Here is a 57671-nt window from a genome sequence, read left to right as displayed (position 1 = left end):
ATGGATGTCAATTTTCCCTTTCCTTGTTGACGGCCGCGTACCGCGCGTAAATGAGACCAAATCCGCATGGCCGTCTTGATCAATGTCCATCAATACCGGTATTGCAGGATTTTTATAAGAAAGGGCGGCAAAGGTCACTGTTTGAAAAATTTCTTTAAAATGGCCATTTTCCTGTGCCAGCAAAATACGGATACCGCGACTGGCATCCATGATCACTATGTCATCGAGCTTATCACCATTGATATTCCCTACGAGAGTAAAGACCGTACTCTCAAAAATCATCTTGAGATCTTCAACTCGCTCAGGCTGGCCTGGTTTATTTTTTCTAGAAACTGTTAATTTTTGTCGGTCACCATAGCCGCCTTTTCCATCGGCTAACAAGTAATAAGCACCCTGCATAGAAATGTAACCAATATCACGCTGGCCATCGCCGTTAAAATCACCCATCACATTGTAATAATCATTAACATGGAAGTGAGGATCGGTAATCAAAGAAATACCTTGCTCATCGACGAATTGACCCACCTTTTCACGTGCACCAATAAATGTTTGCGCAACCACATGTTGCGAGCGATGACTAACTTGGCTATCGATATGATCATCTGTCTCCAAGAGCGGCCCAGGTATAGAGTAAAAACGCTTGCTATTTCTTACTTCTAGAGAGTCGTGGCGGTGTCTATCATTTATTAGATCCTTGCCGACTAGTATAAAAAGAGGGCAAGAATGAGATATTTTAATCGCTTCAAGGTTAATGTCTGTTTCCTGAAGAATATCTTCTTTTAAAATACACTCACGCCCGAAGGGGCCTTTGCCGACCACTTCACGATAAAAGTGTCTTGTTTGCGTCACTTGACGACGACTAACATATAGCGTGCCGATTGCATCATTAGATATCATTTTTTTATTGATGTACTTCTCTAATTGATCATCGCGTTGTTTTTCGAGTTGCTCTTGGATTTGATTTAATCTAAACCGATTATCGATGCTAACATCGAGTCCCATCCCTAAGAATGTAGTAATAATGATGGAAAATTTTTCCCCAATATTCAGATCTTTTACATAGCGTTCTATTACTTCTATCTGGCGGGAAATGACATATATTTCTGCCGTTATGTATAACGCGATGACAAGAGCTAACCCAACAGGCCCTCCTACTGCGGCAGCGGTACCACCTATTAAACTCGCTACCGTCATTCCAGTACCTATTAGTGCCGCCGCCGTGTGAAGCCCCCCTTTTACCATGAGATCCTGTCTTCCTTTAGCATCTGTTGTAGTAGACAAGGCAATGAACGCCGACGCCGCTTTATAGGCATCAAAAAAAGTGGATAATATACCTAGTCCTGCCACCTTTACTCGTAAGGATTTATGAATCGGACTGAGTTGGCTAAAACGCGCGCTAGATTTGATGGTTCTTAGCGACTGTTGCATTTCATGCGTCAATTTGTATTTAGCTGCATCCATGAGGAGATCGGAAATGAGATGCCACAATGTCAAATTGATCTTAAATACTAACTCAGCCTGCTCTTTTTTTTCGCAACGCTGCCTTTGTTTATCATATCGACTCATATCGCGTGCCTTACTGCTATAGCCGTATTTTTGCATTGTATTTCCGGTTACGGAGACAATGGCATTAAATGCAGATCGCCGTACTCTAGGCGATAACTGAACAACAGGAGAGGAATGAACAACGTTTAAAATATTATTATCTCGCATGGCAACTCTCCTTTGATTAAGTCATATAAAAATTCCGTGTAGTTAAAATTTTTAAATTGAATTGAGATGCCCACGATATTTTCACGCTTTAGATTAAGCAAAATGAACAAAGAGGCACGAACAGAGTAATATAAAAACAATCTTTTTTTATTTTTTTATATTAATTGTCCTTAACCTGTTGTAAATAATTTTTTATTTTAAATAAGTGGTGTTTTTTACTCTGTAATTATCAAGTAAAAAATATAATTATAAATAAATTTTGTTCATCACTGTACAAGATTAGTTAATACCTAGTTTATCGAATACATATAAATAATCGTTCCTTAATTTATAGTTTTGCGATTTATGCCCAATCCATCGAAAAGCTAGAATTAGCGCTACTCACTGTGCGTGTCTTCATTCATAATTTTCGACGTTGTGAAGCTCAATTTACTTTAAGCTCTCACTCCAACTGGTAAATGGCCCCTATCGTGGATAAAAAACGATCTCATGACTTCTTCTTTCTTGTATTCATCGCCATGGGGACTCACTGGAAGATTAAGTTCCAACTAATTCCCTTGCATTTTTCATAAAATTGGTTTGCACCGCTTGCATAATTTTGTATTTTTTTATCTATTAACAGTCCTTCCCCATTAAAATTACTATTGACCGCTAGAGCTTCCTATCTCTATGGTATCCATGTCTAATGGATTCAGATTAATAAATTTCCCGATGATAACGATTCAGCATCGACGTCACAGTCGTAGCCTTTGAAGCCCTTACCAATTAAATTTATTTTTTAAGGATAAAAAATGTATTCAAAAACGCCTCTCCCAATTGACCAAAAATTAACAAATTACTTTAATGAAGAGCTAATCCGTGTATTTAATAAAGTGAGTTTATTTAAAATAAAAAATGTTTCCTCTGAACAAAGTAATGAACAAGTGTGGGAAACACTACCTATTGCTAGTAAAATAAAATATATCACCTATTTAGCTTATCAAAATAGAGAAAGTAGCAAAGAGGAAGAGAATATCATTCTTAACCAACTTTTTGTTGATAAAATAAATAATGATGCATTGAGCTATTTTGATGGTTTTGTCTTTAAAAATTCACTGGGTAAAAATTTTGATGATCTCCATAAAAACTATACCCGCCTTCTTTTCTTTAACAGACATTGAGCAAATTCGTCTATTAGAAAAAAATTAAAAGAAATGGATCAAAGTACCCAATATATTATTGGGTCAGTGCAGCATTCATTGTCTTCAATTTTAATGCAAATTAATCGGTATTAAAATAAACCTTTAATCGATCCTTGGAGAAAGGATTTTGTGTTACTCAATGCATTCAAAAGTACAATTGAAGATTGGAACAATAATAAAAATTACCCCTTGCATCCTTTTTTACTCTTTGCATTACATCTTGCACAAACGCGCTACTGAGCGCTTAGCGAGCATAATAAATTATCCTTGTGGTGAATTTTGTAAACGGTAAATTGTTGCTTTGTGAACATTAAAGGTTTTAGCAATCTCACTGACCGATTTATCTTCTTGCAACAAGCGCTTAGCCAATAATTTTTGCTCCTCATTCATTTTTTCAGGTCTTCCAAAGCGAACACCACGTTGCTTGGCGGCAACACGACCAGCACTGGTGCGCTCACGAATTAAATCGCGTTCAAATTCAGCAATACCTGCAAAAACAGTCATAATCATTTTACCTGCATGAGAGGTTGTATCGGCCCATGGTTCCGAAAGTGTCATTTTCAGAAACCGACTGCACTAAATATCAAAAGCCGACTGCACTACTTTGCTACCTATAAAAACTATTCAACTAGATTTAATTTTTAGCAAAAAATTTTACGCCATCTGACCGCAGTTCTCCCTTAGGCGACACGTGTCGGTAAAGTGTTTGCCGAGTAATGCCTAACTCTTCGCACAAATCGTTTACCTTAGTTTCAGGCTGACCCATTGCAGACATCGCCAACCTCAACTTAGCAGCAGTTATCTTGAATGGACGTCCGCCTTTCCGGCCTCTCGCTCGTGCTGAAGCTAGTCCTGCCACTGTGCGCTCTGAAATCAGCTCACGCTCAAATTCAGCCAGTGCCGCAAAAATTCCAAAGACCAGTTTTCCAGATGCCGTCGTCGTATCAATTGCTGCACCGTGACCCGTGAGTACTTTCAAACCTATACCTCGGCCAGTCAATTCATGCACAGTATTAATCAAGTGTCGTAGGTCTCGGCCTAACCGATCCAGCTTCCATACAACAAGCGTATCCCCTTTGCGCAGCGCCTTTAGGCAGGCTGACAATCCAGGGCGGTCTTCGCGTTTGCCCGAGGCTTGGTCTTCATATAATTGGGATGTATCAACACCAGAAACAATCAGTGCATCTCGTTGCAGATTAGTCGTCTGGCTGCCATCGGCTTTGGATATCCGCATGTAACCCATCAGCATATTTTTTACTTTTCCTGTCACTTATACGGTCGGTTGCGTGACATTGTGAAAGCAGTCTGCGCGACTGTCAAAACTTGTCACTTAACCCGTTATTTAATTTAAGACATGCAAAGGGTTATTTATGGTCATAATGTGACAGAAATTCTAGCGGAATTTTTACTTCGGTAAACAAAGCATGTAGTTGCTTCAGATAATCTGGGTCATGCTGCCCGTATGAAGCCAGCCAGAATAGCGAGCGGGCCGCTTCAGGATTGTGCCTCGCTTCGATAATGGCTTCTTCGATCGCTTTAGCCGCTTCTCGCCAATAATTGATAGGTTCATTTTTCCCAGTATCCGTCGGTTGTAGACCATTTATAAACTTGGTCTGTGGTTCCGTCAGAAACAATTCCGCTTGCTCCCCGTATGGACTTAACATTCTCGATTCGACTAAATGTATCGCGGTAGCTGCTGCCTCCAGCATTTGCAACTGCACCGAAGTATTGAGGCTCTCGTAGGGATGCCACAAAGTTTGCTTGGCGCGTAAGGGATATCCGCTTTGTTCCCAAACGTAACGGATATCCCTACCATAAGAGCCACAGTACGAAAGCGGTGTGTTTAGTTCATCCAGCAGCGTCCGCAACAACCGAAACCAGAGTCCAGCGTGGACACGCCGACGAGGCAACTCTACACAGCCAGCCGTCAGCGCCTGCCAAGTGCGCCGATCCATCACCAAAATCGGCTCGCTGGCCTCTCGAGGTTCACAAGATTTGGTTTCCCAACACATGAACTGCCATGGCCCTCCCAAATAGGGCTCTAGCCAGCAGCCATGCGTTGGGCAACTCAGCATCAATGGTAGCTGCCACGCAAGTAGTATTGGGTGGTCTACCGAATCGTTTAGGCAGATCGGGCATGCTCGATGGATTGACTGCATAGGCAGCCAGGCGCGCCAACTTGCAATGTGCCTCACTTTTCGGTTTTTCTTCGGCAGCAACACCGAAAATTGGAAAACATAGGTTTCCAGGGCTGACGTAACCTCATCATCTAGGCTGTCCAGTAACCACGGCATCCAGCAGGAAAAACTCATGCAGTGTAACCGTTCCAGACCTACGCCACTTCTCTGTGCTAGCGCTGTCAGCAGTGACAGGGGTGGCGCCAGATCTAGGTCATTAACCTGACCGTGGCCGAGGTCATGCTCCAGCAAATCATGTCCATTCATCTGATAGCAACCGGCGATACGATTAAGCCATGAGGATAAAGCTTCGCCTTCTTTAGGCGCAGGGTGCAACGGCCAGCGATGCGCTGGTTTCACATCAACTCCCGCTCGAATTGCCGACGCCGCTCGCTAGGGCCTGCATAATTGCTCATACTGAGCGTACGGGGGTTAATTGACTCCTCTCCGCTTTCCACAGCAGACACAGCGGCTGCTATCAGCAAATGCGTCAGTTCTCCGATCGTACCCTCGCTACGAGCAAGCAGATAGCGAGCCATATCCTGCGTGGCAATGGGGGAGTATCGTCGCAATGGGAGAGAAGCAGCGAAGCTGGCGAGCAATGAGCAACAATCATCATTGACTTCCCACAACGGCAATATGACAGGAGAGAATCTATTTTCTAACTGGTCGTCTGAACGAATGGCAAGGTAGGCATCACGTGTGCCGACCCCTACTAGTGGGACACGCAGCTCATTGCCGAGAAAGCGCAATAGGTTGAGAAATTCCCGGCGGGTGCCGCTATTCCCAGCCAGGACATTATGCAGCTCATCAATCATCAGCATGCGTACGCCAATACGGCGTAGTAATTCGAGCGATAGTTGTTCTATTTCCAGTAACCGTTGACGTGGCCGTATAGGCGCACCCATCGCGGCAAGCAATGCCACGTAAAAGCGGGAAACTGAAAGCTCGGATGGCATCTGTACGCTCAATACTGGGATATGTTCCTGGTTATCATTTGAGCTACCAGGATGGCTGCGGCGGAATTTTTCTATGATCATCGACTTGCCGTTGTTGGTTGGACCAACAAGTAGCAAGTTGGGCATACGCTGTTTGTTTGGCCATGCATACAGAGTTTCCAGTCTGCTTAACGCTTCAAGCGCACGTGGGTAACCAATCCATCGGTCGGCGCGGGATGCGCTGGATCCTCTCGACAGCGGGCAGCCTGGCTAAACCCTGTGCTGCTGGCAGCAAGTGAGACAGGTCAGTGATAGGGAACTCATCCATAGCTACCACTCCTCGATCTGGTCAAACGGCAGGGCCTTCTGTGAGTCAGCAACGTCCGATTCTGGCGGAGCAGGCTTGCTAGGTGCTGGCAACTCCTTGAGATGCTGTCGGCGCACCGCATCACGCCTCGTCCTGCGTGTATTCTGCTGAGCCGTGGTGACGATATCTCTCATTTGCCTGATCATGTAAAACAGTGCTGATTCGTCCACCTGTTCACGCCCAAGCTGGCGTAGCTTTGTCAATGCTTGACGCTGTTCCCATAGGGTGACAGCTGGGTGGGACAAGGTACGGTAGGGAACTTCCAGGTAGTTTTTACCCTCTGGCTCCAACACCCAGATTCGACTGATATCGCGAGGATCACGTCGAATCAGGAAGGGAGGTAAGCAGTCACGTCGGGCTATCCACGGTTTGAGTGCGTCTGCATAGTAGTGAATGTAATCAATGACAAAGCCGGTCCGGGTTAAGATGCGGCGGATGACAGGAAGAAAATCGACCAGAAAAGCCGTGACATGAGTGATGATGCTCGGTACGCCGACACACACAACAGCTTCTGCCCAGCATGCGGCCGGTGTTTGAAGCAGACTGCTGTGTATCGAACCATGGTACGTACCTACCGCCAGCGTAAGCCATCTCTCCAGTTCACGCAGCGTCAGAGTTGCCATACTCTCCGAATTGTATGTACCACGCTGTTCAGGGTTTGAAAAGGTTGTTCCTGGTAATTCATCGTGGACCATTTTCATCGCTGTGCCTATGATCCTTTCCACGATACCGCCGTAGTGTGGTTGGCCTGGCGGACGATAATTTAACTGAATGCCGTGTTGCTCGCAGCCACGGCGTAGCGCCTCACTTTTAAATTCAGCGGCATTGTCTAGATAGAGATGCTGTGGCTTACCGCTCATCGGCCAGTCCATTTCCACCTCCAAGTGTTCCAGCCAGGGCCGTTTATCACAGGCAACCTGTGTCAGGCAGAGGCCAACAGAGACAGCAGACGGTGCCTCTAGCGTAACCACAATACCAAGTACACAGCGAGTGAACACGTCGATGGCGATTGTTAGGTAAGGACGGCCGATTGGCTGCCGATCACGTTCATCAACGATGATCAAGTCGATGACTGTATGATCAATCTGCACCTGCTCCAGTGGCATTGCAACTTTTGGAGGGACACCGCCAACACTTTGCAAGGCGCGGGACGCATTTTGACCTTCCCGGCGGCGCGCTATTTTCCTAGGGTCGAGTCTGGCAATCCTCAGGGAAACGGTGTTGCGTGCTGGCGCCCGTAGCTTTTGGGTTTTGCAAGCCTGTACGATTTCTCGATAGAGCGCGGCCAAACTGCGTTTCTGCTTGGTCAAAAAGCGTTTATGCAATAGCTCACGGATAATGTGCTCAATCTGCTCTGGCAAGCGTTGTTTGCCTTTGCCGCCGCTAGACTGGCCGGGGGCTAGATCGGTCAGCAACCCAGCACCCTGCCGGTAGCGGCGCACTAGTTCATAGATATGGCGACGGGACAGCCCTAATTGTTGGGCGGCGTCATCAGCGGCTTGGTGACTAATTCCTTCCTGAGCTGCCAGTGGAGCAATGACTTGCTGCCGTCTTTGTGCTTCACGCCACGTAGCTTCTGGCAAAGTTAATACACCTTGCTCGGTAATCTGGTGCTCCTCGGAGCCCATGCTCAAGCCTCACTGTAGGGAAGAGGAGTATTGAGCATAATCCAAAACGGTGCAGTTGACTACTGATATTATGCTGTCAGAAGGTGACTGCACAAGGTTAGGTTTGGGTTAATGAAATGGGGCACTGGCCTTCTAAAGATAAAGGTTTTTAATTAATAAATTCATTTAGTTATCTTGTTATCGTACGTTTTGGCACCCTTAGATTTTAAACTATCAGTGCAGTCGGCTTTTGATATTCCGTGCAGTTGCCTTCTGAAAATGACAGCTGCTGCCCAGAAGAGAGATTTCTCGCCATAAAATTCACCGGAAAACGTAGCCCCATCGGGTGTTGCAAAATAAAATTGCAGTTAGTCAGAGCGAGCGCCTGTAACATCCGTTGTCGATCTGGATGGGCTTTTAAAGCAAAGTTACTTTCTATTGTTCCGGTAAATAACACATCATGGGCGGTGACAACACTAAGTTGTTGGGAAAAAAAAGATTGGGATAAATGGCTAAGATTATATCCATCATAGAGAATAGTACCCTCTGAGGGTGAGAGATAACCAGATAACAATGTTAATAATGAGCTTTTACCTGCCCCACAATCGCCAATAATCACTACGCGTTGTCCGGCTGGAATATCCAGTGATAGATTACTGATCACCACCGGTGACTGCGGATTGTATTGATAGCTGACTCCCATAAGAGAAATTTGTCCACTGCAGTGGGTGATAGATTGTAGTGCGGGTTTACTTTCTTTTGTATCGCTTTCAGTTCCTGTTGATTTTTAGATAATTGCTTCGACAATGAAAAACGTAATTCATTATCCAATGCTCTGATTTCATTAGTGACCAGGTCCAGTTCATTTTTCTTTAAATTAATGTTATTTTCCGTATCATTCATTTCAGAGGTTAATTTAATCAGCGACTGTTTTTTATTTAAAAAATTAGTATAGGGGCTAATGCCTTTTTTGACTAATGGCGTTAGGATCTCGACTTCTTCAGTGAGCAGGGCCACTTCTGCTTTTTTTCCTGTCAGCTGTCTTTCCAAACCTGATACTTCTGATCCCAATGAGCGAAATCGAATGTCTTTAGTTTTTATCTGACTACTGACTAATTCTATATTAGCCGATACTTCACGATTATTAATAATACTGAGATCATGGGAAGTCACAAAGCGCCCTAGTCCTTCTTCTCTATTCAAAATTGAAGAAAGCTCTTTAATATCTTTTATCAAAAAATCTTGCTGTGCTTTGATGCGTTCGTACTCTTTTTGCAGATCTAAATTGACCACTTTAGCCAATAGGTCACCTTTTTTTACCATGGCGCCTTCAGCAACAAAAATTTTATCAATAGTGCCACCTTTAGACAAAGAAATAAATTGGGCATTATCTTTGGTTGTGATCACACCTTGACCATGCACGACTGAATGTATTTTTATCATTGATGTCACAGAAATAATCAGCGTTGTCATCACCATGATAATCAATATTAAATAATCACTCTGTTTTCTGTTCATTGATTAGACTTCTCTTTTAAGAACAGAGGTTTTATTCATATCAAGGTAATGGGTCAATTTAAAAACAAGTGCTAATTGTCTTAATTTAGCATCATACTGACTGTATTGACTCTCGATCATACTAATATAAGATTGAAATGACTCACCGCGGCTAGAAATAAGTTCTAATAAACTCTTTTGACCGAGCTGAAATTCTTGTTCATACAGGCTAGAAAGCTGTAATGCATTCTCATAGGCGCGTTTATCCACCACATGTGTTTCATTCGCAGCATGGTATTGTGAAATCAGTGTATTTATGTCATAACGTGTTTTAAAAATAAAATCTTCAATATGAAATTTTGCCTGATTGTGAGCAGCAGAAACTTTCATATCTTGTGCTGAATTTTTAAATCCATTAAAAATATTGACATTAAGATTAAGGCTTATTTTGGCTTCATTTTCATTATTTTCTCGAGGAGCATGCCCTAATTTATTTTTATTGATATATTCGGCATTAATATCCATGGTCGGATAATAAGAAGACTTTGCTGCTTTGATATCTTCCATCGCTGCATTTTTTGCACTGAGCAACATTTTATAATCATAACTCGACCCCTTCACTTCTTGCATTAATTTTTCGGGGTCATCAATAAATTGATAATTAATGAAAAAAGGCATAGTGGTTTCTATTTGTTCAGCAAAAATCTCCATGCCGGTGATGTTTCTTAATTTGAACAATTCGGAATCTAGCATAGAGCTATACATGATTTCACGACTATTCAATGCATCGATAGAGACCTGTACTTTTCTTAGATCTGATTGTAAGGCGACACCGGAAGAAACCAAGAGAGAAAAATGATTTAACATTTTTTTATAAAAGGTTTTTTCTGTCACCACACCATTCAGCATCTCTTTATATTTATTGATGTTCAGATAAGTCGTACTGACTTCCTGTGCAACCAGGGTTTGTGACTTTAAATAATCATTGTCAGTCTTGTCTTTTTCATATTCTGCTTTCTTAATAGTCGCATCACGAACACCGAAATCAGTTAATCGATAACCCAGTGCGACTTTATTCTCGATATTTTTTTCATTATCAGCAGTCCCTTTCTTTGTACCCGTTGCCCCCGCAGTATAATCCAAGGTGGGGTAAAGTGCTGATTTAGCGGTTTGTACATCACCTTGCTTTTTTTCTGTTTCATAATACGAAATAGCGACCGAGGGTTGATGTTCTAAAGCCTGTTTAACCAACACTTGCAGCGGATATTTCTGCATCGGGGTTGCATAGGTTTGTTGGGAAAACATCAATAAAACCCATGCTGTTATTTTAACGTTAGTTTTCATTCTTTATCCCACCTTTTTTAACAACGTATCTTTAACTGTTTTTTGGTACATTGCTGTTATTTTTTCAAGTAAGGGTAAAAAACTTATTTTATAACTCTGCATTTCGGCATTAATTTCATTTGTCTTCACTATAAGCATGCCATGATTATTAGATAATTCATTTTTTTGTGCTGTCACTTGTTCCTGTATTGAGTTATTTTGTTCTATCAGTGTATTTTGATTGATCAGTAATCCCTTAAGTGATTCTATTTGTTGAGCAAACAAATTCCCGGTGTTGTCCATATGATTATTTAATTTATCAAAAGCCTGAAGTATCTGATTATTGTGTGCTAACCGATTTATTTTATTTTCACTTTCATTAGTCAAATAGGCGTGATAGAAATCGTCGAAACACTGTTTAAATTCGGTCACTACGGCCGATTCAATACGAATATTTCTACTTTTTTGTTCAAACTGAGGTGAGTGGCCACTTTCAAGCTTCAGCCGCTTTAGCCTACCGACTAACTGCTCAAAGGTACCACGAACAAATACACATTGTGCCGTTAATAAAATGGCACAAACCACACCATAAATAGAAGAAACAAAAGCCGTATTCATTCCACGTAGAGGCTCAGACAACGATGATACCATGGCGACAATCATTTGCAGTGTATCCGAGGCATCGCCATCACTGCTACCCGAAGATTGACTTAATAAACTGCCGATGGAGCCAATAGTCACAGATAGACCGGCAAAGGTTCCTAATAATCCAATCAAAGTAGAAACGTTACTACAACTCATAATAAATGAAAGACGCTGAGTTCGGGTAGTCGTAATATCAGCAGAGAGTTCATCTAATAAGACATGATGATTAGCTGTGGTATTCTTAGAGAATAAAATCTTATTCATACTCAATAACAAGCTATTTTCGCTGTAACCATTTTTATGGTTGATGATATTTTTGCTCTGTAATGATTGCCAAATAGAAAACAATGCACAGCCACTACCTAATACATAGATAAAAATAATAATAGAGTTATAGATGGCCGAAACCATAAAATTACCGATAACATACTCTCTAATTGCCGGTACGAATAAACAAAAAACGGGGAACCAAGCAATAGTAAAACTGATCAGCACGGGGCGATAGACAAATAAATTTTTCATTAAACAGCCTTCTTAACTTTTTGGAGTAATAACCGCTTTGTTTTCTAAACTAGCAGAGGTAACATTGACACTAATATTAAGGATAAAATCCGGAGACAATGATTTTATTTCCTGCATTAATGTAATGCCTCTTTCATAGGCTAGTCTTAATGAATCGGAAAATGAAATTTCTGATTGAGAAACAAAAAGTTCTATTTCAAAATTTTTCTTTCCTTTTTTCTTCAGCCACTCAATTATTTTCAATATGTCTTTTTTGGGGTAGCCTTTTAATTTTCCGTGATAAAGAATCGTTAATGCCTTATCGGTAACAGTAAGATCTATTTTTTCTGCATTGCCGACATCAAAAGATCCGACTTCGGCCGCATAGGCGGTTTCTTTTTCCTTAGACTCGCCATCGAGATTCGATGTTTCTGCCTTTTCTACTGAACTATTATTGCCACTTTGATCTGCAGAGGAGGTTGTCACTGAAGCAACCGGTTGTTGATCTGATTTTTTGTCCACGTTGTATGATTTGGTTGAACTGTCATACACAATAAGCATATTATTCAGCACAAAAATCAACATAATAAAAATAAAGATACATAAAACGCTGGAAAAGGTATCAACAAAACTTGGCCATGGATTACTTTCTTCTTCCATATAACCTCCATACAGTGACTATTATACAAATAAATTTCTCATCTTTTTCACCGGCTCTCGCCTGATTCTTTTAATGCGTCAGGGTGCTATTTTTTGCCGGATATAAGCGTTTTTTGCATGTTACCGGTTAGCTTTATTGCTACACTGCAGAGAGCTGTAAAAATATTTTTTTCATTCTTACTTTGAAACCGGTGCTATTATGCCCGCATGCATCATGACGTTCCTGATGGAAATCTGATGAATGATTATCATCATGACTATTTAACGTGTTGGATTAGGTTGAAACAGAGAGAACCGTTGTCCACTGCGATAACGCAGTGGGGTGGGGGCGTAGGAAAAATTAATTCGGGTTGCTCTATTACCGCATGATATGCGCGTTTACTAACCCACCTGGGTTAACTGGCGCAAGAAAGGCAGCCTGTTTGCCGGGTGCTGCGACACCGTTGGCAGATCGCAAACTAGACATCGCCCCCGCCAGCTGATCAATATCATCGCTCGCCGCAACCTGCGACGGCGCCAATGTCGTTGAGTGTCAACACCGCAAGCGTACCGTTTTCGTCCCGCAACTTAATATGACGGTAACTTATATCTGACGCAAAAAACTAAAAATTTCCCTATCTCATAAAAAAATTCGGTAATCCAGTACAAAAATATGCGCTACGCGCCTTGCAAATTCTTTACCTAGTCACTCTGGCAGAACAACCCCAAATCCACTCGCAGCAACTGGAACGGGATATCGTGAAAAAGAAGACTTTTGGGGAGTGATTTATATTTTCCTTGACTTGGATTTTTGTATATACATTTGTATATGCTTGATAATTGACAAAATTCTTCGGCTTTCTATAATGTATATACATTTATATATACAAGAGCGAGTGTTGTGAAAAAACCATTCATTATTTCCTTTGCCAATAGTAAAGGTGGAGTAGGGAAAACAACTAGCTGTATTGCAGTAGGTTGTTGTCTCGCTAAACTGGGATATGAAACATTAGTTATTGACCTCGACCATCAGGGCAATCTCAGTGATGACTTCGGCCGTGGAGATGAAGACTATACCATTACCGATATCTTCGAAGATCCTAAATTTGATATTAACAAAATAGTTTACAGTGCTCGTGATGGAGATAAGGAAATTAGCAATCTCTCTATCATTCCAGCGGATATTACATTAGCTGTCGAAGCACGTAGTGCCGAACGATTCAGACATCGGTTATCTATACTCGATGACGGATTAAAGCGTCTTGTTACTCACTTCGATTTTATTTTGATTGATTTGCGTCCAGCTATCGATTTAAGCATAGAGAATGCTCTCCTCATTACTGATTTAATTGTCATTCCCGTTGATATGGATCGGCGAGCGGTGAAAGGCATTGACGATTTATTCCAGGTAGTTAAAGAGATCCGCCGTAATGATGATTTTGTATATACACTTGTAAAGACAAAAGTAAATAAATCGCACTCAAAAATGCAAAAATCTACAAACAAACATATTCAAGAAGCGGGTTACCAGGTAGCATCAACAGAGATCAGGGTCAGTGAACTTTATAAACAAGCAACGGAACAGCGCCGCCCCTCTCCTCTCTATGCACCTCATGAACGACCTTATGAAGACTACCTCTCTTTGACGCATGAGCTTCTTGCTAAAATCAAGGAGGCACCTAGGTGAGTCGTGGTGATCGAGTAGCAAAAGGAGTAACACGAGTAGTTGAAAAGCGAAACATCACAACGGGTAAGCAAATGAATTTACGGCTAACCAGTTTAGATGAGGACGCACTTTCTTTACTTGTTGAAAAAATACAAACGATAATGCCACGCAAAAACATATCCCGCTCTCGTGTACTGAGGGCTGTAGGATACTTAAATGAAGATTTTGACTGGGTTGACAAGCTAATTCAGTCGATCATTAGAAATACATAATTGTATATATAAATGTATATACAATTATTGTTCTGATTAGCAAGAAACCTAAGCCATACACCTTTCTATAGGCCTGAGCGGTTACACTGTCGTCGGGGCGCACAAACCTGACGAGCTACCGCAATTCCTTTGGGTTAACACTCTGCTTCGTCAAATTATAAAATAGTCTGCTTATCCCGAATTCAGGCTAACTACGACTGCAGGGCGGGATTCCACTTTGCTGATTTTTTAACCAAAAATAAGTTTACTACGAAAATCGGCTGACCAGGCGGCTCGTCTACGTTTACTGACAATACTATCTTGTTTACCTTTGTGCTGTTTAATCACACCCAACGCGACGCGATTGAAAAGAGCGACATGGGCTGCTCCATCCGGAGCTTTTATCAAGAGTTCATCTTCTCTAAACACCACATCCAATACCCAGTGAAGTTGATTTTCTATCCCCCAATGCAGCCGAATTGCCTGTGCCGCTTGTTCTGCATTCAGCGTTAATGAGCTGACATACCAACGTGACCGACAGTGGGTGACATTATTTTTTGTTCGTTCACTAGCGACCTCAATGAAAGTACGAATGGTGGGCCACTTCGCTTTTAATTCATTGGGTAATTCCGCATTAATTTGCATAACCGTACGTTTTTCTATCCGGCCATGCCCCTGATTAGTCTGCGTATATTCGTGCAATTTATCGCTATCATAGGCAAAAGCAAATTGCTGTTTTACCTGTTCAAACAGCTTCTTTTGAGTCGCTTTAAGCTGCACCACAAAATTGCCTTTACGTTGCGTGATAAGTGATGAAGTTGAGGTTTGGCAATGCAATGAATCGAGCGTCACAATAGCATTATCCAGCGCTAACGCGTCAATGCTCTGACGGGCTAATTCTCCTTCTTTTCCCTTATTGTTCGCCGCTTTTTGATAAAGCGTAATACCAGCATCAACATCATAGGCACTCACCACATGCAGCGCAGTGCAAATCTCTTCAGACCAGGTTCTCCGCAAGGTTTTACCGTCGATGGCGAGCAACGTCTTACCGGCTCGTTGGCGTCGTTCGTTAATCCATAAAAACAAGGATTGAATCAGCAAATTTGTATCTAATGCATTGATGATTTTAGCAATACAATGACGACGTGGGCTCCCACCATGATAAGAGCCATATTTTTTTAGCCAATCGAGCTGAGCTTCGCCAAAATCCTGGATGGATTTCCATCCCGAGGCCCCACTTAACACGGCGGCAAAAAACAGGAAAATAACATCGAGCAGGTGATGTTTGATATTAATATCTTTACGCGGGTCAGGGATCAGGGCTAATTGCTTTAAAATACTCATGATTACATATTCTTTAGGATACATAATATTATGAGCTTACTGCCTATTATTAGTTCACATTAAAGTGGGATCCCGCCCTGCCTGATTAGGGAGGTTGGAAAAATACTCATCGTCGGTTTTGCCGCTGGCGTGACAAAGGGCTGTGGGAGTCTCTCCTCGAAGCGCTGATTGTGGAGCCGGATTTTGAATGGCTAATGAGAGCCTACAAAAATCAGGAGGATGTTTATGAAAAATAACAGCGCTCGAATCAAACAATACAATAAGGTTTCAACAAACCTTACATACCTTAGTAATGAGAAATTAAAGCAGATTTTGGTCGACGCAAAACCAATGCATGAAGGCATCGGCGGAAAATCTGCTTTAATTTCTATTGATGACACGGTAGTGTTTGTTAAAAAAGTGCCACTGACTGATTTTGAGCAGCTACCTCATAATTTCATGTCTACAGCTAATCTTTTTAATCTACCGCTGGGCTATCAATATGGCATTGGATCTGCTGGCTTTGGAGCATGGCGTGAGCTTGCAACGCATATTATGACAACCCATTGGGTGATAACAGGTGAATGCGTAAATTTCCCGATGGTATACCATTGGCGTATCCTGCCTAGTGGACCAGGCGATATCAATATCAACTATTGGGGTGATATCGAAAAATACTGCCGGTATTGGGAGAATTCCAGCGTCATTCGTAAACGCGTTGAAGATCTCAATAAAGCATCAGCACATATCGCTTTATTTCTTGAATATGTCCCACAAAATTTGTGTGAATGGTTAAGTGCTCAAATTGCTAAAGGTGGTGACGTAGCTGAGTCCGCGGTTGCATTTGCAGATGAACATCTCAAAATCACAAATATGCATATGAATACGCACGGTTTGATGCATTTTGATGCGCACTTTGAAAATATCCTCACTGACGGTAAACGGCTCTATTTAAGCGATTTTGGGTTGGCGTTATCATCAACATTTGATCTCTCAAAAGCAGAAACTGAATTTTTAAAACATCATCGGTCGTATGACCAGGCATGCGCTGCTGTAAACTTGTTTCACTGCATTATCACATCACTTTTTGGCAAGGAACAATGGGAAATTCGGCTTCGTGAATATCTTGCTGGTGAACTCGGCAATGCGCCGCCTGTGATTGCAGCTATGATAAAACAATACGCTCCTATTGCGCGAGTCATGGATGAGTTTTTTCACAAACTCCAAAAAAAAAAGCAAGTTAACCCCATACCCTGCAACACAACTAGAAAAATTGCTGACAACAAGCTCATCGGAGATAACATGACCAGCGATACCTCTCATAATGCGACGCAATACCACGTCATTAGACGGTAAATCAGCACGGAATATTTTCCACTTACCAGCACCCAATTCACATTTTTTATATAGAAAAATAGTCAATAAACTCTAACGTAAAAAATTTATTTTATCCGATATTTTTCATCTGTAATATCAATGATCACTCGATAATTCATTTTTCTGCTACGTTATACTTACAATCCAAAATAATAATGTAAAAAATCACACAACTCTCGACTAACCATACTTATATAAAATACAACTGTCAGCTAAAATAATATATCCTGACCCTATACGAAAAAGGGTTTGCCAGTCCTTTTTTATATTGACGCAATTAAAATGTCGGACGACGTTGAAAAAATAATGTGAGGCTGACTTTTTTACAACCGAACTTTATTAATGAATAACATTAGGTGATCTCCCAGTCTTACCGAGAGATATTTATTCAAAGGGTTCTATCCTAGGATATAGCATTGCTGATATAGCACTATTAGAAAAACCAGTTTTGTAAGCTATCTCAGCAGCAACCCAACCGTTATTAACACAATGTTGTACGATCAATCTGCATTCATTAGAATGTGGTCTCCCTACGATGTCGTATTCTTTTCGCTTATCAACATAAATTTTGACTATTTCTACACGTTCATAGTCAGTGAGTTCTTTCTGTTTTTGCCAAAGTTCTTTTGCTACAAAAGCTATTGAGTTTATTACATCATTCCTATGCCCTCTTAGCGGTAGGATCATTCCCTTGTATTCCAGTTCTGGAGGTATTGCTAGAGTGGAATTCCCTATGAGATATATCGGCTCAGGGAATTCAGCATCAGGAATGATGAGTTGTTCTCGCAGAGATTGCACAGGCGTCTGACGGCCACTGTCGGCGGCAGAAGATGAAGGGACGGCAGTTGTTGAGGGGCTTTCAGGCAATGATTGCTGTTGGTAATGTAGGTTAACAGAAGCCATCCCCTCTGCCGCGGCCAATGGTGAGTTCTGCGGTGAAAAATCGTTCTCCGAAAGAAAAGCACAAACATCACTCCAGTTCCAATCATCAAAGGAATTTTTAGAAGTGTCTGGAATTTTAACATTATAAAAAGCAAGATATTTATTAAATTCAGTCAGAGAAGACGGATGTACGTTTCCCAAAACATTTGCACAAGGCTGACTAGAAGCAGTAACGGTGCCGAGGGGCACTACGCACGATATATTCTCTACGCTCTCAACGGGCAGGTCCGAAGTACCTTTCGAGAAGGCGTTTCGATCTGCTGATTGAGTACAAGGTGAAAATGACACTTCATCTAGTCTTAGCATTTTTCGGCTCTTTTTTATCCGACGCGCCGCAAAACTCTGTCATTCAGAGCGGGGATATAAGACACACCATTCTTTTTATTATAGACCAAGACATCATTGTTACCATGAGGCGACTGGAGGTCTACTCACTCACGATCCCATGAAGTGGCTCGTTGCTTATTAAGCAACAATGGACGCCATATAGTTATACAATTTAATTTTAATTAATCCATAATGTTCTGAAAGAACCCAATTGGCTAAGTTTATCTAATCCTACCCGATTCATTTCAAAATAAAGCCGTTGTTCATTTTGATTAAAAAGGAGTCTTGCATAAAGATCGGTAATTTCGGCTTCAGGCAAAAGATAAATACATTTCAGGGCAGCCATTAAAAAATCTGGCGGCATCCCAAGGCAGACGCCGCGCAACGTATCATTCGCCCTTTTAGAAATTCAGGCACTGAGAGCTTCATCCCTGATCATCACCGTCGATATGAAAGCAGGGAAAAAGCACGGTGTTTAATTTGTAAGCACATCGAAATCAGGCTACGTCGCTCCCGCTGTATTGCTAAAAATTTCAGACAACAACAGAAAAACGTTCAAAAATAAGGTTCCAAAATTATAGCCTGGTTAATTTAGTATGATTGGTTATTTTTAATAAATACCATTTACTCTCAGTAGATAAATATGAATATTTACAACCAATTTATACTGATTTAGCTCTAACAGTACACCTCAGTTTAACGGATCTTTCGAGTTAAAACTGTTTGCAACAGTGCCTCTTTTCTTACCATTGGGGCCGGCAAGTTAATCATCGTCACACATATAATTATTGAAAAATCTCTCCCTATACGACGAAACTTCAGTAGTGTCGGGGCTGTTAGCTAGATACTGAGTGGATTTACCAACTGACGTGAAGTATTTTTTGATCTTGGTGGTTGCCTTCACCGCCTTTTCTATCAGTTCATCAGATATCTTTTGCCCAGGCGCTATCTTTGTTAGTGCACCAGCTAGTGGCTCGTATTCCGTAAAAAGCTTTGTCCCGTCATTGGATTCGTGGGTTTTGAGGTACTCTTCCAATTTATCGTACTGACGTAAAAAATTGAACATTTTTGTTACAACTTTATCGTATTGCTCAGTAGGTATATCAGTGGGAATATCAGCGAAGCCTAAAAATCTCTTGATCTTGGCGGTTGCATCCATCACCTTTTGTGTCAGTGCAGAAGGTGTCTCGGTCCCGATCGTTTTTTCGTATATTTCATCAACTATTTTCTCGCATTCCTTAAAAAGCTCTGTCCCGTCATTGGATTGATGGGTTGCGAGGTACTTTTTCAGTTCATCGTACTCTACTAAAAACTTTGGTATATTTTTATCAGGTTTTGGTAAACGTGAATTCATAACGATATTCCTTTTATTATAGAGATAAGTGAATAAATCGAAATTACTTGCATGTTGCTTACCTTTTAAATATTAATTAAATAATACTGCATAGGAAACATTATTTTTTATTTCACAAATAAATTAAATTAATGGCATTATTTTATGCGTACCCCCATGACATAATATGTTCAATGGCACTGTTACAAAAAGCATAGGGGTCTAAGGTGAATAGACCCCTAAATGGGGTCGTGTGGAGGAACCCCCAAAAGTGTTCGTTCTCAGTTAAGCGGCTTTCCAGAAGCATCGTTTTAAATGTTTTTCAAGCTCATTGATCATCGTATCCAAATCAACACCACTCTTGCTCTTTTTAAAATGGTACTTACCAGTAAAGGCAATGTGCGCCCAGGCAATAGGAGAAATCCTGACAAATTCATCAATAATTGTCTGGCTAACTCCCTCTACTACTTGCATTTTTTCATAAAGGGTATTTAAAATAATAGCGTTGTACGCAATGACAGAATTTGCAACCAGTCTTACTGCATGCGCGCTGACCTGATTAGTTATTCTCTTTTTTCCTTTAAAAACCCCGTGATAAATTTTCCTGATGAGACCTTGTAACTGTTGATAGGCCTCTGTTCGATTTCTGGCCGTTCGGATAGCCTTTCGAAGCGTCATATTATCGATTAAATTCAATACATGTGTGCTTTTAAAGAGGGTATTATATTCAATCAGTGCTCTTTTTAATCCAGCGTAACGCGCAGAGGAATTTAGTTTTCTAACAATGTGACTTTGCGTATATAGAATCCAATATAACAAAATTTAGCTTATTCAGAGAGTGATTATCACCCGTTACCCTGTCGATAGTAATGTCTGTTTTATTACCATGAATGACGTCATAAAGAGAATGCCCTTCATATTCATTAAGCCCAATATTCTTGGCATTAACGGCAACAAAATTGGCTATCAATGTATAAATGGACAGCCCAGGAGATTTCCCAAGATGTTTTTTTGAATACCTTGACTGGATAGTACTTTCACTGGTCGGAAGTTTTTGCCCATCCGCATCTGCTAACAATTTTTCATCTAATAAATTCCATTGCTTAAAAATAGGCAGTGAGTGGATAAAGTTAGCCACTGTGTCATTCGCTGCGCTGTGCGTATAAAATCTTCTTGAGTTGAGCGCATTAGGTTAGGGTTTAGATCAGACATTTCTGCCCTCTTTTCTATACTAATGCCAAAGGCCTCCGATAGAATACAGGCGGTAATGGCCAGCGGCGGGGGTTCCTTTTTTTTATTGTAGCGTGTTCTTATGTGGGTAAAAGAACTCCACATGTTAATCCGCTCCCCCATATACAGCATGAGGTCGGGTATTTCTACCTGAGGCAAGGTGCTGAAAAAAGCGTCCTCAAGAGGCGTCTTGCTATCATAATCCAAGCGACAGTCTTGTCCGCCCGTTTTGGTTTCTTTTATACTGAACCCTGTATTTTCTCGATGGTTTATCCGTTTTGTCGTTTTATCCCATGTGGTGTCCAGCATCAAAAGGGCATCATCCAAGCGTTGGTCGCAATAATTTGGGATTTTTGGATAACCAAATTCAAGCGCTATTTTTTCAACATCATCGACCAACCCATCGCTGATCAAGTCATGATTGATATCACAGTGAGAAACACTTTCATTGCAACAGAGCAGGCCTTTATCCAGACGACGATACATTTTATGGTAAACAAAGCATTCAAATAAATGGGGATCGACCTGTTCCTCACTGGATCCTTTCTTCAAATAAGCGAGCTGTGTTCTGGATATAGCGTCTTTAAGTGCTTGTGGTAATATCAATGTTGATGGACCCTTTCCGCTACCATAGTGCTTTTTTATTAAATCAATCAGCGCGATAACCTCATTTTTTTCTTTATAAAATACAAATGGAACGGTTAGCACGATTGGCCTTAGATAAAGTGCGAATAAGCGTGATGATTTTAAATAAAATTCACGCATTGCTGCTTTTGTATCAAAGGTGCTTCCCTGTAAAAATTGCGCTATAACGGGGAATTGCTCTTCTGGCAGGATTTTATAAGCCGCCTGATTTAATTCATCATGATTCAGACTGAATTTTCGTTTGGGAAACCACGTGAGAAATTTAGCGAGTTTAGGCAAATCAACAACCAGATCGGAATGGTATTCGGTTTTTTTCTTATCGGCATAAGCTTTGGCTTCCGCCATAATACGCCTTACATGATACATGAAGCTGGTGATTAAATTATCCATAATTTGTTGATAACGATGATAAATAAAACAAATCGGTCATTTTAACATCGCTGCATAAGTGATGTTAACTCATTACTTCAACAAAGTATAAATCATCAGCAGTTTAGTCCGGCGATGGGGCGCAAAGAAACCATAATATCGAATCATTATAAAATTTTTATCCAGAATATGGCTAATAAAACATCTAATAAACTCTCCCATACTGAGGTCAAGCTTTTCTTGTTGTCGGGTTTGGTGGCTGAGGTATAGTTCACTTCCTGACCGTTATAATGCTCCAGCCAGGATAAAGACACTGGTTTTTTTAATATAACTGGGAGATTTAATTTTAATTAATTAATCAGTTCATAAAATAGGCGATCGATATCACAATTTATGGCTCTTCTTTTGCTCTTGGCTTGTGCCCATTTGTATTCAATGAGGTTAAGGTCAGGTGAGTAAGGAAAGAGATATTCAATCAGATGCCCGGCGCTTCTAATGGCTTGTTGAATGTCCTGACGTTTGTGTAAACTAACGTTATCCATGACAATAATTACAATGTAAAAAAACAAACCAAACGAGCTAAAGATAAGTTACTCAGTTGATTTTCGGCGAAAAATCCTCAGTGTTCAAGAACAGGAAGACCTGAGCATAAGAGCTACCGCGAAGCGTTTTAGTGAGCACGAAAACCATTTGGTAGACGTTGAAAAAACGGGATATCACTTATAAAAAAACCTGCAACATTCCAAGGCCGGGGAGCCACTTGGCAAGCTGAAGGCAGGGAGATTATTTATCTCGATGAAAGCGGCTTTGCCCACGATATGCCCCATACTTATGGTTATGCTACCCATGGAAAAAGATGTTACGACAAGCAGGACTGGCAGTCTAAGAGACAAACCCATGTTATCACTGCTTTCATTGCCGGTGTGTTGTCGGCCGCTTGCCTCTGTTTATTTAACATCGACAACAAGGTTTTTCACACCTCGATAGTGGAAAGTTTACTCGCCTGATCTTAATCCTCACTTTTACCCACAACGTTGAATGAAAAATGATTCAGGTGAAATTGGATTATTGGTAGAGTCAATAGTTAAATCAGGAAACAGGCACATGAAAACAGTAACGGGTAATGGGAATGAGTGGATCCGTGAAGAATTTCATCAAATTGATTTCGGAGATAAACGCCTTAAAGAGCGTTTTTTTGAAACAGCGGGCTTATTATCATCAAAAGCGTCAGGTTCAATTTACCCAAGCTGTCATGGCTCCTGGTCACAGGCCAAAGGAGCTTATCGATTTTTTAGCAATGAGAGAGTGAGCGAGAGCGCGCTATTCCGTACACATTGTGTGCAAACACAAAAACGTCTGGAGGGGCATTCACTGGTTTTTTCTCTTCAGGACACATCAGAGTTGAACTTTGACTCACATAAAAAGACAGAGGGGTTGGGAAGTATATCTAAAGCCTATCACAAACATAAAATGGGGTTGATGCTTCATGCAAGTTTGATGGTAACTCAGGAGGGCTTGCCGCTTGGGTTATCCTCGCTTAAATGCTGGTCACGTGTTTCCCGAGAGGAAACCCCTCAGGAAAAACAGCGGCGGCTTTATCAATCGACAATGAAAGAGAAAGAAAGTATTAAGTGGATAGAGACCCTCTACGAGACAGCGGCGCTGATACCCAAAGATACCTGCTTAATCACGCTGGGAGACAGAGAAGCGGATATTTTCGAACTTTTTCGGGTTGCAAGCTCACTAAAAACATTTTTTATTATCCGCAACCGGAAAGACAGAAAATTTATCGATGAAAAGGGGAAAAAAACAACGGTGCAAACCGCCTTGTCTTCAGGCTGGCTCCCCATTAGAAATAATTTAGTTTATGGGCCTACCAATAAAGACGCTTCACGGCATATCCATGAAAAGGTTCACGTATCTGCCATCAGTGTTAAAGAACAGCCTCCTCCAGAAGGAGTAGCGCCTGTCGAATGGGTATTATTGACCAATTTGACGGCCACTGACGCCCTTGAAGCAGAAGAGAAAGTGAATTGGTATAGACTGAGATAGAAGATAGAAGAGTTCTTCAACACACTGAAATCAGGATGTTGTGTTGAACAATGTCGTTTAAATACGGCAACCAAACTAACGAAAATGATCACCCTCAAAAGCATTATCGCCTTCAAACTGATGTATATGACCAAAATGGCAGCGTTGTGTCCTGAGGCTACCTGCACCGATGTGTTGTCAAAGATAGAATGGCAAACGCTGTATTGCAGAATACAGACAACAAGCCGCCTTCCCGAGCATCCCCCCACAGTGCTTCAGGCAATAACATGGCTGGGTCAATTGGGAGGATTTCTTAACCGACGTGCCGAGGGTTTACCGGGAATAATGTCGCTTTGGCGAGGGTATGAGATCCTGCAAGAAAATGTGAGATTGTTCATTATTCTTAATAACAAAAATTGTGGGTAAAAGTGAGGATTGAGGTCAGGTGAGTAAGGAGGCAGGTATTCAATGAGATGCCCGGCGTTAATAATGACCTGTTGAATGTCCTGCCGCTTGTGAAAACTGGCGTTGTCCATGACGATGACAGAGTTGTTAGGGAGAGAAGGCAGGAGCAGTTGTGTGACCCAGGTGTAAAAAACATCACTGTTAATCGAACAGGTAAAGAGTCCGACCGCTATCAGGGCAAAGCCTAATAAGGCGCCAATCACGTTAGTGCGGCCCTTAGCCTGCCAATCTTGAACGCCAAAACAGCGTTGACCTCGCCTCGCATACCCGTGAGTTCGCGGCATATCTTTTGCGAAACCGCTTTCGTCAAGATAAACCAACGATTTTCCCTGCTTTTTATAGTTGTCTATTTTTTCCTGGAAGGTGTGCCGGGCGGCTTCGTCTGCCTTGGGATGACGTCGCGTTTTTTTTACAGGTGATGCCCAGTTTTTTCAACGCCTGCCAAATGGCTTTCCTACACACCCCAAAACGGGCCGCGCGTTCCCGTTGGTAAGCATCAGGATAAAGCTCAACATCTTTGATTAATGCTTCCTTGTCAATCTTACCCCGACGCGGACCCGACTGTTGAGGCTCTATCCGCCTTAGCCAACGCGTTAGCGAATCCGTGCCAATGTGAAAACGCTTAGCGGTTTCTCTTATGCTCAATCCTTCTTGCTCTCGAATACTGAGTACTTTACGGCGAAAATCAACTGAATAACTCATCTTTAGCTCATTGGGATTATTTTCTTATATTGTAATCAAAATTAGAGCGCGCAGCTATAGGTGTTGCCGTTCTTAATCGGCTTTTGGCCGCAGCACGCCCTCACTCCGTCCGTAAGGAAGTGACAGTGTCATAACTCCCTTGGGGAAAGGGGAAGTCACAACCTTCACACCTCCATGCACCAACGCCCATCTCTAAGGTATACATCAATTTATAACGCCTATGCCATAAGGGAAATTTATCTGCTAATCACTACAGTACACCATCGAAATAATCAATGCATCGCATTAAGCCATCTTCTAAGCCAACCTGTGGCTTCCATCCCAGTTCCTGGCGGGCTTTGCTTATATCGGGACAGCGATGAGTCGGGTCATCGATCGGTAAGGGACGTTGGATGATTCTGGAATGTGAACGGGTTAGACGGACCACATGCTCCGCCAGCTCGCGCATGGTTATCTCATGAGGATTACCTAGGTTCACCGGGCCGATCAACTGGTCTGTGGTTTTCATCATGCGTATGAGGCCGTCGATAAGGTCGTCGACGTAGCAGAATGCCCGCGTCTGGCTGCCGTTGCCATACAGGGTAATATCTTCGCCACGCAAGGCCTGCACGATGAAATTCGACACTACCCTGCCATCGTTGGGATGCATCCGCGGGCCATAGGTGTTAAAGATTCGCACAACCTTGATTTTGACATTGTACTGACGCCGGTAATCGAAAAAAAGTGTCTCAGCGCAGCGCTTGCTTTCATCGTAGCAAGCTCGGGTGCCGAGCACGCTGACGTTTCCGTGATAGTTTTCTGATTGCGGATGTACGCTGGGATTGCCATAGACCTCACTCGTGGAGGCTTGCAGGATGCACGCCTGGGTGCGCCTGGCCAGGCCGAGCATGTTAATTGCCCCCATTATGCTAGTTTTAATTGTCTGCACAGGAGTTAACTGGTAATGGGCTGGCGACGCAGGGCAGGCCAAATTATAGATTTCATCGACTTCGGCGAACAGCGGTTGGGTTACATCGTGGCACATGACCTTGAATTGAGGCCTGTCCATCAGTGAAGCCACGTTTCCTTTGGTGCCCGTGAAATAGTTGTCGACGCAGAGTACATCATGGCCCAACGCCACTAGTCGTTCGCATAAATGTGATCCAAGGAAACCGGCACCGCCCGTAACTAGTACTCGCTTGCGTATAAGTTCCAAAGCAACCTCCTTCGGGCCAACTACGGTTTGAGGTGTACTGTCAATTCTAGATAAGATACACCAGTTTCAAATGTTTCTCTGTTGCTGACTGTGGGAGCATTATCCCAGCACTGGCCTTTTCCACTGTGGCTTGCCTGCTGCATACCCATGACCGACAGATGCTTCCCGTATTCGCTACTGGTGTACTGACTGCCTCGGTCTGAGTACTGCGACTGACTTTCATCACACGACATAACAAGCTCACCGGATAGGTCCTTTTGCTCACGAATAAACTGAAATATTATCCGTTTTCTTTCGCAAAGAAGACCGCTGATTTTTTTAAAATTTCACGCTCCATCAATAAGTTATTGCGCTCTCTGCGCAGACGAATTAATTCTTCACGCTCTGCTAGGCCAAGATTTGTCTGTTCAGAGCCTGTCGCGGATATCGCCCCTTTTTCAGCACTGACCCAGCGTCTTATGGCACTTAATGAACCCCCCAAACTGTCTGCCGCTTGTTGACAGGTATATTTTTTTTCCATGACTAACTTTGCCGCGTCTTGTTTAAACTCCAGACTGTATTTCGCTTGCTTAACTTTATTGTCCATTGTTTCCTCCTAGAGACATTTTACTAGCAGTCTTTAGAAGTGTCCGGAAACATTAGACCATTACACTTAGCTCAGGGTATGTGATAGGAGGGCCGAGGAGCCTGCTCTGATACACGCATTTGGTCGACCATTTCTTCGATCATGAACTCCAAGGATGTGCTGATTTTCCAGTTCGGGTAGTGTACGCGAATCTTCGAAAGATTACTGATATAGCAGATGTGATCACCAGTCCTAGCCGTATTTTGATAGCTATAGACGGGCGTGCGCCCGCTCGCGCGCCCTACAGCTTCCAAGGCCTCGAGCACGGAGATGCTGTTGTCCACCCCTCCTCCCAGATTGTAGACTTCCGCTAACCTAGGGACTCGGTAGAACTCACGAATGAAGGCACAGACGTCGCGTGAGTGGATATTGTCGCGTACCTGTTTGCCCTTGTAGCCGAAGATTGTATACTCCTGTCCGAGCACAACCGAACGGATGAGGTGGTTGAGAAAACCGTGCAGTTGTACACCAGACTGGTTTGGACCTGTCAGGCAGCCTCCACGCAGACAGCAGGTCCGAAGGCCAAAATAATGACCGTATTCCTGCACCATTACGTCCGCGGCGACCTTCGAGGCACCAAATATCGAATGACAGGATTGGTCGATAGGGAACTGCTCATCGATGCCATCAGCATTGGCCTTGTTGGCGTAGACCCAACGTGTCTTTGTTTCAGTCAGGCGTAGGCGGTTTGGACTGTCACCATAGACCTTGTTCGTCGACATGTGGACGAATACGCATTCGGGATTTGCACGTCGGGTAGATTCTAGCAAATTCAGCGTGCCACCGGCATTGATGTCGAAATCATCGAAGGGAATTCTCGCCGCTAGATCGTGGCTTGGCTGGGCTGCGGCATGAACCACCAGATCTGGTGGGTTTTTCCGAACCAAACTGATCAAACCATCACGATCACGCACGTCCAGATCGTAATGGCGATAGTTGGATACGTTCGTTTCCAAGTGACGCCGTCGCCTGGTAGTGTCGCCGTACTCGCCGAAAAAGCTTGCGCGCATGTTATTGTCGATGCCGATGGCCAGATCAAATTCTGGAGCCAGAGTTTCGATTACTTCGGAGCCAATTAGTCCACCGGAACCCGTTACGATGAGAATAGACATTGCCTGATGTTTCTCAGTATAAATAGACAACTTCTGGAAAACTCACTTCCTGCTCTGGATCACGTTTGAAATCGAACAGCAGTATGGTGCGGATGCGCGTTCCCCGGTTCCACGCCTCGTGCTCGATGGTGTCGTCAAAAACGAAACTCGAGCCAGCACTCCAGGAGCGCACCTCTTCTCCGACCCGGATTGCACTATCTTCAGAAGGCCTCAACCCGATGTGGCAGCGGAGTACTTTGTTGGTATAGCCATGGTGGGGCCCGATGTAGGTTCCCGGCGCTAGCGAAGAGAATCCCGCATTGACCATGCCTGGCACAGCCGCGAGCATGTGCGAGGTTTCTGGGCACAGCAAACAGTTGCGCTCTACTCGTTGACCGATCTTGAATAGCGGAAACACTGTCCAGTTGCCGTCGTAAATATCGGTCTCGGGCCATTTCATGAAGGCGTTTTGAGCTAAACCATCCAGCTCGTCGCGGATGATTTCCCAGTGTTTGGCTAGCTTAGGGATGCTTCGAAAGACATCGACGGAATAGAACATAGGAGTTACCTCTGCGCAGATGAAGGTGACTTGTCGCTTGTCACCGGACTATGATTTGGGCCCGCCAGCGAAGGCAGGCAGGGGATGCACGTTCGGCTGGCCAAATTTGGCTAACTTCCGCAATAAAACACAACAGCAATCTCAAAAAAAAGTGATCACCGCTCAGTACGTGCATCTCAAAACTACCTCGGGTGAAACGGATCCAGTCAGCAACTGCATCAATGATCACGCCATCATCACTGTCTCCTGCTAAGGGGGTGATATCTGTATCGAGCATGTTCACGGATTGTGGCTGGTGATTTTCGATTAGCGTGAAGTCGGCACTGAGCATGAGCAGCAGCAAGCTCATAAGTTCCCTGTTATCCAGTACCTCGGCCGTCCGGCCATCAAGTTGGCGCAGTTCCTCAAAGAAACTGCGATTGTCCAGATTCTGTAGGCGCAGGCAGTTCGGCGCGTGGCTATCGGTCAGGAATAAATGCTGCAAGTTGGTCCGTGCTTGCGGCGGTAGCCGGCTGGCGAGTTCGAAGGCAAGTACGGAGGCGCGGCCGCCTGCGTAAAGAAAACAGATCAGTCGCATACGCACTTTGCCCCAAGGATGGTTGCCACCGCATCCCGACGGCTGGTGATCCGGCGCTGCTGCGCACTCAGTTGCACAGCGCACGTCCGTAACTGATCGTCTTCAAGCATGGAGCGGATATTCTCAGCAATTTCCTCCAGCATTGGTTGATCGGAAAGTCGCCTTGCCACGCCGTGCTCAACCAGCCGCTGGGTTAGCAGGTCCTGTTCAAAGGTTTGCGGCAGGGCCAGCACCGGAGTTGCTGTCCAGGCTGCTTCGCGGACTGCCCCACCGCCGACGTGGCTGATGAATAGATCGGCGCGTTCGAGCAGATCGACCTGCGGCGCGCTGCCGAGTGGACAGACCACTGTTCCCTTGGGCCATGTGATTGGCAATCCTGCCGTCATGGATGGAGTGGCCACAGTTACCAACACAGCATCCAGATCGTGCATCGCCTGGGCCACTTGGGCGTAGAATACACTGCCAGGATCGTGCGCCGTACCAAAACTCATGTACACCAAACGGCGGCCTGCGATCTGGCTCCAGTCGAACTCTTGTCGCGCTTGCTGCACCCGGTGGCTGGAACCGCAAAACAGATAGTCTTCGCCGAACTCAGATGCATACGGTTGCAGTGAACGTGTCAGATACACTAGGTTGCTGGGCGCGGTGTTCAACACAGGCCCGTACATATCTTCGGGTGCACATCCGTAGTGGGCCTGAAGGCTTTGAAAACAAGTATCGACGAAATCCCTGACTGGGCGCAACGCTGTTTCGTCGCCGAGCCAGCGGCGAACAATCGGCTCCTCGCTGAGAATTCGCCGAGACAGCGCGGCGGAGGCGATTGATGAGATCCGTGGCACTCCGACGAGGTCGGCCGCCAGCCGCCCCCACAGACATAACCCGTCGTGTATAACCACATCTGGTTGTTCGGCGGTGATGGCATCGATGACCATGCCGACGCCCTCCAGAGCGCAATGGGCAAGCACAGCTGGCAAGGCGGCATTGGTCTTTGTTATCGGCCCTTGATACGGAGCGAATTCGCCGATGGCGCGAAAGCGCGCGCCAGCCGCCTCAAGTTCTTGCCGGTGCGCCTCAAGTTCCAAATAAACCACCTCGACGTTGGCGCGCACAAGCTCCTGCACCAGCCCCATAGTCGGCACCACATGGCCGGTGGATGAAATGTTAGTGAAGAAAACTTTCAAAATGAACTCCACTGGAGAGAGGTTTGGGTGTCACGCATGGCCGGCTCATGGCAGTCGCCAGCGGTGACGCATTCTACCGAGGGTCGAGAACAGGCGGCGTGTCAGCCTAGAAAGCAGACGTGACGAAGAGGGCATCCAGTTGAGGTCCATGTTGTGACGTCCATAGGGAGGTCGATCCTCTACGGTGCGCGAACTCATCGCGTCCGCCTCGAAGTAGTAGCCTGGACAGCACAGCGTGCCCACCAGCTCGAGCACCCCGCTATGCTTCACGCACATAGTGAAGAAGCGCGGGCCAACGGTGACCGCAATCTGTATAGGCATGGTATCGCGTAGCCCCGTCGGTACATCATCGGCTGACGACGTGATACTCTCATGCAGATAACTGAACACCTTCGTCCATAGCGTATGGTCAGGCGCACTACCAATAAATGCATTGTTGTAGCCTTGAGTCTCTGAGAGGATCAGTTCGCGTCCGGCCAGCAACTCATCGATTGGTCTCAGGCATTCGATGTCCATGTCCGCGTAGACGCCTCCCAGTGCAGCGAGCAGGCAATAGCGGGCGCTGTCCATGCGCTGTATGTCGTACGGGAAGGCATCGTAGATCGGCAGGAATTGGGGCAGATGCTGGGCGATGTGCTTACGCAGAGCAGGAGCGTCCCAAAGACGGCATTCCCAATCAGGGTGGTAGCGTTGCCACGACGCCCGGTAACGACAGTACTTAGCCGGTACTTTGTCGCTGCCCTGGTACCAAATCTGGTGAAGCATGCGTGGAATACTCATGACCTCTCCCCTGTGACGGCGATCGCCTCGGCGAGGCTGAGGGCCAGTGTCTTAACATGAGGAGGCTTGAGCATGCTCACATGCTCGCCGGCGGCGTCCAGCAGGCTGACCTTGCCGTTTGCATACGCTCCCCATCCTAGGTCACCGCGTTCGGCCAGTGCCGCTGTGCGCCATACTGTGACTGGGCATGCCAGCCGGCCCGGCCTATAAGTGCGCAGGCTTTCTAGGTTATTTTTGTAAATGGCGAACAGCTGCATCACCTGCTTTGGCGGCGTACCTTTAGGCACCACACCCGCCTCACTGACCTTCGTAGCGATCCAATCGGCTCGCTTCGACTCTGGCAGCACGCGCAGCTGAGCCGCGTCGAGATCGATGCGTCGCTCCAGGGATAGTTCGAGGGTACGCACCATGTAGTCCAACAGCTCAATGTCATCCCTCGGCATGATGGCCAGATCCGTGGGGTCGACCTCAGCCAAGCCGTCGAGCACGGCCAGTAGCGCCGGTGGCCTGCCACATGTGATCAGCACTCTCGCCAGTTCGGCTGCCATCTGCGCGCCGAAAGAATGGCCCACTAGCACCAGTGGCCCGGGCACTCGGATGAGGATGGCCTCTGCATACGCGGCCGCCATGCCGGCGATTGAGTTGGCTCCACCTTGACTCGGGGGCAAGGACTGCAGACCATACACGGAAGCTTCGACGAGCGCTTCCGCCAGTGGGCGATATGAAAGAATTTGCCCAGAGATATCATGAACGAACACCACGCTTGGTGCGGTTTTTCTGATGTTAATAGGCACCAGCGCGCCGGCGCTGTTCGTCGCCGCGCTCCCGGATTCAAGCACGGCAACAGCCTGCGCGGCCAGAGTGCGCTTGTTGAACAGGCTGGAGAGTGGCAAGGTACGGGTGAACTCGCGCTCGATAAGAAAAATTAGCTTCACCGCTGTCAGCGAGTCACCGCCTGTGTCGAAGAAATCGACCTGAGGATCGTGCACAGGGTGGCCGAGTACTTCGTTCCAGATGGCCGCCAGCCGCTGTTCGGTAGTGCTGAGAGCACGCCCTCCGGCGCTTGAGGCCGCCGTGTCTACCTGCAAGCGCCAGTCGGGTAATGACAAGGCTCGGCGATCTACTTTGCCGTTGACCGACAGAGGCAGTGCTGGCAGCGGCACGTACAGAGAAGGAACCATGAAGTCCGGCAGTCGCTGGCGCAGGAAGGCACTCAGCTCCCGCTCCAGGCCTTCGCCCTGCCCGACCACGTAGCCGACCAAACACCGCAATCCTTGGCTACCCTCGCGTACCATCGCTACCGCATCGAGCACGCGTGGATGCTGGCGCATGGCGTCCTCGACTTCGCCCAGTTCGATGCGGAAACCGCGTAGTTTTACTTGGTTGTCTTCCCGCCCCAGATACTCAAGTGTACCGTCAGTGCGCCAGCGCGCACGGTCGCCCGTGTGGTAGAGCCTTTCGCCCATGGAAAACGGATTGGGCACGAAGCGCTGGGCGGTCAGCGTCGGCTGGCCCAGGTAGCCACGGGCGAGGCCGCTGCCAGCTACGTAGAGATCGCCGGGGATCCCAACCGGTAATGGCTGCAAGAGCTCGTCCAGCACATACAGCCGTACATTCCAGATCGGCCGACCGATGGGCAGCGGGCCACTCCACGGCGAGGTAGGGATCACCTCGTAGGCACAGCATCCCACGGTTGTCTCGGTGGGACCGTATTCGTTGTACAGGCAGGTCGTCGGCGCATGCCGGCGCCAGAACGTCAGTGTCGAAGCCTGCACCGGCTCGCCGCCGGTGACGATGGTCTGCACTTGGCCCCGCAGTCGGTCCGGTTCTAGCACATGTCGCAGAGCTTCCAGATGCGCCGGGCCGCAACCGATCATGGTTAGGTTTTCGCGGCGCTCCAACACATGCCGCATTTGTGACAGCACGTCATCGCGCGGCAGAAGCTGCATGCAGCGCCCGCTCAGCAGCGGCGCGAACAGCGGCGTCATGCAACCGTCAAAAGCATAAGAAGGAGTCATCGGGATCGAACCCTGCTCGCCTGGAGCGTAAGTAGTACGCGACCAGCTCAGGTAATTGACAATGGCTACATGCGGAGTCATCACCCCCTTGGGCGTGCCTGTGGAACCGGAGGTGTAGATGATGTAGGCGAGGTTTGCAGGCACCACTCCGCTGGCCGGGCAAGTTTGTACCCGGTCGAGTTGCTCGAGCAACAGAGTCGGGCCGGTAAAGGACACCACTTCCCGCACGGTGTTCTGGGTCACCAAGACCCGGGCCCGTGCATCGGCCATCATGAAATCCAGGCGCTCACGCGGATAGGCAGGGTCCAGTGGCAAATAGGCTGCACCCGCTTTCAGAATGCCAAGCAAGCCAACTACCATAGCGAGATTGCGCTCGGTGCACAGGCCCACGATGGCCTCGGGACCGATGCCCAGTTCGTGCAGCGCCCAGGCCACCGCGTTAGCGCGTGCTTCCAGTTCTGCGTAGCTGAGCTCGCCGGCAAGATCGCGCACGGCGATTTTCCCGGGCGTGCGCGCCGCCTGCTCGGCCACCATTTCGTGCAGGCAACGTTCCCTCTGCACCTCATGTGCGGTGTCGTTGAGCGTCTCCAGCAGGTATTCGCGCTCACCTGGTGCTAACAGGCCCAGTGTGTCCACCGCGCGCTCTGGTTCGACCACAATGCCCTCCAGCAAGGACTTGAGTTGAGCCGCGAAGCGCTCTACAGAAGCATGCAGGAACTTGTCAGCGTCGTACTCTAGCATCCCCTGCAGGCATGCCTGGCCAGAGGTATCCTCGATTTCGATGAAACTCAGGCTGAGATCGAAACTGGCCACGCTCTCCTCGGATTGCATAGGCTCAACCTCCAGTTCCGGCAGGCTGAGCTTGCCTAGCGGCATGTTCTGCAGGATCAACATCACCTGAAACAAAGCGTGGGTATCGCGCGAGCGTTCAGGGTGCAGTGAGCTCACCACGGCCTCGAAAGGAGCGTCCTGCCACTCGTAGGCCTCCAGAACACGCTCGCGAACATGGGCCAGTAACTCACGGCCGCTCATGCCAGCGCCGGGCTGGATGCGCAGCGCTAAGGTATTCAAGAAGCAACCGATCAAGCCCTCTAGCTCCTTGCGCTGGCGATTGGCGATAGGCGTGCCGATAACTACGTCGCGGGTGCCGCTATAGCGGGCCAGTAGCGCGGCGTAGCTAGCGGCCAGTACCATAAACAGAGTGGCGCTGTTGGCTTCGGCGAAGGCTTTCATACACCGCGTCTGTACACTGTCAAAGGCGAAACGGATGATCTTCCCCAACCTGGGAGCATCGGTGTGTGGCGCCTGCTCCAAAGGGAGCGCCAACCTGGACGGTGCCCCTGCAGTCGCCGCTTCCAGCGCGCTAGCAGGGATTCCAAGCGCGTGCTGGTCATCTCAGAGCGCTGCCAGACAGCAACATCGCCGAACTGCAGTGGCAGCTCAGGCAGCCTTACGGCCCTGCCTTCGAGAAAGGCTGTGTAGTGCTCGCTGAATTCACGTACCATCACGCCCAGCGACCAACCGTCCGAGATCGCATGGTGCAGGCTGAGCTGCAGCACGTGTTCCCGCTCGGCCATGTACACCAAAGCGAATCGTACCGGAGGAGCGGCGGCAAGGTCGAAGCGGGCATGGGCTTGTGACGCGACCAGCGCCGCTAGCGCCGCTTCGGCCTCTACTGAAGGCTGGCCGCTGAAATCAATTTCGGCCATGTTCAACGTCCACGCAGGCTCGATCTGCTGCATAGGCACGCCCTCGCGTTGCACGAAGCGCGTGCGCAGGACTTCGTGGCGCGCGATGATAGCGGTGATGGCTGCCCGCAGCGCCGTGCGATCTAGCTTACCTCGCAGGCGCAGTCCAAGCGAAACATTGTAGGAGCCTATCTGCCCCTGGTCTATCTGTTCCATGAACCAAAAGCGCTGCTGTGCGAAGGAAAGCGGCAGCAGATCCCCGCGCGTTGTCGGCACGATAGCTGGCAGCGGCGCGGCCTGCGGGTTCAGCTCGTCCAGCATGGCTGAGAATTCGGTGATGGTGGGTTTGTCGAACAGACTGCGCAGCGGCAGCTCTACCGCAAATGTGGCGCGCAGGCGGGAGATGACCTGGGTCGCCAGCAGGGAATGCCCGCCGCATTCAAAGAAGTTGGCATGCAGATCCAGGTGCTGCAGCTGTAGCACCTCTTTCCAGATTTCACCGATCTTACGCTCGGTGGCACTCCATATTGCAAACTGCTCGCCAGGTGCCGTCTCTGCGGCTTCGCCAGGGGCAGGCAGTGTCTTGACGTTGAGCTTGCCATTGACGGTGAGCGGGAAGGTTTCCAGTACCACGTAGGCCGCAGGCAACATGTAGCCAGGCAATCGCGTTGACAGATGTTGGTGCAGCATGGGTGCCAGCGCGGGGCGGTCGATTGATTTCGATGGCGTGTTGAAAAAGCGTCCGAACTCGACTGTTGTCTCGGTTGGGATGCCGATGCGCGGCAGTTCACTGTTGCTAGCGGCTACGGCCAAATCGAAGCTTCCCGAGTTATCGCCGGTGGCCCAGTACAGCACCGCCACACCGGCCTGCGCCCGCCACGCGGCAACCAGGGCGGCTGGGTCGGGTTCTCGCTTGACCTGAGACCATGCATCCCAATCCTGTACTGTCGGTGTTGCAAAGGTCTCTCCGTCTGCATCTAGCCAGGACAGGAAGGCATCGGTGGCACCCAGGCGCGCATTGGGCACACCGCGGACCATCAGCGGGCGACCCTCCCAGGTTGGCTCAGGCCCGTCGGCGTCGACCAGCTTATAGGGTGAAGGCGAAGTCGGCGTGCCAGTCACGATTACCGCATCGTAGCGATACGCTGTTAATTCGTTTAGTCCGCCACGCTCCTTGGGCAGGATTTTGATGCCGGCAATGTCGCCGCGGACGGCCGCCCAGTGGAAGAAGAAATCTGGATCGACGAGCAGTTCCTTTTCACTTGCGCACAGCTTAGCCAACAGCTCACGCAAGCTTGTCCGTGTGCTGCCCTCGGGACGGCGGTGCAGCAGACGGCTGGCGTGAAAGTTTCTTAACAGCCCTAGGTGACGCAGGTCTCCGACGAACAGGTGGCCGCCCGGCTGCAAGCGCTGCATAGCTTGTTCGAGCACATCGAGGAAGTAGGCTGCGCTGGGAAAATACTGGGCGGTGGAATTGAGCACAACCAGATCGAAATCGCCGGACAGGCCGGCCTGGTCGCTCGCCTCCCGATGCTCCAGGCGCACCTGCTGGTAGCCGCGGGCGGCTACCTTCTTCGTCAGTCGCGCCACCGCTCTGGTGGAGAAATCCAGGCCGTGGTAGCATTCCACTGAGCCTGCCAGCCGCAGCAGCAACATGCCAGACCCTGTGCCCAGTTCGAGGACGCGTGTCGGCTGCAGCCCGCGCAGTCGGGCCAGGGTCTCATCCCGCCACAGGCGTATATGTTCGGCGGGTAATGGCTGATTGTCGTAGGAATCGTTCCAACCGACGATGTCCAATTCGTCGTCCTCGGCCTCGGCCTCGGCGTAAATCATGTCGAAGCTGGGCAGCCAGTCCTTCACTGCGCCCCTACTGTCGCCGACAGTCTCGCGGTGCAGACGTACATAGGCCACCAAGCGAGCTGCTTCCAGCAGCCCTTGTACCACCACCACGGCATCAGCGATCGCGGCATGACTCTTCAGCGCACTTTCGATCTCGCCTATCTCGATACGATAGCCACGCAGCTTAACCTGTGTGTCGGTGCGACCACGGTATTCAAGTTCACCCCACGCATTGATCCGTGCCAAGTCCCCGCTGCGATACAGGCGCAGCCCCGCAGCATCCTTGAAGAAACGCTGGGCGGTCAATTCGGGTTGGCGCCGGTAGCCGCGGGCTACGCCTGCTCCGCCTACATAGATTTCTCCGGTCATTCCCGGTGGCACCGGCTTGCCATAAGGATCGAGCAGCCGGATGCACAGATCGGGCAGTGGTGTGCCGATGATGACACTGCTGGCCGGGCCTCGCAGGTCGGCGTAAGCGATCCGCCGTAAAGTGACATGCACTGTAGTCTCCGTGATGCCGTACATGTTGACGAGCACTGGCGCATCGTCGCCGTGGCGATCCATCCACGGTGCGAGGCCACCGATGTTCAGGGCCTCGCCGCCGAATACCAGGTAACGCAGGGCCAGGTCGGCTTCACGCGGCTGGGCTTCCTCGGCGGCCATCAGTTGACGGAAGGCCGATGGGGTCTGGCTCAGCACGGTGACCTTGCACTCGCATAGGAGTTCGTAGAACACATCAGGGGTGCGAGCCAGTTCAGGTGGCACGATCACCAAGCTAGCGCCGTGCACCAGCGCGCCCCATATTTCCCAGACGGAAAAATCGAAGGCGTAGGAGTGGAAAAAAGTCCACACGTCCTTGCTATCAAAATCGAACAGGTGATCGCAGCTGGAAAACAGCCTGGCTACATTGGTATGACTGATCTCCACGCCTTTGGGACGGCCAGTGGAGCCGGATGTGTAAATGATGTAAGCAAGATGGCCGGGCTGAGTTTCCGGCAAGGTGCACGGTCCCGGTGCATCGGTCTGGCCCATGAGCAGCACCCTACCGTCGAAATTGAGCACCGGCCATGCAAGATTCGCGTCGGAGACAACGATATCCACACCGCTGTCCTTGAGAATGTAAGCGATGTGCTCAACTGGATAGCCCGGCTGCAGTGGCACGTATCCGCCGCCTGCCATCAGCGTGCCCAGCATTGCAGCGATCATTGAAAAGCCAGGCTCGAACCACAGGCCAACCGACTGGTCGGCTCGTACGCCCGCTTCAATGAGGCGATGGGTGATACTCCTAGCCTGTGTTTCCAATTCGCCATAGCTCAGGCTTTGTTCTCCCAGCCACAGCGCCACAGCCTCAGGCTGCCGTTGAGCATGAGCTAGGAAAGCTTCGTGCACAGGTAGGAAAGGCTCCGAGGTTTTGATTGGCACGGTTAACAGCGAGAGAGTATTGTGCATCATGGCCAGATGCGACACCGGTTTGTCGGGCGAGGCAGCCGCGTCTGCGAGCAGCACCAGCCATTGTTCAATCAGGCGATCTACTGAAGCCTTGACAAACAAATCGGTGTTGAAAGTGAATACGCCAGACAGAGCACCATCGACCTCGTGTAGGAACAGCTCCAAATCGAAGCGTGCGGCTTCCTGGCTGAGCAGCCTCTCCGCTTTGAGTGTGCCCAATGGGGGTGGCGCAACAGGTGCATTTAACAAAGTGAAAGCGACCTGGAACAGCGGGTTGCGACTGTAATCACTGAGAACTTTCAGGCCTTCCACCAGACGGTTATAAGCCAACGTAGCATGGTCGAGCGCATCGCGAATCGTTACAGTATCCGCACGGACTAGGGTTCGGAAACTTAGATCCTCTTCTAACCTTCCGCGGATCACTACCATATTAGTGAAGAAGCCGACCATCCCTTCTGTCTCAGGCAACTCTCGGCCAGCAACGGAAGTGCCGATAGCTACGTCTTGCTGGCGCGCATGCCGGCCCAACAGTACCTGCAGCGCGGCCATCAGCACGCAGAATAATGTAGTCCGCTCGTCAGCGGCCAAGGCCTGCAGACCGCGCACCGTGTGTGCTGGTACCTGGAGGCTGAGAGTGGCCCCGTTGAAAGTCTGTATTGACGGTCGCGGCAGGTCGGTAGGCAAGTCCAGCAGCGGAAGGTCTGCTAGTTCTTTGCGCCAGTAGGCCAGTTCGCGGGCTTCCCGCTCGGATAGGTTCTCGCGCTGCCAGGCTACATAGTCGAGATAATTAATGGGCAGCGACCGGAGCGCCGCTTCATGCCCGTGCGTGAAGGCGGCGTACAACTCTGCAACTTCTCTCATCAGAATGGCTAACGACCAGGCATCGCTGATGATGTGATGCATGCTGAGCGCTAGGACATGATGGTGCTCGTCAAGCTTGACCAGTATCACGCGAAACGGTTGTCCAGAGGCCAAATCGAAAGGATTAGTCGCTTCGTTTTGCAGCAATTGTTGCAAGGCTCGCTTGTCGACCTCACCTTCGCCGCGCCATGTCCAGTCCAGGCATTCCGCAAGTGGCGTGTAGATCGACTCGAAGACCTGTTCGATCCGACCGTCTCTGTTATGGATAGCGGTGCGCAGCGCCGCATGGCGTTCAACTGTAGCGCGGAAGGCATCGCGTAAGGCGCTGATATTAAGCTCTCCGCACAGCCTGAAAACACTGCAGATGTTGTAGGCTGCGGCACCGGAGGTCAGCTCGTGGAGGAACCACAGGCGTTCCTGCTGGAGGGACAGCGGCCCACGGCCCGTCATGCGCGCAGTGATGCTGCTGCCTTTAAAGTCACCGATCTCATCGTACAACAATCTGTCTAGCAGGTCGAAATCGTTGTCTAACTTGTCGCTCTTTTTCATAAATATAGGCACTGACAGTTATTAAATGGAAAAGGGAGAAGACTGAGGAATGCTAATCGGCAGTGCTGCATCGGGGAATCGCTCCTCACAATGCCCCTCCTCGAAATGCAGCCAGCGATCCGCGTTGCTAAAGTATTGGTCGTCGTGGGTGACGGCTATCACCGTCTTGCCCATAGCCTTGAACCTAGGCAACTCCTCTCGATAAAACCAGCGACGAAAATTCGGATCCTGATCTGCAGCCCATTCATCGAAGATGTAGACCTGACGGTCTTCCAGCAGAGCAACTAGATGAGCCAGCCGCTTGCGCTGGCCGGTAGACAGGTCTAGCGTGGTGAAGAGCCGCCCATCCAAGCGGGTCTTTCCATCCAATGCAAGCCGTTTCAACAACTCCTGTACCCTAGTAGGGTCAGGGGGTACTGAGCCATAGAGCCTCGGAAACAGATGATAATCGGTGAACACCGCGGAAAACAGATTGCGGTACGTAGCTAAACTGCGCACACCCTCGAGCGGCGTCCCGTTTAGAAACAGGCACCCCACGCTGGGCGCCTGCAGGCCAGTGAGCAATTTCATAAAGGTTGATTTGCCGGAACCGTTGCTGCCAGTGATGAAGATCACCTGCCCTTGCTGTACCGACAGATTAATCGGGCCAACCTCGAAAGCATGCCCGTCAACCGCCATATACGCAAAGCAAACATTCCGCAACTCGATGCTGCTCATGAGTACAGGCTCCACTTCCTCTGACAGCTCCTCGACGTCGACGGCCGCGTCGAGGAGCTGCTCCAGTTCACCGATGCTTCTAGCTGCCGCATTGGCTTGGCCGTACATGGGCAGGATACCAATAAAATGGTTGATAGGCACGCTTAGGAACAGGATCACCGTCACCACCCTGATCAACAAAAATGGCTGTAGCAGCCCTGCCAAAGGAAATGCGAAGACCACCAAGCCAAGTAAAATATACAGGATCGACTGCAGCAGGATAAGATGATCGGTGGCCTGGCCGAAAGCCTTTTGGTTCAAGGTGGCCGAGTGTTCGGAAGCGCCAACCAGCTCATCGTAGATTTCGCGCCGACGGCGCTGGTGAAGTTTAAGCTCCTTGAAGCCTCCGATCATGTGACCTACCAAGCCGAACAGGTTATTTTCCGCTTTCATGGCCCGTTGTGTGCTACGCTCAATCGTGCGCAACCTGATTAAATGTAGGAACACGCCCAGCAGGATCACCACCACACAGATGGCGCAGGCCAGTGGCAACAAGTAGGCCAGATAGGCCAAGGTAAATACGAACAGCATGATCGACTGCCCGGCCGAGATGACTGCCATGGTGGCGTTGGACATCACTTTCATGTCCTTCTCAACGCAAGACAGCAGATGCTTCTTGCCTATTCGCTCGAAAGTCTGCAGATCCACCCTTGTCAGCTTGTCTATAAGCCGTATCCGCACGCTATGGATCGAGAACTCCACGCGTGCTGCAGTTTGCCGCGTGGCGTAACGTTGAGCCACCACGAACAGTGCCAGCGCGCAGACCGCCAGCGCGGCGAGGCTCGTCACTTGCGCGTGGCCGGTAACACCGGAAGCTTGTGTCAGTACGGTAAACCAGCCTGCGCCGGCTAGTCCAGCCAGGGCTTGCGCGCTGAGCAGGCTGGGTAATCCAGGCGCGCCTGGTGCGCGTTCAGACAGTAGTTTTATCATACTCATCGATACCTCCATCGGCTTCGGTTACCGAGGTCTGTGGGTGGCCATTTTCAAACCTCGGCATCCATAGCCTTGCGTAGGCTGAGCGGCCGCATATCCGTCCAAACCTCGGTGATGTAGTCAAGGCACTCCTGCTCGCGGCCACGCTTGCCAACTTCACGCCAGCCTGTAGGGATCTCGCGATAGGTTGGCCAGATCGAGTACTGTTCTTCATGATTGATCACGACGGTGTAAGTCTGTACGGTGTTATCGCTCATAGCAAGCTCCTTGAGGTTCATGGGGAAAAGTTGGTGACGGCGCGGTCAGTTGAAGCTGGCACCGCCATCGATGGCCAGCACGCGACCATTGAAGTAATCACATTCCAAAGCAAAGCGTAGTCCTAGCCAGATCTCTTTAACGGTGGCCATGCGCCGTAGAGGAATCTGGGCGAGCAAGTCCTCCCGCTCTGCGCTTCTCAGCGTTGCGGCCATCGGGGTATCGGTAAGTCCGGGTGCGATGCCGATCACGCGAATGCCGTGGAACGCCAGTTCCAGCGCCCAGGTACGAGTGAGCGCGTCCAGCCCTGCCTTTGAGGCTGCGTAGCTAGACTGGCCGGGATTGCCGGCGCTGGTCACCGAGGAAATATTGACTATCAGACCACCCTGGATGCCCGTCTCTAGTCGCCTTGCGACGAATTCTCGGCTTAGCAGGAAAGGCCCAGTCAGGTTTGTCTCCACTACGCTTCGCCATTGCGCGGTCGGTAATTTGCGCACATACCCTTCATCATCACGCTGTACTAACAAGCCGTCGCGTAGTACACCAGCATTGTTAACCAGGATATCGGGCACACCCAAATGCGCGGTCAGGTAGGCGAACGCGCTGCGAACGGAGGCTTCGTTGGCCACGTCCAGGGGCTGGAGCTGCAGAGCGTCGCCGTGCTCAGTGTACTCCCTGGCGAGCATTTCCAGCCTATTGGTGTTTTTATCCACTGCCGCGACTCGGCAGCCACCTCGCAGCAGTTGTTCGACAAAGCAGTGGCCGATGCCGCTACCGGCGCCAGTGACGATAGCGATAGCGTTTTTCCATTTCATGCAGTGGTTTCCTTGGGTGGCATACCGTCGTTGTTGCGCAGTGTCTTTTGTTGTTCGGGGACAGTGAGAGCAGGTGTAAATACGCTTTGGCAATTTTCGTAGCCCATGCGGGATCGGCATATGCGTCCACCACTGCGGCGAGCGCCCGCGGGGTGGTGGCCCTGAACACTTCGCCTAGCGGTAGCGATATGCGGAAGATGCGGACCAGACGTGTGTGGATCTGGGTGGCCAGTAGCGAGTGGCCACCCAGTGCGTAAAAATCGTCATCGACACTGATCTCCTCAATCATGAACACCTCGCTCCAGATCGCGCACATAGCGGTTTCAACGGCGCCGACTGGTTCCAGTTTCGCAGCTGAGTGTTCGGCGAGGTCTGGCTTGGGCAGCGTCCTACGATCGAGCTTACCGTTAGGCGTCAGTGGCAAGGCCTGCAGTCGTATCAGCTGCGCTGGCAACATGTAACGCGGCAGACTGGCCACCAGAGCCTCGCGCCATGTAGAGTCGTCCGGGGCGTCATTGGTGGGCTCTAGATAGGCAACCAAGTGTTCATAGCCGGCCGAGGTATGAACGACCACCGCCGCGTTGCGCACGCCATGCAGCGTGCGCAACGCGGCCTCGACATCACCAAGTTCGATTCGGAAACCATTGAGCTTGACTTGATTATCGAAGCGTCCAACCACTTCGAAGCTACCGTCACGGCGCGTGCGGGCCAGGTCACCAGTCAGGTACAGACGATCGCCATCACGACCACTGAAGGGATCCGGGCGGAAGTACTTGGCTGTCTGCCTCGGATCACGCAGATACCCCGTAGCTAGACCGTCCCCACCGATCGCCAGTTGCCCATTAACACCCTCCGGTAGGCGCTGACCGTCGGCATCAAGCACGTAAAGGGCAGTGCCGCGGATCGGGCCACCGACCGGCAACGGCATGGCGAGCGGAGCTTCCACCTTGGATACCGCCGACCAGATGGTGGTTTCTGTGGGCCCGTAGACGTTCCACAGTTCGATTCCCAGGGAGAGCAGGTCACGGGTCAACTCCAGCGGTAAGGCCTCGCCGCCGCACCAGGCCCGGAATCCCTTTGGCGGCCTCCAGTCGGCCGCCAGCAGTAACCGCCAGCTCGCCGGAGTCGCCTGCATCACCGAAATCTGATGGCGTGCGATTATATCCCCTAGCGCCCTGCCGTTCGCGGCGTCCTCGGTGCTTGCGATTACCACCTCGGAGCCGCAGCACAGCGGTAGGAAAAGTTCAAGCGCAGCGATATCGAAGCTCAACGTAGTTACCGCTAGCAGGCGATCTTCCGCGCTCAACCCCGGAGTGGTACGGAAATGTATCAGGATGTTCGCTAGTGCTCCATGGTTGATTTGCACACCCTTGGGTCGCCCCGTGCTGCCAGATGTGAATATCGTATAGGCCAGCGCCCGTGGGGGCAGCGTATCGCCGGGTAGCGCCGCGACCGCCCGATCGCCGACTGCATAATGCAGCAACGGATGCCCGGCAAACGCGGGTTCGGTCGCCGCGTCCACCAACACCAGGTGAGGTATCGCATCCTGCAGAATCATCGTCCGCCGTATAGCTGGCAGTGCCGGATCGACAGGCACGTACTGGGCGCCAGCCCACAACACGCCCAGCAGGGCCACCAGCATGTCCGCGCTGCGGCCTAGGCCTATGGCGACACACATGCCAGGTCGCACGCCATGATCCAGCAGTTGCGCGGCGAAGGCACGGCTCACCGTCAATAGCTCGCTGTAACTGAGATTTCTATCTGGAGCGGATACTGCGCGTCTACCCGGCCCAGTCTCAGCCATATGGCGGATCAAGGCCAGTATGTCAGGATCGACCGTCCTGGTCTCCAGCGCTGTAGCTGGAGGCAGCTCCGCCAACTGCAGAGCACCTACGTGTCCGATACCGTCCGCCAGTTGTTTCAGCAGGTAGCGCACGCCACCCAGCATCAGGTCGGCACGGCTACGCTCCACGCGCTGCGGATCGAACACCGCTTCCAGCACCAGCTCCGACGCGCTCGGCTTCACATAAAGCGAGAAAGCGTAGTGTGGGTGATCGCGAGCAACCACGGTGCCGATGCCCAGGTTATGCGAGAGGTCTGCCAGGCTACGATCAATTGGGTAGTTTTCGTAGACCAATACGCTGTCGAATAAGGGTTGGTCAGCCGCCAGACCAGACCAGCGCTGGATGTCGACCGCCCGCACGAAGGCATGGTGTTCGATCGCACCCTGTGTCGCCTGCACCCGACCAAACAAATCACCAATGCTGACATCGCCTGCGCAATCGACCAGCATCGGTAAGGTAATTATGAACAGACCAACCATACGCTCGACTTCCATCAGTTCCGAAGGTCGTCCTGAAACCGTCACGCCGAACACCACTTTGCGATGGCCACTCAGACGCGACAATGCCACTGCATAGGCGCTCTGCACTAGAGTATTCAGGGTGACCTGGTAGCGGGCGGCCAAGGTATGCAGGCGCTCGACTTGGGATAATGGCAAGCTCATGCTCAACCAATCGTGCATACTGGTCTTCTGAGGTTCACGGCCAAACAGGCTTACAGTATCCAGGCCGTTCAAGTAGTCGCTCCAGAATCGCTCAGATATTTGTTCTCTAGGCATCTGTTCGAGCCAGCGGACATAATCGCCATACGAAGGCGCTGAGACCATCGGGGAGGTTTCGCCATGCGTCAATGCTTGGTAACACTTGGCCAGCTCGGCGAAGACCAGAGCCATGGACCAGCCATCCAGCACCGCGTGGTGGTGCGTCCACACCAGCCGCCAGGCGCGGCGACAGCGCCTGAGCAGGCTGATCCGCATCAGCGGCGCGATGGTCAATGTTAGGCCACGGCGCCGGTCACGTTCCAGGAAGGCATCCAAGACGTCGTTGTCGGTGCCCTCATCCAGCTCCACCTCCTCGAAAGGCACCTCGACACTACGCCAGATGCGCTGTAGCGGACGCCCTAGCCCTTCCCAGACGAAGGCCGAGCGCAGGGCATCGTGGCGGGCGGCTACCTCATTCCAGGCACGAGCCAGCAGATTGGCATCGATGTCTCCGTACAGCTGGACCACCACCTGCTCGAGATAGACTGCACTAGTGTCACCCTCCAAGCGGCTATGGAACAGCATGCCTTCCTGTGTCGGCGTGGTTTTCCACAAATCGACGAGCTGCTGGCCGTGTTCGCCCAGCGCTAGAGGCAAGCTTTTTGTGTCCACTCCGGCCAGCGGGAAGTCGTCCGCGCCCCAGGCCGAACACACATTCTCGCTGGTGAGTAATTCGCGCAGCCTCTCGGCGGCGGTAGCAGCCAGCACTGCGATGGTCGCACGCTCAGGCGCACGGTCGTCGAATACCCAGCGCAAGCGCAATTGGCCCGCTTGGATCAAAGCGACGATATCCAACACATGCGGACGCCGGCCCTCGGGATCTTCGCTGTCGCCGACCGACTCGGCGACCACGGTCAAACTGCCGTCGGCGCCATCGTCCTCAAACTGGCCCAGATAGTTGAAGGAAATCTCTGGCAATGGCAGCTGGCCCAGGATGCCTTGTGCGCGCAGCCGGCCATAGCCTACGCCGCCATCGGGAACCGACCGCAGGGCCTTCTTGATCCGAAGCAGGGTCGCCGGACCGTCCGCCGTACCCTCCAATTCGCAGACCAGCGGATAGAGCACGGTGAACCAGCCCACGGTGCGCTCCAGTTGCCATTCGTAGCCATTGTCACGACCATGGCCTTCCATGGTCACCGCCAACCGGCCATTGTACGCCCAGCCACGCAACGCGCCGGCCACCGCAGTCAGCAAGAGCTCCACCGGCCTGGCTTTGAGGCGCATCTGCGCTTCTCCGAGCAGGCGCAGGGTCGCTTCGCGATCGAACAATTGCTCGATGGTCTGTGCCTGTCCGTAGCGTCCTTCGGGTGCTACTTGACCGGAACGCGGCACTCGGCCCATCACGGCCACATATTCGGCCTGCTTCAGCCAGTAGGCCCGCACCTGCTCCGCTACCGCACACTCGGCCTGCGCGGCCAGCCAAGGGCCGAAACCGACTGTGGGCGGCTGCACATTATGCCCGTCCAGGGTCAGGTTAAGGTCATAGAGCAATACGCGCCAAGACACACCGTCCACGATCAGATGGTGGATCACCAACAACAGAAACCCAGCTTCGCCCAGGCCATAGTCGACGTGGACCGCTTTGAGCAATGGGCCGTGCCCCAGTTCCAGGCTGCGCTGAGCTTGCTCGGCCAGGGCTGTCAGGGCGGCTCCGCGCTCTCCGACAGCAAGTCCGGAAAAATCGACACTAGCGTACCAGTCGCCAGCATCGACTGCTAGTCTCTGAACCCAACCATCGCCAACCGGCGAGAAGCGCAGGCGGAAGGCATCATGCACCGCAACCACTGCAGATAGAGCCTTGTGTAGCCTGTGCGGCTGCAGTTGCGACGGCACCCGCAGCATGACGGCCTGGTTCCAATGCGCTCTTTTGGAAAGCTCTAGGTCGAAGAACCAACGCTGGGAGGGTGATAGCGGCAAGGGGCCGATCGGCGCCTCGAGCGCCGGCGTCGTGGTGGCTTGTGGAGGAGTAAGGACGGCGGCCAGCGCGCGAACGGTCGGCTGCTCGAATAGCTGGCGCGGCACCATGACATAGCCTCGCCGGCGCATCTCTGCGGCAATCTGCATGGCCAGAATGGAATCGCCGCCCAGCTCAAAAAAGTTGTCGGTTACTCCGATCTTAGAGCTAGCCAACAGCTTGCTCCACACTGTAGTCAACTCCAGCTCGAGCTGGTTGGCTGGCTGGCTGGCTACGCTTTCTGCCCGGTCGGTCGGAGGCTCGGATGCGGGCAGCGCCCCATAGTCAGTCTTGCCGTTGGGGGTTAGTGGCCAGGTTGTGATTCGTACGATTCGTTGCGGCAACATGTAATCCGGCAGGAACAGGCTCAGGCTAGAGAGGATGAACTTCTGCGCCGGAGCGCCCTGACCCAGCACGTAAGCCACCAATTGTACCTGCCCACGGGCATCCTTGCGCGCAAGCACAGCGCTGCGCGTGACCCCAGGTTGGCGGGCCAGCGCTGCCTCAATCTCGGTAAGCTCGATGCGGTTGCCACGCAGCTTGATCTGACTATCGCGCCGCCCCGCGTACTGCAGCCCGCCGTCTGGAAGCCAGCGGACTATGTCTCCGGTGCGGTACATACGGCTACCAGGCTGCGCCGAAATGTGGTCAGGGAGGAAGCTAGCTGCAGTTTCTGCAGCACGTCTCCAGTAGCCGCGGGCCAGGCCGATGCCACCGATCCACAATTCACCGTAGATGCCGAGGCCGACTGGTTGCAAGCGATCGTCGAACACATACAGCGAAGCACCATCGATGGGCTCGCCAATGCTCACCGCTGCGCCCTCATTGCCCCGATAGCTCGCGTAGCTGCTGTCGATGGTCGCCTCAGTCGGCCCGTACAGGTTGATCAGCGGCAATCCAAGCACGGCTTCGAAGCGCCCTATGGTGGATGCCTGCAGGGCCTCGCCACCCACGAAGACACGACGCAGTGATTTGCAGTCGGCTAACTCGGACAACTCAAGTAGGATATCGAGCACGCTCGGCACTAATTGCAGTACCGTGATTGCCCGCATCTGAATCGTTTCCAACAGGGCGTTGGCGTCGCGCTGTACGCTCTCCTCAGCCAGTACCAGGGTCGCCCCTGCCATAAGTGGTGCCCAGAACTCCCATATTGAGGCATCAAAGCCGACTGAAGTTTTTTGGAGCACCCGATCATCTTCCGCTAACGGAAAGCACCGCTGCATCCAGGCCATGTGGTTGGCCAGCGCTTTCACGGGAATGCTGATGCCTTTAGGACGTCCCGTGGAGCCGGAAGTGAACAGCACATAAGCCAGAGTGGCTTCGTGTGGTTCCGATAGCGGGGGTGGCTGCGGTAGCTCAGGCAAAGCGTCCACGATAAGCAAGCGTCCGGACTCAGCCTGCGTAGGCAGCTCACTCCGCAACGCGTTTAGGATCAGTGTAGCCTGCGGGCGCACATCTTCGAAGATCTCGGTCAGTCGCCGGGCTGGCAGCCCGGCGACTAGCGGCACGTAAGGGCAGGCGGCCTTCAGCACGGCTAGCATGGCGATGACCATCTCCGGCGAACGGTTTAGTAGGAGCGCGACCGGCCGGTCCGGCTGCAGACCCGCAGCAAGCAGATGCGTGGCAAGTTCGCTGGAACGCCGATCCAAAGTGGCGTAGTCCAGATCACCAGCTATGCTCTGTACCGCTAAAGCCCACGGCCGTCGACACGCGGCGGCACGTACGGCCTGTATCACTGACGGTGGCTGCGCGCGGGCAGAACGCCCCTGCCCGCGCAGCTCGATATCGGTCAGTTCCTGCGTGGATGCCAGCACCAAGCCGGCATAAGCCTCGTCCGAGCCTGACACCAAGGCTTCAGCGGCACGCAAATAAGTAGCCGCGATGGCTTGCGCCTGGGCAGGCGGGAACAGTGCCGCATCGTAAGACAGGGTCAGGTGTAACAGGCCTTGATCGCGATCGACGGTAAAGCTCGTGCCCATTGGAATGTCAAAAGATTGCACGCTGGAGACCTCCAAAATCCTAGCTGTCAGATCACCACCTTTGCTCACCACGTCCTGGTAGACATGGAAATCGACGAAATTGAACGTAGTCTCGAACAAGGAGCTACTCCGGTGCAGACGCCGCAGCTCAGCCATAGGAAAGCGACGATGCGCCAGTTGCGCGCCCTCTGCCTGCCTGACCGCTTCCAGCAACGCCGTCCACCTCGCATGGCGCGTCTCCAGGCGAATCGGCAAGGTATTCAGGAACAGCCCCAACGCCTCAGCACCGTGCTTTTCCTCAGGCCGACCGTTGGTCACCAAACCTGTTACCACCTCACGCTCACCGCTCCAGTGGGCAAGGACACGCGCATGCAAGGCCAATAGCACGCTTTTCAGCGTGCTGCCCTGTCGCCTAGCCAGCTCGGCCAGCGCCTGGTATAGCACGGGTGGAAAATGGCTCTCGTGAGTGCAGGAGCGCGCCCTGCCCTGCTGCACCGTTTCGAGCGGCCAGCGCGTCAACGAGGTGACCGGCATATCTTGCAATTGGCGCTGCCAGAAAACGCGCTCCTCCTCGCTGCGCAGCGCCTGCAACTCCAGCGCCACGAAGTTACGGAAGACGTGATCCCGGGCTGGCACAGGCGCCTCGACGCGGAGCATGTCCGCCAGCAACGAGGCCACGCTCCAGCCATCCAGGATTACATGGTGAATGGCGAAGGATACCTGCCACTGGTTTTCCTCCAAACGCTGCAACAGCAGGCGTAACAGCGGAGGCGTAGCCGGATCGAACAGCTCATCGCGCAAGCGCTCCTGCGCCCGACCCACCGCCGTGCTCCGTGCGGCGGCGCAGAGACCGAGCAGGTCTTCTACCACCATCGACGGCTCTACCTTTGCATGTACCCATTGCACGGGCCGGCTATATCCGGATAGGGCGAAGCTGGTGCGTAACACCGGGTGAGCGGCGAACAGCTGGCGCAGGCGCTGGCGCACACACTTAGGATCCAGCGCAATCTCGAGCCGGTAGCTGAAGATGTCATGATAAAGCTGACGCCCGTCGCCGTAGCCGGCATGGAAAAGCATGCCGGCCTGTAGCTCGCTGAGCGGATAGCCGTCCACCGCGTCGGCCGGCGCCGCCCAGCGATCCTCTTCTACAAGCAACGCGAAGGCCTCAGGCTCCCGCCTGGCCAGCACCGGAGCGACCAGGTCTTCGGTCAGGCGTTCTATGGTGAGCTTTTGGAACAAATCCTCGATGCTCAGCCTGATACCTTTTGCTTCTGCCTGGCTGACTATACGAATGCTGCGAATGGAATCGCCGCCGAGGGCGAAGTAGTTATCATTGATACCAACCCGCTCGGTACCGAGCACTTCCTGCCAGATCGTCGCCAGCGCTTTCTGCTCGGGCGTGCGCGGCTCCACATATAGATCGTTGTTTCCGACCGGCTTGGGCAGTGCTTTGCAATCGAGCTTCCCGTGGTCTGTCAGCGGGAAGCACTCCAGCGGCATGATGAGCGCCGGCACCATGTGCCCCGGCAGCCGCTGTGACAGCCCCCCGTGCAGCGCCAGCGGCTCCACTGCTCCCGTCACATAGGCCACCAGCCGCGGCGCGCCCTGCGCCGGCGTATTCAACATCACCACCGCGTCCTGCACTCCTTCCTGCGCCCGCAGAGCCGCCTCGACCTCTCCAGGTTCGATACGAAAGCCACGCAGCTTTATCTGCCGATCCGCGCGGCCTAGGTAGACCAGTCCGCCATCTGGCAGCTGCCGCGCCACGTCACCCGAGCGGTACAGCCGCGCACCAGGCGGGCCGTATGGATCCGGCACGAAGCGCTGCGCCGTCAGCGCCGCCCTGCCCAGGTAACCCCGCGTCACTCCCGCACCGCCCACGTAGATCTCTCCTGCCACTCCTGTCGGCACCGGCTCACCGTAGCGGTCCAACACCTGCAGGCTCAGGTCCTTCAACGGCTCACCGATCACGCTTGTAGCTTGCTCCACGCCCGCGGCGGCCAACGTCTTCTCGGTCACGTGCACCGTGGTTTCGGTAATCCCGTACATGTTTACCAGGCGTACCCGGTCTCCGTGCCGCGCATACCACGGCTTCAGGCTGTCCGGCTCCAGCACCTCGCCGCCAAACACCACCAGCCGCAGATCGGTGTAGGCATGATCCAAGGAGACCCCAGCAACTGCCGGAACGCTGCCGGTGTCTGACTCAGCACGCTGACGCGTTCGGCCTCTAGCAACTGTGCAAACTGCTCAGGATCCCGACTCACCAGGTACGGCACCACCACCAGCCGCCCGCCGTGCAACAGCGCGCCCCACATCTCCCAGACTGAGAAATCAAAAGCGTAGGAGTGAAACAGTGTCCATACGTCTTTCGTGCTGAAGCCGTGGTCCCGGGTCGCCGCGAACAACCTCACCACGTTCGCATGGCTCACCACGCAACCCTTCGGCTGGCCGGTTGAACCGGAAGTGTAAATGACATACGCAGCTTGCTGCGGATGCAGCCGCCTCGGTGGCGCATCTGACCGTAGTTCTAGCGCCTGCTCGTCGAGGCACACGCGCCTGAACGCTCCTGCCTCGCCCAGCGCCGCCCACCCCGCCGTATCGCCCACCACCACCTGCACACCGCTGTCTTTCACTAGATACGCCAGCCGCTCCGACGGATAGGCCGGGTCCAGCGGCACGTACGTACCGCCTGCCTTCAGGATCCCCAGCACACCTACCACCAGCCCGAGGCCCCGCTCAGCGCTCAGTCCCACCAGGCTTTCCTGCTCACCGACACCAACGCCAAGCTCGCGTAGCCGCCACGCCAGGCGGTTCGCCGCCTCGTCCAGCTCCACGTAGCTCAAAATCTGCCTTTCGTAACTTACAGCCGGTCTCGCGCCGTGACGCGACACCGACGACTCGAACAGAGTACACAGGTCGCTAGTAAATTCCGCGCCTTCCAGCAGATCGACTCGCGCGGCGGGCACCTCTGCCCAACCCAGGCAAGCTGCCCACTTGCCGACGGTCAACCCGGACTTGGTCGTGATCTCGCTCAGCAGGTGCTCGTAGTTAGCTGCCAAGGCGGTAGCCGACTCGTCGCTGACCCGGCTGCGGTCATAACCCAGCTTCAATGACACCCCGCTGGCATTCGGCACCATGGTCAGCGAAATCGGGTAATTTGTGCGCTCCATCATGTCAACGGAAGAAACCTCAAACGGCAATTGCTCTGAGACCTGCAGGTCGCCGAGGGGAAAGTTGTCGATCGCTACCAGGCTTTCAAACAGAGGCGAACCGGAAGCCACACTGCTGCAAGCATGGATTTCTGACAGTCCGCAATAAGAGTACGGCAGCAGTGCGAACTGCGCCTGCTGCACCTCCGTCAGCCAGTCGGCGAGCATGCGGTGACGCGGCAGCTGCAACCGCAGAGGTAGAGTATTGATAAGAAGCCCCACCATTCTATCGACACCTTGCAACTTTATCGCACGACCCGATAAAGTAAGACCGAATGTCACCTCATCTTGGCCCGCATAACGCCCAAGCAGCACGGCCCAGGCACCCAGCAGGATGGTACCCATGCTGACCTGGCAGGCAGCAGCTGCTTCGGTAAGGCCGGGCAAGGTTATGCTATGCCGGCTTTCGGCGAAATCCTTGACCGCATCTATGGCGGCCAGACGGTCAATTCCTAGGGGAGTGGGGGAGGTCAAATCCCCAAGTGTATTGCTCCAGAAAGCCCGGGCGTCCTCACGCGGCTGCCTGTCCAACCAGGCAAGATAATCGGAGAAAGGATTGGGTACTGGGCCTGCATGACCATTGACCACCAGCTCAAAGAAGTCGCGCAGCAATAGCTGCACCGACCAGCCATCGAGCAGCAAATGATGATAACTCCACACAAGCCACCACTCGCACTCGCCGAAGCGAACCAACATGATTCGCATCAGCGGCGGTCGGTTCAGGCGGAAGCCTTGCAGGCGGTCGCGGTCCAGCAGCTTAACTAAGGCGGCTTGCCGTGTGGCGGCAGGGCTATCGCGCCAATCGCGCACAATGAGTGGGATAGGTGCATTTTTGAACACCACTTGCCGCGGATCGCGCTGTCCCTTGGTGACGATCGCCGTACGCAGGATTGCGTACCGCTGGCTTAGCAGCTCTAGTGCACGCTTCAAGCTCTGCAAGTCTACATCACCATCGAGGCGGCAAAAGATTTGTTCGAAATAGGCTGCCCCGTCCGGGGCATACATCGTATGGAACAGTACGCCTAACTGCAATGGAGTAAGCTTGTAGATGTTTTCGATTTGCAGATTGAGTTTGGAGATCGCGTTCATTCGTCATCCTCAGTCAGATCGCCCAACAGAGCGTTCAGTTCTGCTTCGTTCAAGTGAACTCCGGAAAAGTCGCTAGATTGGTAACCGCCCCGCTCAGCTCCGCGGCAGTGTTCAGCCAAAGCATGCAAAGCGGCGAAGTAGTGGTCTAACAGCTCCTGCATCGCCGCATCGGCGGCAGGATCGGCGTAGACTAGCGAGAGTCGTAGCCTGCCCGCGAAGATTAGTAGGGTGATGCCCAGGGTATGCGGTAGCGGCTGTTCCTTGGCTTGGGTGGGTCCGGTCTCGCGTTCGGATAGCTGCATGCCCAGCGCAGGCACTGCTGGCGCCTCGACGCGTCCCAGATAGTTGAAGCTGATCGCTGGTGCAACCAGCTCACGGAGTTCCGTGGCGGCATGTAGGTAACGCAGCACCCCGTAGCCCAGGCCCCCATTCGGGATATCGCGCAGGCTTCGCTTGACTACATCGATGAGCTTGGGCCAGTCATCCGTCGCCTCAATACGCACAGGGAACAGGGCGGTAAACCAGCCGACGCTCCGGGAAAGGTCCATCTCGCTGCCGGGCAATCCCTCGCGCCCGTGGGTTTCCATGTCAACCACCAGTTGAGCGTTGCCGCACCAGTGCTGCCACGCCATAGCCAGTGCGGACAAAAGCAGTTCTTGCCCGCGGCTGCGGTAGGCCTGGTGGGCTTCGCCGACGAGGAAAGCGCTGGTGTCCGCATCCAGCTCAGCGACGAGCATGCGGCGTTCGCCAACGAGGCCTTTGCGGGGCAACCGCTCCGGCTCGGAGACGGTGGCCAGTACCGCCCGCCAGTAGGCAAGCTCGGGAACAAAATCCGCCGCGAGACTGGTCAGCCGCTCGGTCCAACGCCGATAACTTTCGACTTCACGCAACAGCTTGATTTCCGCACGGTCGCGCAGTGATGTATACGCCGATGCAAAGTCGTCCACCAGTACCCGCAACGACCAGGTATCCACCACCAGATGATGCGCGATCAGCTGCAACTCAGGACCGCCAACCACTCCGTGTGGACGGTAGACCGCGCACAGCAGCGGGCCCTCCGATAAGTCGAATGAAGCATGCAGGCCAGCCTCGATCGCGGCCGCCTCGACCGGACCAGTCGACAACACCTTCAGCGGCACAGGCTTGGCGGACCAATAGCTCTGCCTCCATCCGCGCTCGGCGCGCTCAAAGCGCAGGCGCAGAGCCGGATGTATCTCAACCAGTGTGTCGAGTGCACGCTGAAGCAGCTCGGGTTCGAGCGCCGACTGTAATTTTAGACACACGCTCAGATTCCAGTGCGCGATAGCCGGCAGCTCCTGCTCAAAATACCAATGCTGGATCGGCGCAAGTGCCACTTCTGCATGTTCTGGCTCCTGCTCGCCGAGCGAGAGCAGCGGGGCGGAGGTAGCCAAAGAGTAAATGGTACGCTGCTGCAACACCATTCGTGGTTCTACCCCCAGCCCCTGCTCTCGAGCCCGGGAGGCGATGTGTAGCGCTGTAATGGAATCGCCGCCAAGGGCGAAGTAATCATCGTGCACGTCAAGGTCGACGCGACCAAGAAGCTGCGACCAGATCGGCAACAGGACAGCCTCGGCGGGAGTCAGTTCTGATTTGTGGTGGGGCGCCTGCTGACACGAGTCGCTGGGATCCGGCAGTGCCTTGCGGTCTATCTTGCCAGCCGGGGTCAGCGGCCATGCGGGCAGCGGCACGATAATCCCGGGCACCTCGAACGCTGCAACGTGCTCGGCCATGTAGGCTCGCAGCTCGGTGGGCTCGAACTCGCTCTCCGTCAGCACATAGGCGACCAGAGTCTGGCGCTCCTCCACCACGGAAATCATGGCTAGAGTCTCGCGCACTGTGGGATATGCTCGCAGCAGCTGCTCGACGCCGTTGAGGTTGATGCGATTGCCGCGCAATTTGGCATGACCGCGAATCCGGTTTACATACACGATACGGCCATCGGGCAGGTGGCGGCCGATGTCGCCGGTACGGTACAGGCGGGCACCGGGGATTCCGCTCAGGTGATCAGGTACGAAGGACTCCGCTGTCAGCGCGGGTCGTCTGTGATAACCGCGGGCTAGGCCGACACCGCCCAGGTGGATTTCGCCGGGAATACCCGGCGGCACGGGATTGCCCCACGGATCGAGCAAGTAAATTAAGATGCCACCCAGTGGTCGCCCCAGTGGAGGGTTCACCGTCGTGATCGTGCACGGTTCGATGGTCACGCAGACGGTGCTTTCGGACGGCCCATAAGCGTTGAATACCCTCCTGCTCCTGGCCCAGCGCGCGAGTGCCCCTGGCGCGGCGACGTCGCCGCCCACGATCAAGGTATGCACGCTAGGCAGGGCATCCTCGGACAGCGCACCGAGCAACACGGGGGCAGCAAGACATGGGTCACCGCGTGGCGGGCAGCGGCCAGGGTCAGAGCGGTGGCGACGTCCTCGCCCGGGCCGCCATCCGCCAAGACCAGCGTTCCACCGCTGAACAGGGCCATAATCACTTCCCAGACAGAGGCGTCGAAGCTTAAAGGAGCGAACATGTAGACCCTGCATCTTGCATTTGTGCTCAAGGCGCGTTCGGTCTCACGACGCAAATTGGCGATGCCTACATGGGTCACCCCAACTGGCTTGGGTTGCCCGGTAGAACCAGAGGTGTAGATCAGGTAGGCCAGATTGTCCTGTTGAGCAGGACAGGATACGCGCGCGGCACTAGCCACGAAATCAAACTCATCCAAAAACAGGGGCTCCGGAGCGGCCTCAAGCAACGCCAGCGGTTGTGCGCGAACGCTGAGCAGCAGCATGGCCTGGCTGTCGCGTAGCATGTAGTTTAGTAGTTCAGCTGGATAGCTAGGATCGAGTGGCAAATAGACACCGCCGGCTTTCAGGATCGCCAGCAGGGCGATCACTACTTCAGGACTGCGTGGCAGTATCACCGCCACCACACGCTCCGGTCCCACGCAGCGCTGCTGCAAGGCTTGAGCTAGCACATTGGCGCGCTGGTCAAGCTGACAATAATCGATACGGTTTTCACCCTGCAATAGCGCCGGAGCATGCGGCTGGCGCACAGCCCAGGATTCGAACAAATTCTGGGCCAAGTTGGCTGGCTCGGCCGTGGTGACGCCGTCGTTCCATTCGTGCAGGATCCTCTGTTTGTCCTCGGCGTCGAGCAAGCTGAACGTGCCAATACTTCGCTCCAGGTTCCCAGCTAGTTCGCTGACCAGATGCACCAACCGCTGCATCAAAACAGCAGCAGCCCCATCGCCGAGATAGGCAAGGTTGTAATCGAGTTTGATCCTCAAGCCGTTATCGGGAAGCACCGCCAAAGTAACCGGGTAGTGCGAATGCTCACGGTAAAACAACTCGACTAGGCGCAGTCCAAAGTCGTCTTCGACCGGTTTCTCAGCTGGGTAATTCTCGATCACCAGCACGTTGTCGAACAGCGCCTCCCCTTCGTCCAGGTTGCTCCAGCGCTGCACGTCGACTAGGCGGTCATAGCTGTGCTCCTGCACTTCGGCCTGAGCCTGCTGAACAGTTCGTAGCAGATCATGCACGCTCATTTCCGGTCGCATGCACAAACGCAAAGGCAGAGTGTTGATGAACAGGCCGATCATCCGCTCAATGCCTTCGATTCCGCTATCACGACATGACATCGTAGTGCCGAAGACAACGTCCTCGCCATGACCTGATAGACTGAGAAACAGCGCCCAAGCCGCTTGGAACAGGCTGCCCAATGATACTCCCACCTGTCGCGTCGCATGCTGCACGGCTTGCTCCCATGACGGCGGCGGTGTGATCAGCAATTCATGATAACCGCTGCCGCCTTCACCCTCCTGATGCGTGGCCACTAGTGTCGGCTGTTCCAGCCCTGCTAAAGTGTGCCGCCAGAACGCCTCGCCGTCGTGATTAGAGCGCCCAACAAGCCAAGCGATATAGCTACCAAACTGCACCGGCGGCACGAGTTCAGTTTCCCAACCGGTGGTCATGCCCTGGTAGATGCTCAAAAGCTCACCCATCAGCAACGGTAAGGACCAACCGTCCATAAGGATATGGTGGTAGCTCCACACCCATCGCCAACGGTCCGCCCCAATGCGCGCGAACATGATTCGCATCAGCGGCGCTGTGGATAGCTCGAAGCCGTAGGTCGAGTCTTGCTCAAGATACTCAGCGAGCCGTTGCTGTTCGTCCTCGCAGCGCCAGTCGAGTACTTCGATCGACTGCTCGACCTTCGCTTGCACAACTTGCAGCGGGCGTGCCAGAGCTTCCCAGTGAAAGCTTGAACGCAGGATGTCATGACGTGCTAACAGGCGCCGCCAGGCGCGGATGAACATGTCAGGATCCAGTCGCTCAAGCAACGCAATGACTTGTTCATGATAAGCCCGCAGATCCGTCTCTGCGAGACTGTGGAACAGAATGCCTTCT

General features: G+C 51.4%; 36 protein-coding genes and 9 pseudogenes (2 of these 45 cut by a window edge). 7 read left to right on the top strand and 38 right to left on the bottom strand.

The features are described 5' to 3' along the window. Nucleotides 1–1713 carry the 5' portion of an FG-GAP repeat domain-containing protein gene (locus CCS41_RS14290; RefSeq protein WP_119797858.1) on the bottom strand. The gene continues 957 nt to the left of window position 1, outside the view, so only the first 1713 of its 2670 coding nucleotides appear in the window; it begins with the start codon at nt 1711–1713; its stop codon lies beyond the left edge, outside the window. Between the two features lie 791 nt (nt 1714–2504). On the opposite strand from CCS41_RS14290, the gene CCS41_RS14285 reads away from it, so the two are divergent. Then, nucleotides 2505–2873: a hypothetical protein gene (locus tag CCS41_RS14285; RefSeq protein ID WP_119797857.1), complete on the top strand. Its 369-nt coding sequence runs from the start codon at nt 2505–2507 to the stop codon at nt 2871–2873. Between the two features lie 282 nt (nt 2874–3155). On the opposite strand, the pseudogene CCS41_RS14280 reads toward CCS41_RS14285, so the two are convergent. The 10 genes and pseudogenes from CCS41_RS14280 to CCS41_RS14235 form a co-directional block, all read right to left on the bottom strand. Then, a pseudogene (locus tag CCS41_RS14280) lies at nt 3156–3449 on the bottom strand (recombinase family protein); the annotation flags it as partial. Nucleotides 3450–3528: 79 nt separating this feature from the next. Next, the gene (locus CCS41_RS14275) at nt 3529–4143 is read right to left on the bottom strand and encodes a recombinase family protein (protein ID WP_119797644.1); all 615 of its coding nucleotides are present in this window, start codon (nt 4141–4143) and stop codon (nt 3529–3531) included. Between the two features lie 115 nt (nt 4144–4258). Next, a complete protein-coding gene (locus CCS41_RS14270) occupies nt 4259–5431 on the bottom strand; it encodes a TniQ family protein (protein WP_119797645.1) in 1173 nt (390 codons plus the stop codon). After that, nucleotides 5428–6337 (bottom strand): annotated as a pseudogene (locus CCS41_RS14265) (TniB family NTP-binding protein). The gene CCS41_RS14270 and the pseudogene CCS41_RS14265 overlap by 4 nt, the downstream one beginning before the upstream one ends. A gap of 2 nt (nt 6338–6339) precedes the next feature. Beyond that, complete coding sequence (locus CCS41_RS14260) at nt 6340–8004, bottom strand: Mu transposase C-terminal domain-containing protein (RefSeq protein WP_119797856.1); 1665 nt, start codon at nt 8002–8004, stop codon at nt 6340–6342. 265 nt (nt 8005–8269) lie between these two features. Further along, nucleotides 8270–8740: pseudogene (locus CCS41_RS14255) on the bottom strand (ATP-binding cassette domain-containing protein); the annotation flags it as partial. Continuing rightward, nucleotides 8710–9501 (bottom strand): annotated as a pseudogene (locus tag CCS41_RS14250) (cation transporter); the annotation flags it as partial. The pseudogenes CCS41_RS14255 and CCS41_RS14250, both read right to left, overlap by 31 nt. Before the next feature lie 3 nt (nt 9502–9504). Continuing rightward, nucleotides 9505–10824 (bottom strand): TolC family protein, encoded by a 1320-nt coding sequence (locus CCS41_RS14245; protein WP_119797854.1) that lies wholly within the window; start codon nt 10822–10824, stop codon nt 9505–9507. 3 nt (nt 10825–10827) lie between these two features. Next, nucleotides 10828–11970, bottom strand: a complete 1143-nt coding sequence (locus CCS41_RS14240; protein WP_119797853.1) for a MotA/TolQ/ExbB proton channel family protein — start codon at nt 11968–11970, stop codon at nt 10828–10830. 12 nt (nt 11971–11982) lie between these two features. After that, a complete protein-coding gene (locus CCS41_RS14235) occupies nt 11983–12609 on the bottom strand; it encodes a hypothetical protein (protein WP_119797852.1) in 627 nt (208 codons plus the stop codon). A gap of 880 nt (nt 12610–13489) precedes the next feature. Here CCS41_RS14235 and CCS41_RS14230 point away from each other — a divergent pair. Together CCS41_RS14230 and CCS41_RS14225 are read left to right on the top strand one after the other, a co-directional pair. Next, nucleotides 13490–14275 (top strand): ParA family protein, encoded by a 786-nt coding sequence (locus CCS41_RS14230; protein WP_119797851.1) that lies wholly within the window; start codon nt 13490–13492, stop codon nt 14273–14275. Continuing rightward, complete coding sequence (locus CCS41_RS14225) at nt 14272–14526, top strand: hypothetical protein (protein ID WP_119797850.1); 255 nt, start codon at nt 14272–14274, stop codon at nt 14524–14526. The genes CCS41_RS14230 and CCS41_RS14225 overlap by 4 nt, the downstream gene beginning before the upstream one ends. A 228-nt stretch (nt 14527–14754) precedes the next feature. On the opposite strand, the gene CCS41_RS14220 is transcribed toward CCS41_RS14225, so the two are convergent. Then, entirely contained in the window at nt 14755–15849 is a 1095-nt protein-coding gene (locus CCS41_RS14220; protein ID WP_119797849.1) for an ISAs1 family transposase, read from the bottom strand. Nucleotides 15850–15938: 89 nt separating this feature from the next. On the opposite strand from CCS41_RS14220, the pseudogene CCS41_RS14215 reads away from it, so the two are divergent. Beyond that, nucleotides 15939–16046, top strand: a pseudogene (locus tag CCS41_RS14215) (IS5/IS1182 family transposase); the annotation flags it as partial. Between the two features lie 28 nt (nt 16047–16074). After that, nucleotides 16075–17184: a protein kinase family protein gene (locus CCS41_RS14210; protein ID WP_119797848.1), complete on the top strand. Its 1110-nt coding sequence runs from the start codon at nt 16075–16077 to the stop codon at nt 17182–17184. Between the two features lie 405 nt (nt 17185–17589). On the opposite strand, the gene CCS41_RS14205 is transcribed toward CCS41_RS14210, so the two are convergent. From CCS41_RS14205 to CCS41_RS14180, 7 genes and pseudogenes are all read right to left on the bottom strand, one after another. Beyond that, nucleotides 17590–18453, bottom strand: a complete 864-nt coding sequence (locus CCS41_RS14205; protein ID WP_119797847.1) for a hypothetical protein — start codon at nt 18451–18453, stop codon at nt 17590–17592. Nucleotides 18454–18652: 199 nt separating this feature from the next. Beyond that, nucleotides 18653–18820, bottom strand: coding sequence for a hypothetical protein (locus tag CCS41_RS14200; RefSeq protein WP_162920583.1), 168 nt, complete (start codon nt 18818–18820; stop codon nt 18653–18655). A gap of 417 nt (nt 18821–19237) precedes the next feature. Continuing rightward, nucleotides 19238–19828 carry a hypothetical protein gene (locus tag CCS41_RS14195; protein ID WP_119797845.1) on the bottom strand — a complete coding sequence of 197 codons (591 nt, stop codon included), beginning with the start codon at nt 19826–19828 and terminating at the stop codon, nt 19238–19240. A gap of 264 nt (nt 19829–20092) precedes the next feature. After that, nucleotides 20093–20626 (bottom strand): Tn3 family transposase, encoded by a 534-nt coding sequence (locus tag CCS41_RS16880; protein WP_216824517.1) that lies wholly within the window; start codon nt 20624–20626, stop codon nt 20093–20095. Continuing rightward, nucleotides 20586–21142: pseudogene (locus CCS41_RS16875) on the bottom strand (Tn3 family transposase). The gene CCS41_RS16880 and the pseudogene CCS41_RS16875 overlap by 41 nt, the downstream one beginning before the upstream one ends. Nucleotides 21143–22150: 1008 nt before the next feature. Beyond that, a pseudogene (locus tag CCS41_RS17850) lies at nt 22151–22374 on the bottom strand (transposase); the annotation flags it as partial. A 27-nt stretch (nt 22375–22401) separates the two neighbouring features. Continuing rightward, a complete protein-coding gene (locus tag CCS41_RS14180; RefSeq protein WP_119797843.1) occupies nt 22402–22593 on the bottom strand; it encodes a transposase in 192 nt (63 codons plus the stop codon). Between the two features lie 496 nt (nt 22594–23089). Here CCS41_RS14180 and CCS41_RS14175 point away from each other — a divergent pair, with 496 nt between their 5' ends. Next, nucleotides 23090–24103 (top strand): IS4/Tn5 family transposase DNA-binding protein, encoded by a 1014-nt coding sequence (locus CCS41_RS14175; RefSeq protein WP_119797842.1) that lies wholly within the window; start codon nt 23090–23092, stop codon nt 24101–24103. Between the two features lie 84 nt (nt 24104–24187). Further along, a complete protein-coding gene (locus CCS41_RS16870) occupies nt 24188–24508 on the top strand; it encodes an IS4 family transposase (protein WP_119797841.1) in 321 nt (106 codons plus the stop codon). Nucleotides 24509–24573: 65 nt separating this feature from the next. Here the strand turns inward: CCS41_RS16870 and CCS41_RS17845 are convergent. From CCS41_RS17845 to CCS41_RS14080, 19 genes and pseudogenes are all read right to left on the bottom strand, one after another. Continuing rightward, a pseudogene (locus CCS41_RS17845) lies at nt 24574–24909 on the bottom strand (transposase); the annotation flags it as partial. Then, the gene (locus CCS41_RS14160) at nt 24884–25249 is read right to left on the bottom strand and encodes an IS630 transposase-related protein (protein ID WP_216824514.1); all 366 of its coding nucleotides are present in this window, start codon (nt 25247–25249) and stop codon (nt 24884–24886) included. The pseudogene CCS41_RS17845 and the gene CCS41_RS14160, both read right to left, overlap by 26 nt. Nucleotides 25250–25499: 250 nt before the next feature. Next, entirely contained in the window at nt 25500–26444 is a 945-nt protein-coding gene (locus CCS41_RS14155; RefSeq protein WP_119797839.1) for a UDP-glucuronic acid decarboxylase family protein, read from the bottom strand. Between the two features lie 83 nt (nt 26445–26527). Next, nucleotides 26528–26650 (bottom strand): annotated as a pseudogene (locus tag CCS41_RS17840) (IS3-like element ISCARN46 family transposase); the annotation flags it as partial. A 74-nt stretch (nt 26651–26724) separates the two neighbouring features. Then, nucleotides 26725–27030 (bottom strand): transposase, encoded by a 306-nt coding sequence (locus CCS41_RS14150; protein ID WP_119797838.1) that lies wholly within the window; start codon nt 27028–27030, stop codon nt 26725–26727. A 71-nt stretch (nt 27031–27101) separates the two neighbouring features. Continuing rightward, a complete protein-coding gene (locus tag CCS41_RS14145; RefSeq protein WP_119797892.1) occupies nt 27102–28181 on the bottom strand; it encodes an NAD-dependent epimerase/dehydratase family protein in 1080 nt (359 codons plus the stop codon). 13 nt (nt 28182–28194) lie between these two features. Next, nucleotides 28195–28719, bottom strand: coding sequence for an aspartyl/asparaginyl beta-hydroxylase domain-containing protein (locus CCS41_RS14140; protein ID WP_119797837.1), 525 nt, complete (start codon nt 28717–28719; stop codon nt 28195–28197). A 40-nt stretch (nt 28720–28759) separates the two neighbouring features. Beyond that, nucleotides 28760–29296, bottom strand: a complete 537-nt coding sequence (locus tag CCS41_RS14135) for a thioesterase II family protein (protein WP_119797836.1) — start codon at nt 29294–29296, stop codon at nt 28760–28762. Continuing rightward, entirely contained in the window at nt 29287–30489 is a 1203-nt protein-coding gene (locus tag CCS41_RS14130; protein WP_205411520.1) for a glycosyltransferase, read from the bottom strand. Before CCS41_RS14130 ends, CCS41_RS14135 begins: the two co-directional genes overlap by 10 nt. 33 nt (nt 30490–30522) lie before the next feature. Next, the gene (locus CCS41_RS14125; RefSeq protein WP_119797834.1) at nt 30523–31257 is read right to left on the bottom strand and encodes a glycosyltransferase family 32 protein; all 735 of its coding nucleotides are present in this window, start codon (nt 31255–31257) and stop codon (nt 30523–30525) included. After that, a complete protein-coding gene (locus tag CCS41_RS17320) occupies nt 31254–34556 on the bottom strand; it encodes a non-ribosomal peptide synthetase (RefSeq protein WP_275887696.1) in 3303 nt (1100 codons plus the stop codon). The genes CCS41_RS14125 and CCS41_RS17320 overlap by 4 nt, the downstream gene beginning before the upstream one ends. Then, complete coding sequence (locus tag CCS41_RS14115) at nt 34505–39661, bottom strand: non-ribosomal peptide synthetase (protein ID WP_119797832.1); 5157 nt, start codon at nt 39659–39661, stop codon at nt 34505–34507. The genes CCS41_RS17320 and CCS41_RS14115 overlap by 52 nt, the downstream gene beginning before the upstream one ends. Before the next feature lie 21 nt (nt 39662–39682). Then, the gene (locus tag CCS41_RS14110; protein WP_119797831.1) at nt 39683–41353 is read right to left on the bottom strand and encodes a cyclic peptide export ABC transporter; all 1671 of its coding nucleotides are present in this window, start codon (nt 41351–41353) and stop codon (nt 39683–39685) included. Nucleotides 41354–41400: 47 nt separating this feature from the next. Then, nucleotides 41401–41607, bottom strand: a complete 207-nt coding sequence (locus tag CCS41_RS14105; RefSeq protein ID WP_119797830.1) for an MbtH family protein — start codon at nt 41605–41607, stop codon at nt 41401–41403. 45 nt (nt 41608–41652) lie between these two features. After that, on the bottom strand, nt 41653–42420 hold the full coding sequence (locus tag CCS41_RS14100) for an SDR family NAD(P)-dependent oxidoreductase (protein WP_119797829.1): 768 nt from the start codon (nt 42418–42420) through the stop codon (nt 41653–41655). Continuing rightward, nucleotides 42377–51118: a non-ribosomal peptide synthetase gene (locus CCS41_RS14095; protein ID WP_119797828.1), complete on the bottom strand. Its 8742-nt coding sequence runs from the start codon at nt 51116–51118 to the stop codon at nt 42377–42379. Before CCS41_RS14095 ends, CCS41_RS14100 begins: the two co-directional genes overlap by 44 nt. Beyond that, nucleotides 51049–53253 (bottom strand): condensation domain-containing protein, encoded by a 2205-nt coding sequence (locus tag CCS41_RS14090; protein ID WP_119797827.1) that lies wholly within the window; start codon nt 53251–53253, stop codon nt 51049–51051. The genes CCS41_RS14095 and CCS41_RS14090 overlap by 70 nt, the downstream gene beginning before the upstream one ends. Continuing rightward, on the bottom strand, nt 53250–55625 hold the full coding sequence (locus CCS41_RS17315) for a condensation domain-containing protein (RefSeq protein ID WP_205411522.1): 2376 nt from the start codon (nt 55623–55625) through the stop codon (nt 53250–53252). The genes CCS41_RS14090 and CCS41_RS17315 overlap by 4 nt, the downstream gene beginning before the upstream one ends. Further along, a protein-coding gene (locus tag CCS41_RS14080) for a non-ribosomal peptide synthetase (protein ID WP_119797825.1) crosses the window boundary here: on the bottom strand, nt 55577–57671 show its final stretch. Its footprint extends 4505 nt past the window's final position; only the last 2095 of its 6600 coding nucleotides appear in the window; its start codon lies off the right edge, out of view; the stop codon is at nt 55577–55579. The genes CCS41_RS17315 and CCS41_RS14080 overlap by 49 nt, the downstream gene beginning before the upstream one ends.

Origin of the sequence: Candidatus Fukatsuia symbiotica (assembly GCF_003122425.1) — a bacterium.
GTDB lineage: Bacteria > Pseudomonadota > Gammaproteobacteria > Enterobacterales > Enterobacteriaceae > Fukatsuia > Fukatsuia symbiotica.
The sequence above is the reverse complement of the archived record's forward strand: the minus strand, read 5'-3'. Positions and strand labels throughout refer to the sequence as shown.

Coding starts and splice junctions, on each gene's coding strand:
- CCS41_RS14285 (WP_119797857.1), top strand. CDS start 2,505: ATGTATTCAAAAACGCCTCTCCCAATTGACCAAAAATTAACAAATTAC.
- CCS41_RS14275 (WP_119797644.1), bottom strand. CDS start 4,143: ATGCTGATGGGTTACATGCGGATATCCAAAGCCGATGGCAGCCAGACG.
- CCS41_RS14260 (WP_119797856.1), bottom strand. CDS start 8,004: ATGGGCTCCGAGGAGCACCAGATTACCGAGCAAGGTGTATTAACTTTG.
- CCS41_RS14245 (WP_119797854.1), bottom strand. CDS start 10,824: ATGAAAACTAACGTTAAAATAACAGCATGGGTTTTATTGATGTTTTCC.
- CCS41_RS14240 (WP_119797853.1), bottom strand. CDS start 11,970: ATGAAAAATTTATTTGTCTATCGCCCCGTGCTGATCAGTTTTACTATT.
- CCS41_RS14235 (WP_119797852.1), bottom strand. CDS start 12,609: ATGGAAGAAGAAAGTAATCCATGGCCAAGTTTTGTTGATACCTTTTCC.
- CCS41_RS14220 (WP_119797849.1), bottom strand. CDS start 15,849: ATGAGTATTTTAAAGCAATTAGCCCTGATCCCTGACCCGCGTAAAGAT.
- CCS41_RS14210 (WP_119797848.1), top strand. CDS start 16,075: ATGAAAAATAACAGCGCTCGAATCAAACAATACAATAAGGTTTCAACA.
- CCS41_RS14205 (WP_119797847.1), bottom strand. CDS start 18,453: ATGCTAAGACTAGATGAAGTGTCATTTTCACCTTGTACTCAATCAGCA.
- CCS41_RS14200 (WP_162920583.1), bottom strand. CDS start 18,820: ATGGCTGCCCTGAAATGTATTTATCTTTTGCCTGAAGCCGAAATTACC.
- CCS41_RS14195 (WP_119797845.1), bottom strand. CDS start 19,828: ATGAATTCACGTTTACCAAAACCTGATAAAAATATACCAAAGTTTTTA.
- CCS41_RS14180 (WP_119797843.1), bottom strand. CDS start 22,593: ATGGATAACGTTAGTTTACACAAACGTCAGGACATTCAACAAGCCATT.
- CCS41_RS14175 (WP_119797842.1), top strand. CDS start 23,090: ATGAAAAATGATTCAGGTGAAATTGGATTATTGGTAGAGTCAATAGTT.
- CCS41_RS16870 (WP_119797841.1), top strand. CDS start 24,188: ATGATCACCCTCAAAAGCATTATCGCCTTCAAACTGATGTATATGACC.
- CCS41_RS14160 (WP_216824514.1), bottom strand. CDS start 25,249: ATGAGTTATTCAGTTGATTTTCGCCGTAAAGTACTCAGTATTCGAGAG.
- CCS41_RS14150 (WP_119797838.1), bottom strand. CDS start 27,030: ATGGACAATAAAGTTAAGCAAGCGAAATACAGTCTGGAGTTTAAACAA.
- CCS41_RS14145 (WP_119797892.1), bottom strand. CDS start 28,181: ATGTCTATTCTCATCGTAACGGGTTCCGGTGGACTAATTGGCTCCGAA.
- CCS41_RS14140 (WP_119797837.1), bottom strand. CDS start 28,719: ATGTTCTATTCCGTCGATGTCTTTCGAAGCATCCCTAAGCTAGCCAAA.
- CCS41_RS14135 (WP_119797836.1), bottom strand. CDS start 29,296: ATGCGACTGATCTGTTTTCTTTACGCAGGCGGCCGCGCCTCCGTACTT.
- CCS41_RS14125 (WP_119797834.1), bottom strand. CDS start 31,257: ATGAGTATTCCACGCATGCTTCACCAGATTTGGTACCAGGGCAGCGAC.
- CCS41_RS14115 (WP_119797832.1), bottom strand. CDS start 39,661: ATGAAAAAGAGCGACAAGTTAGACAACGATTTCGACCTGCTAGACAGA.
- CCS41_RS14110 (WP_119797831.1), bottom strand. CDS start 41,353: ATGAGTATGATAAAACTACTGTCTGAACGCGCACCAGGCGCGCCTGGA.
- CCS41_RS14105 (WP_119797830.1), bottom strand. CDS start 41,607: ATGAGCGATAACACCGTACAGACTTACACCGTCGTGATCAATCATGAA.
- CCS41_RS14100 (WP_119797829.1), bottom strand. CDS start 42,420: ATGAAATGGAAAAACGCTATCGCTATCGTCACTGGCGCCGGTAGCGGC.
- CCS41_RS14090 (WP_119797827.1), bottom strand. CDS start 53,253: ATGAACGCGATCTCCAAACTCAATCTGCAAATCGAAAACATCTACAAG.